The following is a 44,246-nucleotide window of genomic DNA, read 5'->3' on the forward strand; positions in this document are numbered from 1 at the left end:
AGGTCTGCATCTGCCGCTTCATGTCATGGACATCGGCGAGCGCGGCGAAGTCGAGATGCTTGCGCCAGACGAACGGCGCGATGTCGGCAAGCAGCGCCTCGCCAGCCTTCAGGTCGCCGGCACAGGCGCGGGCCTTGATCATGGCCGCACGCTCCCAGGTGCGCCCTTCCCGCTCGTAGTAATGCAGCGCGGCGTCGCGCGAGATCGCCACTTGCGTCGACGACGGATCGGGCCGCAGCCGCAGATCGACGCGGAACACGTAGCCGTCATAGGTGCGCTGTTGCAGCAGGCGCGCAAGCCCCTGCGTCACCCGCACGAAGAACGGCTGCGGCTCGATATCGGGCGCAAGCGTCGTCGCGTCGGGATCGAAGAACACGATCAGGTCGATGTCGCTGGAATAGTTCAGCTCACCCGCGCCCATCTTGCCCATCGCCAGCACGATCAGGCCGCAGCCTTCTTCCGGAGCTTCCGGATTGGCCGACAACAGCTTGCCGCGTGCGGCGTCCTGCCGCAGCAGGAACCGGAGCGCCGTCTGGACCGAGGACACCGCGACATCGGTCAATGCCGCCGTCACCCGCATCACCGGCCAAACGCCGCCGATGTCGCAGAGCGCGATCAGCAGCGCGGCCTCCGATTTCATGCGGCGGAGTAGTCGCATCACCTCGGCTTCCTCGGTGGCGGCGAGCACGGCGCGCCTAGCGTCGTCGATCAGCGATGCCAGATGTGCATCGGGATCGCAGCCAAGCAGCCGGATCAATCGCGCCGGATCGCTGCGGATCAGGTCGAACAGATAGGGTGAGAATTCCGCTAGGCCGGCCAGGATCGGACGAACGAAGGGATGATCGAGCAGCGCCGCGATCGCAGCCGCCTGCTGCGGCTCGAGCTCCGCGAGCCAGTCACGAAGACGTTGTTCGGCGGTGGTGGAAGCGGCAACATGCGGGCCTTCCGCGAAGCGTGCGGCCAGATTCCCACCATGCTTGTCCGCGTTTCCCGGCGCGGAGAGATTCATGCCACCTTCTGTGACACATCCGGTATTGGGGGAGCAACCCTGTCGCTGGCCCCAGTGCGCGCGGGCAGGACGAGCGTGGCGATGAGGCCGGGATGAGCATCGCCCAACTTCAGCTCACCGCCATGCAGCGTTGCAACCGCGGCGGCAAGGCTGAGGCCCAGGCCCGAGCCCGGCAGCGTCCGGCTCGCCTCGAGCCGCACAAAACGCTCCACGGCATGCTTGCGATCGCCTTCCGGAATTCCGGGGCCGCGATCGGTGACGCTGAGCAGCACATGATCGCCTTCGCGCCTTGCCTCGATGAGGATCTGGCGGCTGTCCATGCTGACCACGGTTCCAGCGGACTGCGCGACCGGCTTGCCATATTTGATCGCGTTCTCGACCAGATTGGCGAGCGCCTGACTGATCAGCTCGCGGTTGCCGTGGACCGGCGTCGGCTCGGCCTTCACCTTCAACGTCATGCCGTCGTCCTCGGCCAGCGGCTCGTAGAGCTCGTGGATGCCGCCCGCGACGTCGGAGGCGTCGAAATCGTCCATGTTGCCGCGCGCCTGGCCGGATTCGGCGCGGGCGATCATCAACAGCGCATTGAAGGTGCGGATCAGCCCGTCCGATTCCTCGATGGTCCGTTCCAGTGCCGCGCGATATTCGGCCTCACTGCCCGATTTCGCCAGCGCCTCCTCGGCGCGGTTGCGCAGGCGCGTCAGCGGCGTCTTGAGATCGTGGGCGATGTTGTCGGAAACCTCCTTTAGCCCGGCCATCAGCGCCTCGATGCGCTCCAGCATGGCATTGAGGTTCTCCGCGAGCCGGTCGAGCTCGTCGCCGCTGCGCCCCACCGGCAGGCGCTCGCTGAGATCGCCGGTCATGATGCGATGCGCCGTGCCGCTCATCGCATCGATGCGCGTGAGCACGCGGCGGGCGACGAAGATTCCGCCGCCGAGGCCGAGCACGACGACGATCAGGATCGACCATTGCGCGGCCTTGGCGACGATGCCGAACAGGCGCCGCCGCTCGGCGAGGTCGCGGCCGATCAGAAGGCGGAAGCCGTTTTCCAGTTCGGTGACGCGCACGAGTGCGCGATGGTCGCGATCATCCGCATCCTCAATGCGCCGGTAGGCGGTCTCCGACCAGCCACGCGTCGCCATCACGCCCGGTGCCAGCGAGCCGACATTGCCGGCAATCGCCTGCCCCGTCGGCGTGGTCACGAGGTAGAGGTTGGCGCCCGGACGCAGCGCCCGGTATTCGATCGCAAGGACCAGGCCGCGCATGCCGCGGCGACCGTAGATCTCGTTGATCTCCGAAGTCTCCGCATTCACCGTCTGGGTAATCTCTTCGGTGATCAGCCGCCGCGTATTCCAGGCGAAATAGCCGAGCAGCGATGCGGCAAACACCGCAAACAGAAACAGGTAGACCAGCGTCAGCCGGAACGCCGTGGTGCGGATCAGCTTACCGAATGCCGTCACGGATCATGTACCCCGCGCCGCGGATCGTGTGCAGCAGCGGCCGATCGAAGCCCTTGTCGATCTTGGAGCGCAGCCGCGAGATGTGTACATCGATCACGTTGGTTTGCGGATCGAAATGATAGTCCCAGACATTCTCCAGGAGCATGGTGCGCGTCACCACCTGTCCCGCATGCTTCATCAGATATTCGAGCAGCCGGAACTCGCGCGGCTGGAGCGTCAGCTCGTCCTTGCCGCGGGCGACGCGATGGGAGAGCCGGTCGAGCTCGAGATCGCCGACGCGATAGACCGTGTCCTCGGCGGGACCGCCGCGACGGCGCGACAGCACCTCGACGCGCGCGAGCAGCTCGGCGAACGAATACGGTTTCGGCAGATAGTCATCGCCACCCGCACGCAGGCCCTTGATGCGGTCGTCGACCTGGCCGAGCGCTGAGAGAATCAGCACTGGCGACGAATCGCCCTTTTCGCGCAGGGCGCCGATCAGCGACAGGCCGTCGCGCTTGGGCAGCATGCGGTCGACCACCAGCACGTCGTAGTCGCCGCTCTCGGCCATGGAGAGACCTTCCTCGCCGTCAGAGGCGTGGTCGGCGATGTGACCGACTTCGCGAAACGCCTTGACGAGATAATCGGCGGATTCGCGGTCGTCTTCGATGATGAGGAGGCGCATCGTGCGGTCGGCGGCGGTCAAGGAGGTCAGCCCTTCTGTCAACATGGCGCGGTCGGCAATCGCATGCAAGCGGAGCGGAAGATTCTCGAACCGGGAAAAGAGCGGGCGGTGAAGCTGGGGGACCTCACCGCCCTTAGGCCCTTCCGACAGAGGGGGGCGTATTCCACCGGAAGGTAGGATGGGGAAGCGGAGTTGCTCCGCCCCCCGGAAGGGGGCCCGCGGCGGGGGCGACTAATGCCGACGGCTCCCTTCATCTCAAAAGCCTCCTGATCCTCAGCCCTTGGCGAGGGGGACTGCGACGAAGCGCGACTGGCCGCCGCTCTTCACGCGCATCAGAACGCTGTTCTTGTTGTCGGTGCGCGCCGCGTTGATGGCGTCACGCACGTCGCCGGCGGTGCTCACGCTCTTGCCGGCGACCTCGAGAATCACGTCGCCTTCCTTGAAGCCGCGCTCGGCCGCGGCGCTCTTCGGATCGACCTCGGTGACCACGACGCCGTCCTTGCCGGCGCCGGCCACGCTGTTGGCCGGGGCAACCGTCATGCCGAGCTTCGGCACGTCGGTGCCCTTGCTCGGCGCCTTGCTGTTGTCGTTGTCAGTGTCGGCCTTGGCCTCGACCGTGTTCGGCAACTGGCCGAGGGTGAGGTTCACGACCTTGTCCTGGCCCTTGTGCAGCACGTTGAGCTTCACGGTCGCACCGGGCGCCATGCCGCCGATGGTGCGGGCAAGCTCACGGGCGTCCTTGACCGACTCGCCGTTGACCGAGGTGATGACGTCGCCGGACTCGATGCCGGCTTTCGCCGCCGGGCCGTTGGCCTGCGGCTCCGCCACCAGCGCGCCTTCGGCCTTCTTCATGCCGAGGCTGTCGGCGATGTCCGAGGTCACGGGCTGGATCTGCACGCCGATCCAGCCGCGGCTGACCGAGCCCTTGTCTTTGAGCTGGGCGACCACGCTCTTCACGGTCGCGGCCGGAATCGAGAACGCGATACCGACGCTGCCGCCGGAGGGCGAGTAGATCGCGGTGTTGACGCCCATCACCTCGCCGTCGGTGTTGAAGGCCGGACCGCCGGAGTTGCCCTTGTTCACGGGCGCGTCGATCTGGATGAAATCGTCATACGGACCGTTGCCGATGTCGCGGCCGCTGGCCGAGACGATGCCGGCAGTCACGGTGCCACCGAGGCCGAAGGGATTGCCGACCGCGAGCACCCAGTCACCGATCCGCGGCTTGCCGTCGGACAGCTTCGCGAAGGAAAAGTTCGAGCCGCCCTCGACCTTGATCAAGGCGAGGTCGGTGCGCTGGTCGGTGCCGATCACCTTGGCGCTGTAGGTCTTGCCGTCGTCGGTCGTCACCTCGACCTTGTCGGCGCCGTCGACCACGTGGTTGTTGGTCACGGCAAAGCCGTCGGCCGAGATGAAGAAGCCCGAGCCCTGGCCGGTGACGGCACGCCCGCCGCCGCGCGGTCCGCGCATGCCCGGGATCCCGTCCTGCCCGCCGAAGCGGCGGAAGAAGCGCTCCATCGGCGAGCCCGGCTGGAACGGCGAATCATCGCCGTCGTCGTTGCTCGCGGTCTTCTCCTTGATGTTGACCTTCACCGAGATCACCGAGGGCTTCACCCGCTCGACGATGTCGGCAAATCCGATCGGACGTTCGACCTTCTTGACCTCGTTGTTGACCTGCGCATGCGCCGGGCTCGAGAACAGGTCGGACGGCGACGTCGACGGGCTGAAGCCATAGACAGCAACGCCCAGGCCGGCGACCACCGAGGCCATCAGCGCGAGTTTACGGGCAACGAGCAGCGACCGGCGGGGCTGCCGGTACGATGGGAGGGACGAGAGGTCGGGACGTTCGGTCATGCAGGGATCTCCGGGGCCTTGAATTCTTTTTTGACGCTGCTTGGACAGCGCCTTACGGCCCTGAACATGGGGATTGGCGCCTTACGGCGCGCTGGCGGCGGGGTTAAACTTTTGTAATGAAGCCGCAAATGCCTGCGGCAGTTTAACGCAGGCCAAAAATCATGATTTCACAGAGACTTAAGGAAGTTCCGCGAACGGTGCAGATGCTTCCTTCTTGCTCAATTGAGGAAGCGCAACCGGTTAGCCCGATTTCGCTTCGTCCGACATCAATGCGGACAGTCTCGCCTCCTCGTCGGGCGTAAGCGGCGGGGGCACGTCAGCGCTGCCGCGCGCGCGGCGACGCATCTGAAACCAGAGGCCCAAACCGCCCGCGCCCAGCGCGAGCGGCGTGAGCAGCCACAGCAGCAAAGTCTGTCGTTCGAAGCGCGGTTTCAGGAGGACAAACTCGCCATAGCGCGCCACCAGGAAATCGATCACCTGGGAATTGCTGTCGCCTGCCGCGATCCGTTCGCGCACCAGCAGGCGCAGGTCGCGCGCGAGCGGCGCTTCGGAATCGTCGATCGACTGGTTCTGGCAGACCATGCAGCGGAGCTCGCGCGACAATTCGCGCGCCCGCGCCTCTTTCGCCGGGTCGGCCATGATCTCGTCAGGCTGCACGGCATAGGCCGCCGGCAGCCCCAGAAGTGCCAGCGCAAGGATCGCTGTGATCATCCGGCGCATCGGATCACTCCGCCGGCTGCAAGCGCTGCTGCGCGCGCGCCGGTTTTGGTGCGCCAACGCGCAAGCGGCGGTCAGACAGCGACAGCACGCCGCCGAACGCCATGAGCACCGGCCCCCACCAGATCAGCAGCACCAGCGGCTTGTGATAGATGCGCACCGCGATCGCGCCTTCGGCGGTGACATCGCCGAGGGAGATATAGAGCTGGCTCGCGCCGCGGGTGAGAAGCGCAGCTTCAGTGGTCGAGGAACTGCGCGTGGTGAAGCTGCGCTTCGACGGCGTCATCACGCTGAGCGCCTCGCCGTCGCGACTGACGTCGAACCGCGCGATCATCTCGCGGAAGTTCGGGCCCTGCCGCTGGAACAGCCCATCGAGCTTCAGCTCGTAACCGGCGACCTTGGCGACATCGTCCGGCTTCATGGTGCCGATATATTCGCTGTTCCAGGTGGTCTCGCAGACGATGCCGATCAGCGCGATGCCGAGGCCGGCATGCGCAAAGGCCGTGCCCCAGACCGAGCGCGGCAATCCGCGCGCACGCCGCAGCGCCGTTCCGAGCGGCACGCGGAACATGCCGACGCGTTCGACGAGGTCGGTCACCGCGCCGAGGATGACGAACACCGCGAGCGCGATGGCCGGAGGCGCAAGCGCGCTGCCGCCATGCGCCCAGGCCCAGACCAGCGCCAGCGCCAGCAGCGCGAGGATGCCGGCAGCCAGCAGACGCTGTGCGGCACCGAGCAGGTCGCCACGCTTCCACGCCAGCATCGGGCCAAAGGGAACGGCGATCAGCAGCGGTACGAACAGCGGCCCGAAGGTGAGATTGAAGAACGGCGCGCCGACCGAGATCTTTTCGCCGCTCAGAACTTCCAGCCCGAGCGGATAGAGCGTTCCGACCAGCACCGACGCACAGGCCGTGGTGAGGAAGAGGTTGTTCAGCACCAGCGCGCCCTCGCGCGAGATCGGCGCGAACAGCCCGCCCTGCTTCAGCGACGACACGCGGGCAGCGTAGAGGCTGAGACTGCCGCCGATGAAGACGCAGAGGATCAGCAGGATGAAGACGCCGCGGGTGGGATCGCTGGCGAAGGCGTGAACGGATGTGAGCACGCCCGAACGCACCAGGAAGGTTCCGAGCAGCGACAGCGAGAAGGTCAGGATCGAGAGCAGAACGGTCCAGACCTTGAGCGCGTTGCGCTTCTCCATCACCAGCGCCGAATGCAATAGCGCGGTGCCGGCGAGCCAGGGCATCAGCGAGGCGTTTTCGACCGGATCCCAGAACCACCAGCCGCCCCAGCCGAGTTCGTAATAGGCCCAGTAGGAGCCCATGGCGATGCCGAGCGTCAGGAAGATCCAGGCGACAAGCGTCCACGGCCGTACCCAGCGCGCCCAGGCTGCGTCGATGCGACCTTCGATCAGCGCCGCGACCGCAAACGAGAACGAGATCGAGAAGCCGACATAACCGAGATAGAGCATCGGCGGATGCACGGCGAGGCCGACGTCCTGGAGCACCGGATTGAGGTCGCGTCCCTCGATCGGCGGATTGGCGATGCGCAGGAACGGGTTCGAGGTGATCAGGATGAAGAGATAGAAGGCGCTCGCGACCCAGGCCTGCACGGCGAGCACATGGGCGCGCAGCGACAGCGGCAGGTTGTTGCCGAAGGCGGCGACGAGCCCGCCGAACAGCGCCAGGATCGACACCCAGAGGAGCATCGAGCCTTCATGGTTTCCCCACACGCCGGTGATCTTGTAGATCAGCGGCTTCATCGAGTGAGAATTCTCGTAGACGTTGGCGACGGAGAAATCCGAGGTGACGTGCAAGGTGACGAGCGCGACGAAGGACGCGCCGACGAACAGCAATTGCGCCAGCGCGGTGGAGCGCGCGACGTTCATCAGCGCGGGGTCGCGCAGCCGCGCGCCGATCAGCGGCACGAAGGACTGGATCAGCGCGAGACCAAGCGCCAGCACCAGGGCGTAGTGTCCGGATTCCGCGATCACCGCACCGCTCCCTGCGGATTGCCCTGCGCAGTCGTCGCCGCCGGCTTGACGCCATCAGAAGTTTTGGCGCCGTAATCGTCCTTCCAGTGCCCCTGCTTCTTCAGGGCATCGGCAACGTCCTTGGGCATATAAGTCTCGTCATGCTTGGCAAGCACCGTGTCGGCCTTGAATACGCCGCTCGCGTCAAGCGCGCCTTCGGCGACGACGCCCTGCCCTTCGCGGAACAGATCGGGCAGGATGCCCTTGTAGGCGACCGGCAGCTTGGCGCTGCCGTCGGCGACTTCGAAGGTCACCGCGAGATTGTCGCCGCGCTGCAGCGAGCCCGGCTGCACCAGGCCGCCGAGGCGAAACCGCTTGCCCGGTGCGATGTGCTTCTCCGCGACCATGGTCGGGGTCGAGAAGAACACGATGGAATCGCGCAGCGCGTTCAGCACCAGTGCTGCGGCGAGCGCGAGCACGGCGAGCGATCCGCCGATGATGGTCATACGTCGCTGCTTGCGCGTCATGGCTGGTCTCTTTCCGCCCTTCCTGCGATCGTCATCCGTCGAGCCCAAGATTCTTCAGACCTTCATTGAGCTGGCGCAGCCGTTCGGCGTCGTTGGCCACCGCCTCGCGGGCATCGCCGAGCGCGCCCCTCGCCTTGTCGCGCTCACCCATCACGACGTAGGCGCGCACCAGGCGCAGCCAGCCGTCGACGTCATCGCCGTTCTGCTTGAGCCGGTTGGCGAGCCGCTCGACCATGCCGCGGATCATCGCGCCGCGGTCGCCTTCGCTCATGTCCTTGGCCGCTGCGATCGTGTCATCCGAAAGCGCCGGCGCTGCGCTGCCGCCGCCGACCCGCGCCAGCGAGGATTGCACGAGCGCACGCCACGGCGCGTCCGGCGGCGCTTTCGCAAGCACCCCGCGCCAGATCGCGGCCGCGTCATCCTTGCGGCCGTCCTGCTCGGCGGCGAGACCGAGAAAATAGTTCGCCTTCGGCTCCTCTGCATTGAGCGTACGCGCGCGCTCAAACTCCGCCTTGGCTTCGGCCGTCACGACGCCGCCGGCGGCAGCCAAAAGCGCCTCGCCGAGATCGGATCTTCGCTCCGCGCTTTCGCCATTGTAGTTGAGCGAATTGCGATAGGCGCGCACCGCTTCATCATAGCGGCCGAGCCGCTCCAAAACCGGCGCCAACACGTTCCATCCGCGACCATCGGTCGGATTCTTCTCGAGGTGCTGCTCGACCTGCGCCACCATGGTCTCGAGCGACTGCTGCATGCCTGGGGCACGATCGCGCTGCGCCAGCGGAAAGTCGTGCAGCCTCGGCGAGCCGAGCGGGACGTAGACGAGGATCGCGACCAGCGGCAGGCCGACCAGCGCCAGCACGGCCGCCGCGCGGCGCCATTTCAGGTTCGACGTGTTCGGGCTCGACCGGCCGCCGAGCGCAGGCTCGCTGCCGTCCGGCGCGGACTCGCTGCCGGCCGCAGCCAGCAACCGGCGCCCGATCTCGATCCGCGCAGCCTCCGCTTCCGGCGCCGCGATCAAGCCTGCGGCAAGATCACGCTCGATCTCGGCAAGCTGATCCTTGTAGACGGCGACCTCGCTGCCTCCGCTCTGCCCGCGGCCGGCACGGCCGAGCGGCCAGAGCACAGCGAAAATCGCCGCGACCGTCATCAGCGCGAACACGAACCATAGCGTCATCGGGCAAGCTTCCGGCAGCGCGTCGTCCCGCGCCTCTCAGGTGGCTTTACACCACGCTCAAGCGGGGCGGCAATTGACAATTGTCAATTTGGTGCGACCGAAGTGGGGTCGAAACCGAGACAATCCAACGGCTTAGGCGACCTCGAAATCCGCGCTCTGCGCCGCGTCCTCGCCGTGCCCGTTCAGCGCCTTCAGGAAATAGGTTCCCGGCCCGACCGTTTCCGGCAGCCTGATCCGCAATGCGCCGACGGGAACGGGAGAGGCAATCGTTGTGACCGGATCCGGCAATTGCCGGCCACTCGCCTTCTCGACCAGCACTATCTTCGCCCTGACCATCATTCTGCGATAGGTCGCCGAAATCACGCGGTTCTCGATTTCCACGAAGCTGATGACGGGTTTCATGCGCCTACAAACAGAAATTCCGACGAGTTGCGCGCCGACCGTACGGTCCGTCGCTGGCTTCGTCAACCACAAATTGTAGCTAGGCTCTGATACGCCCAGACTTACCCGGCGCGCTGGGATTTGCGCTCGCCAGTCAGCGCGCTTTCGGCCGCCCGGCTCATCAACGAGGCGTAGTCGTCGCCGAACAGCACTTCGCAGAAACGGATGGCAGCGGCCATCTGCTGCTGACGATAGGCCCGGACCTTGTGGTCGGCGGCGCGCAGTGACTGCACCAGGGACTCCGTCGACCGCTCCACATATTGCTGGAGGTCCGAATAGGTGCGCAGCGTCACCTCGTTGATCGCGAGCTCACTGGCATAGTTGCGGCAGGTCGCGACGAAGTCGATCAGCGCGGCGGTTTCCTCGACCTCGGTGCTGTCGACGCGGGCGCCCGGCGGAATGTCCTTTTCCGCGCGCTGGCGCAGGATGCGGCGCACACGGCCCGGCACGCTGTCGATCTCCGATTGCAGGGCGTTGGAGATATCGGCACGGATCGAGGTAAGCTGCTTGCCCCAGGCGGAATCGTTGCGCAGATCGAGTTCGGTGCGCAATCCGCGCACGCCGTCATGCAGCGCCTTGAGGTTCTCGGCGATGTTGTCGAAGCGGCCGCGCTTGATGTCCAGCCGCAGCATGGCGGCCAGACAGGACAGGTCATGCAGGGCCATCGTGACCGCCACGCCGAACGGCGTCGCGGCGACGCGGATCTCGTCGTCAGAGGCCGCCATCTTGATGGCGAGGCGGATGACCTGCCAGGGCGCCGTCAGCCGCTGGATCACCATCGACAGCGCAAACGGCAGCATCTGTGGCGTCTGGAGGACGGGAACGTTGAGCGCGGCCATCACCGCCGCGATCTGGGAATCGCCGAAGGCACGCAGGAAGCGCGGCAGCTTCTCATTGAGGTTCGCGATGGCCTCGCGAACCCCGAGCACGGCACCGACCGAGTAGAGGTCCTCGATGACGTTGGGCGGGCCAACGCGGGCAAGCACGCGCGACTTGTCGCCGCCGCCAGGCCCCGTCAACTGAAAGATCGCATCGGCCGCGACTGCCTGGATCTTCACGGCCAGAGCCTCTCCGCTGTCGCCGGCAGGCAGCCGGGAAAGCGCGGCGTCGATCTCACCCACCTTGGCAGAGGCACCATCGCGACCGAGCCACTGCCAGATCGGGAGCAGCGAGGAGCGGCGGATCTGCCCGAGACGGATCGGTATGCCGGCCTCGACGAGGAACGGTTCCAGCGGCTGGTAGAGTAGCCGCGACAGATCCTCCGTGCGCGGCGCGGCGTCTTCGTCGACCTCGCCCTTGCGCACGATCTTGCGCAGCTGCTCAAGCACGAGGGTGGCAACGGCCGTGTCCTGGCCGCGCTCCAGCGCGCGCTCGAACTCACGCATCAGCAGCGCCTGCGACTGCGGCGGGAGCTGCGCGAGATAGTCTCTCAGCCGCTCGATCGATGTCTGGCTCATGCGCCTGGTATGCACGGTGGTGTGGCGGACGAGGGATGCGTCCGGGCGCGATCATAGGAGGTGGCGCGTTAAGAAGGCGTTTAGGAAGTTGCCCAGCGGTGTTGCGTTTTGTGTCGAACCCGCCTTTCCGAAACGGAAAAAGGCGCGCGGGAACAAGGACTAAATGCCGGGCAGCACAAGCTCCGCCCGCAAGCCCCCGATTGGCGCGCTGCCGAGGGTCAGACGGCCGCCGTAGAGCGCGGCGAGGTCGACGACGATCGATAACCCAAGACCCGATCCCGGCTTGGACTCGTCGAGCCGCTGCCCCCTGCGCGAGACCTGCGCCCGTTCGGCCTCAGACAGGCCACGGCCGTCGTCATCGACGATGATCCGCAGGCGTGGCCCGGTATCGGCCTTGCCGGGCACGTCCACCAGCACCTCGATGAAGACGCGCGAGGCCGCCCATTTGCAGGCATTGTCGACGAGATTGCCGACCATCTCCTCCAGATCCTGCCGCTCACCGCGAAATTTCGCGGCGGGATCCGCCTTGGCTTCGACGACGATGCCGCGATCGCGATGGATCTTCTCCATGGTCCGGCGCAGCGCCTCGATGGCGGGCGCCACCTCCGTCACAGTCCCGACGATCGAGACCCTGGCCGCGATGCGGGCGCGCTCCAGATGATGGGCGAGCTGGTCGCGCATGACGTCGGCCTGCTCCATGACCTTCTCCGCGAACGGATCGGCAGCATGGGTGGTGGCCTCGTTGACGATCACCGAGAGCGGCGTCTTGATCGCGTGCGCGAGATTGCCGACATGGGTGCGCGCGCGCTCGACGATCTCGCGATTGGCGTCGATCAGCGCATTGGTCTCGCGCGCGAGCGGCGCGATCTCGACGGGGAATTCACCTTCCAGCCGCTCGGCACGCCCGGACCGGATGTCGGCGATTGCCTCGGAGATGCGCTTGAGGGGCGCAAGGCCGAAGCGAACCTGGAAGACCGTGGTGAGCAGGAGCACGATTCCGAGCGCCGTGAACGTGCCGCCGAGGTAATAGTCGAAGCTACGCGTCTCGTCGAAAATCTCGGTGGCATCGCCCGCGACGCTGACCAGGAACTTGCCGTCGGCGCCGAGATCGACGGGCCGCTCCACCATCCGCAAGGTCTGACCTTCCGGCCCATCGACATAGCCGAGCCGGATGCCGGCCGCGGTCAGCTCGACGCCCTGCTCCTCCAGCTTCGGCAGCTTCTTGTCCCACAGCGAGCGCGACGAGCGCACCTCCGGCTTTTCGGTGTCGGTGCGCGTGATCTGCCAGTACCAGCCCGACAGCGGCAGCTCGAACAGCGGCTCGCCGAGCGACTGGAATTGACGGTCCGGCGGCTCGTCGGGCGTGGCCACCTCGGCGATCAGCGTGCGCAGGTAGAGATTGAGCCGGCGGTCGAAGGCGCGCTCGGTGGCGTTCTTGTACACCGATGACAGCACGACGCCGGTGATGGCCAGGATCACCACCAGCCACGCCGTCGCCGACAGGAACAGGCGGTTGGCAAGCGAGCTAGCGCGCATTGGATGGATCCCAGCAGGCGCAGGACGGCAGGTGGTCGGAGACGGTCATAGGCGACCAAGACCCCGGTCGCGCCGCCCGGTCAAGTACCAGATCAAGTGCGAGATCAGATACCGGGTGCGGCCGGCGGGGTCAGGAGATAGCCGAGGCCACGGACGGTCTGGATGATATCGACGTCCAGCTTCTTGCGGATGCGGCCGACGAAAACCTCGATGGTGTTGGAGTCGCGGTCGAAATCCTGGTCGTAGAGATGCTCGACGAGCTCGGTGCGGGAGACCACGCGGCCGGCATGGTGCATCAGATATTGCAGCAGCCGGTACTCGTGCGAGGTCATTTTTACGGGGTTGCCGGAGACGGTCACCTTGTTGGTTCGGGTGTCCAGCGTGACCGGTCCGCAGGTCAACTCGCTCTGGGCGTGACCGGCCGATCGCCGCAGCAATGCACGGATACGCGCCAGCACCTCCTCGAGATGGAAGGGCTTTGCGACGTAGTCGTCGGCGCCGGCATCAAAGCCCTGGACCTTGTCGCTCCAGCGGTCGCGCGCGGTGAGGATCAGGACCGGCATGGAGCGGCCGTTGCGCCGCCAGGCCTCCAGCACCGAGATGCCGTCCTTCTTGGGCAGGCCGATATCGAGCACGACGGCGTCGTAGGGCTCGTTGTCGCCGAGATAGTGCCCCTCCTCCCCGTCGAAGGCGCGATCGACGACGTAGCCGGCGTCGGACAGCGCCTTGGTGAGCTGGCGATTGAGATCGGGGTCATCCTCAACAACAAGCAGGCGCACGCTTCTCTCCAGGAATAGTCCGAAAGGATGGACTGCGGAATCTACTGCCAAGATGATCAATCCCGGCGTGAACTGAATATGAACGCCGGGAACCGGCAAATGTTACTTTTTCGTCATGAAGCCGACACGACGGCGCCCGCCATGCGGCCGGGCAAGCCGGCCGCATGGCGGGCGCAATTTGCCGCTTTCTGCGGCGAGTCGGAAGCGCTGATCGCGCGTCCCGCGCGGCGCGCTCAGGTCCGGAAGAACACGAACCAGACGACGCCGAGGATCAGGATCGCAAGTCCGGTAGAGACGGTAAGCAACGCTGCGACCGACGGACCGGGCTCGCCCTGGCGCGCTTCGGTCGATGTCTCGATGATCTGATCGTCGCGTCTCGTAGCCATGGTAACCCTCAATTGCCGGGGTATCGCGTCCAAATGCCGCGACCTCCTCGCGGCCTCTTTCGTGATGTGCGGGGCAACGTCTGATCGCGAACGATGTTCCGGGCCGGGCTCGGCCAGAGGATCAGCGATTAACGCCGTTGCAAGATTCCATCCTGGGGCTTGCTATGATTCGCGGTTCCCGGGTGTTATCCTTGTCAGTTGTCCCTGTTGCGTTTGGAGTAGCCCATGGCCCCCCGTGCCAATTGGAAGGGTTTTCTGCGCCTCTCGCTCGTGACCTGCCCGGTCGCGCTCTATCCGGCCACTTCGGATACAGAGAAGGTCTCCTTCAACCAGATCAACCGGAAGACCGGCCACCGGATCAAGTACCTCAAGGTCGACGCCGAGACCGGCGACGAGGTCACCTCCGACGACATCGTCAAGGGCTACAAGGTCGATACCGATACCTACATCGAGGTCACCAAGGACGAACTCGACGACATCGCGCTGGAATCGACCCACACGATCGAGATCGATGAATTCGTGCCCAAGACCGACATCGACAACCGCTACCTGATCCGTCCCTATTATCTCGTGCCGGACGGCAAGGTCGGCCATGATGCCTATGCGGTGATCCGCGAGACCATCCGCAGCATGAACAAGGTCGCAATCGGTCGCGTGGTGCTGACCAATCGCGAGCACATCATCGCGCTCGAACCGCTCGACAGCGGCCTGATGGGCACGCTGCTGCGCTACCCCTACGAGGTGCGCAGCGAGACCGAGTATTTCGACGACATCCAGGACGTGAAGCTCACCAAGGACATGCTCGACCTCGCCAAGCACATCGTCGAGAAGAAGTCCGGCGCGTTCGAGCCCGAGCTGTTCGAGGATCACTACGAGACCGCGCTGATCGACCTGATCAACAAGAAGCGCAGCGGTGTTCCGCTCGCCGCCAAGGTCGCGCCGAAGACGGGCGGCAACGTCATCAACCTGATGGACGCGCTCAAGAAGAGCCTGGCGACCGAGAAGGAAGCCGCCCCCGCCGCCAAGGCCAACGGCAAGGCCAAGAAGCCGAAGAAGCGCGTCGAGGGTCAGCGCGAAATGCTGCTGCCGATCGCCGGCAAGGGCGGCAAGACCGCCGCCGCCAAGGAAGCGACGCCCAAGAAGGCCGACAAGCAGGCCGACAAGCCGGTGCGTGCGCCGGCGCGCGGCAGGAAGGCCGGATAGCGACACCACCTCCGGGCGACGCTGCAGTGATGTCCCTTCCCGCGTATCGCCCGGCCTGACATGCCCTGGTCGACGTCGTTCGACGAACCGATCCCCTTGTCCAACCGGCGCAAACTGCTCACGCTGCAAGAGGCGGCCGACTACATCATGCAACTGCCAGAGGACTCGCAGCACGAAGCCCACTGGCAGACCGCCATCGAGACCCTCATCAACGCGGCCGAGACCGGTGGCGGCTGGATGATGTTCGCCCGTATCGCCATGTTGCGGGCGCTGAACGCGGACGGCCACCGCGGATGAGCCCGCTCGCTTGCCGGCCCGTTGACGAACAGGCTCAATAAGCCGTTAAGCGGCGCCGTCGTTTTTCGCTACGACCTCGCGGCCTCACCGTCGCACGGGGTATTCCTACGGAAGAGAAAATTAATCGTCGATTGCCGCTCTGCGCAGCATGCTCGTGACACGCGACGACGCCTTGAGATGCGCGACGATACAACACAGCGCCTTCTCGTTTCCTTTACCATGCTCAGTCCCTGCGATGCAGCAACTTCTGCCAGCGTGGCACCGATTCAAATCCTCCTGAATTGGGTGAGGAAACCTTAATTTAATGGATGCCATCATATCAGGCAGCACGCGAGGTCGACCGAACCTGTTGTTTTGACGCGCACGAAAAACTTAATCGACCGATTTACCAGTTCGAAAACGACGTCCGCATAGATTAGACGGATCAATAGGAGTCGACGATGGCTTTGCTCAGGTCTTTCCTTGCCGATGAAAGTGGTGCCACCGCTATCGAGTACGGTCTGATCGCCGCCGGTATTGCGCTCGCAATCGTTACGGTTGTGAACAACACGGGCTCCGCGCTGCTCAACAACAAGTTCAACTCCATCAGCTCGGCGATGAAGTAACGGCAACAGCCGACCTGACGCGAACTCCCGACTTCCATTGATTGCAGGACGACGTCCGGCTCGACGCGAACCGTGACGCACCTCACCGCATCGTCGCGAGCTGCAACGCGAGCGCGCAGGCGCGGTCGTATTCGTCGAGATTGATCCATTCGTCGACCGTGTGCGCCTCGTTCTGGCCCGCGCCGAAGGTCACGGTCGGGATGCCATGGCGGACCATCCAGTTCGCGTCCAGGCCGCCATTGGCGGCGCGGACGGCCGGCGTCCCTCCAACCGCGGACACGGCTTCGATCGCACGTTTGACGACGGGTAGGCTCTCCTTCATGCGGAACGGATAATAATCGGTCTCGGCCTTGAATTTGACGCGGCCGGATTTGCCCTGCGCGTTCGTGACACGCTTTGCCGCCTTCTCGAACGCCGCCTTGTAGGCCTTGGTGATCTCCTTGAAAAACTTTCCATCATGGCTGCGGCTTTCGCCGCGCACGTGCACGTAGTCGGTGACGACGTTGGTCGCATCGCCCGCGGGGCGGCCCTCGCCGCCAGTGACGGGGCCGACATTGCTCGTGCCGTGCCGCTTGCCCTTCACCACCTTGCCGAACCAGCCGCCGGCCTTCACCTCGGCAAGCGCAAGCGCAAGGATCATGGTCGAAGAGATCCCGCGCTCCGGCGCGACGCCGGCATGCGAGGCGCGGCCGAAAATCTCGACATTCCAGCGATCCGCACCGACGGCGCCGATGGTGACGTTGGAGGCAGAGCCGCCGTCATAGTTGAAGGCCATGACCGGCGAGCCGAGCTCCTCCGTCTTGACGTGGCGCGCGCCATAGAGCCCGCTCTCCTCCCGCACGCAGAACAAGAGCGTGATCGGCGGATGATCAAGCTGCTGCTTCGCAAGCTCCGCCGCCAGCGTGACGAGAACGCCGCAGCCGCAGCGGTTGTCGCCGCCTAGCGCGGTCTTCGCCGTGTTGACGATCTTGCGCCCCGACCGCTTCGGCTTCGCGCCGGCACACAGCGGCACGGTGTCCATGTGGGTCATGAACATGATCCGCGGCTGGTTGTGCATCGCACCGCGGCCGGGCAGATCAACGATGAGATTACCGGTCTCCGTCGGCACCGGAATGCGCGTGTTGGCCTCGTCGAGACGGATCGCCCCTGCCGGCACGCCGCTGTCTCGCAGCGCCGCCGTAAGCTCGCGCCCGATCGCCGCCTCCTTTCCAGTCACGCCCTCGACGGCGAGAAAGCGCATGAGGCGGTCGGTGGCGGCCTGGGTGTCGACGGACATGAATGATTCCCTTGATGGACGGTGCCTGCAAGCATCCTTCGCAGCGGCCGCTTTCGCAAGGCTCCTCGCCGCAGTTCGCCCGGCGATTCCGACACCGCCCTCCGCCTCAAATGCAGAGGCTGAGCAGCTTGACGTGGCAGTCCTTGGATTTCGGTCCACTTGGGGGCGCAGCCTCACGTTTCACGGCGACGACGGGCTCCTTGTCCTTCTTGCCCTTCCCCGGCTTCGGCTCGTAATCGCCCGCGATCACCATGGCCCAGTAGGTTCGCTTGCCGCTGGCATTCCTGGCACTCGCGATCCCGACGCGGGAGGCATTGTGCAACAGGAGGTTCTTGCGGTGTCCGGAGGAGTCGATCCACTGTCCCAGCGTCTTCTCGAAATTGTCGTAACCATAGGCGATGTTCTCGGCAGCGCGCCCCGCATGCGCCGGCGCGACCCGCCTGGTGAACGAGCCGAGGACTTCGTGGCTGAGATCATCCTTGGCCGCCATGGCACGCGCCTGCTCCAGCGCAATGCGATCCAGCGTTGCATCGCGCACAACGCGGGCCTCGCCGTGCTTGAGGCGGAAGCCGGAGATCAGCTCGGCCGGCGACTCGGCGGCGATAACCGGCGCGGCTGCCAGCAGCACAAGGCCGGCCATGATTCCGCTGACCATACGACGTGTCGTCGTCCCCCAGGCGCCCATCGGTCTCCAAGCCCGCGCGATAATCCGCCGTTTCTCCACCGGCAATGTGGACGCTTCAAGGCGCGCCAAGCATCGCCTCCATGTGAGCGTGTAATGGCACGAGGCCCATACTTGCGCTAGCATCCGGGGAAAAGGCCGCACCGCGATAGTTGCAGCCGCTAAACGGTCGAGGAGCATCGTGATGGAATACCGACGCTTGGGTTTGTCAGGGCTGACCGTGCCGGCGCTCAGTCTTGGGACGGGCACCTTCGGCGGGGTTGGCCGCCTCGCTGCGTGGGGCACGACCGATGCGACCGAGGCACGGCGCCTTCTGGATATCTGCCTTGATGCCGGCGTGTCGATGTTCGACAGCGCCGACGTCTATTCGCTTGGCGAATCCGAGCGCGTGCTCGGCGAGGCCATCAAAGGTCGTCGCGACAAGGTTTTGATCTCGACCAAGGCAACGTTCCGGTTCGGCGATGGGCCCAATGACATCGGCTCATCGCGGCAGCATCTGCTCGCAGCGATCGACGGGTCGCTCAAGCGACTTGGCACCGACTATATCGACCTGTTCCAGCTCCATGGCTTCGACGCCTTTACGCCGCCCGAAGAGGTGCTTGCGACACTCGATGTGCTCGTGCGCGCAGGCAAGATCCGCTACGTCGGCGTCTCGAACTTCTCGGGCTGGCATCTGATGAAGTCCCTCGCCGTCGCCGACAAATACGGCTATCCGCGCTACGTCGCCAATCAAACCTATTATTCGCTGATCGGGCGCGACTACGAATGGGAGCTGATGCCGCTCGGCCTGGATCAAGGGGTCGGCGCCGTCGTCTGGTCGCCCCTCGGCTGGGGGCGTCTCACCGGAAAGATACGCCGGGGTCAGCCGAAGCCCGAGGTCAGCCGCTTGCCCAAGACCGCCGACTTCGGGCCGCCCGTGCCTGATGAGCACGTCTATCGTGTCGTGGACGCCATCGACGAGGTTGCCAGGGAAACCGGGAAAAGCGTGTCGCAAATTGCGTTGAACTGGCTGCTCCAGCGTCCGACGGTTTCGACCCTGATCATTGGTGCGCGCAACGAGGCGCAATTGCGCGAAAATCTCGGCGCGGTCGGCTGGTCATTGACCAAGGATCAGATCGAGCGGCTGGATGCAGCCAGCAAGGTGACGCTGCCCTATCCTTACTGGCACCAGCGGACGACCTTCACTGACCGCAATCCCCCGCCTGTCTGAAGCGGGTGAAATCGAGCGCCGGTGGATAGCGGCCGAGCGCGGCCGCCCTGCATGGCAGACCTACGGCTGCGCGCGAGCGCGCGCTTTACGCTTCCGCGAATTCCTGATCCTCTACCCGACAAACCGGCCGGATCAACCGGCCTGCCGATGGGAGAGACGCCATGAAGCTCGGCACTGCGATCGCGGAAATCATGAAGCGCGAGGGGATCGAGATCCTCTGCGGCTATCCCGTCAATCACCTGATCGAGCACGCGGCGAAGGCCGAGATCCGCCCCGTGATGGTGCGGCAGGAGCGTGTCGGGATCCACATGGCGGATGCGATCTCGCGCGTCACGTCGGGGCGCAGCATCGGCGCCTTCTGCATGCAGCATGGTCCAGGCGCGGAGAACGCCATGGGCGGCGTCGCGCAGTGCTTTGGCGAGTCCGTCCCCGTGCTGGTGCTGCCGATGGGCTATCAGCGCAGGCTCTCGCACATCGAGCCGAACTTCAACTCCAGCGAGGTGATGAAGGCGTTCGCCAAATCCTCCGAGCCGATCATCCTCGCCGCCGAAGTCTCCAACATCTTCCGCCGCGCCTTCACCAGGCTCAAGAATGGCCGCGGCGGTCCCGTCATCGTCGAGATCCCCTCGGACATGTGGAATGAGGAGGTGCCGGAACCCCTCAACTACGCGCCAGTGCTGCGCACCCGCTACGGCGCCGACCCCGTTCATGTGAAGGAGGCCGCGGCGCTTCTGATCAACGCCAAGCGTCCCGTGATCTATGCCGGCCAGGGCGTGCACTACGCGCAAGCGTGGCCACAACTGAAGCGGCTCGCCGAGCGTCTCGCGATCCCCGTCACCACCAGCCTTGGCGGCAAATCGTCGTTTCCGGAAACGCATCCGCTCTCGCTCGGCTCAGGCGGGCTCGCGGTGCCGCGCGCGGTTCCCAAGTTTCTTGCCGAGGCCGACATGATCTTCGGCATCGGCTGCTCCTTCACGGAGACCAGTTTTGGTATCGCGATGCCCAAGGGCAAGACCATTATTCATTCGACGCTCGATCCGAACCATCTCAACAAGGATGTCGAGGCAAAGGTTGGCCTCGTCGGCGATGCTGGCCTCGTGCTCGATGCGCTGATCGAGGAGATCGGCAGGACTGTGGTGTCAAACCGCGATGCGTCCGCGGTCGCGGCCGAGATCGCGGCGTCCCACAAGGAATGGCTCGCAAAGTGGATGCCGAAACTGACCAGCAACGACGCGCCGCTCAATCCCTATCGCGTGCTGTGGGATCTCCAGCACACCGTCGACATCCACAACACCATCATCACCCATGACGCCGGCAGCCCGCGCGACCAGCTCTCGCCGTTCTGGAGGGCGGTCGAGCCCCTCTCCTATCTCGGCTGGGGCAAGACCACCCAGCTCGGCTATGGCCTTGGGCTCGCGATGGGTGCCAAGCTCGCAAAGCCGGAAAAACTCTGCATCAATGTCTGGGGCGATGCGGCGATCGGTTTTACCGGCATGGATTTCGAGACCGCGGTGCGCGAGCGGATTCCGATCCTGTCGATCCTGCTCAACAACTTCTCGATGGCGATCGAATTGAAGGTGATGCCGATCTCGACCGAAAAATACCGCTCGACCGATATCTCCGGCGACTACGCCGCGATGGCGCGCGCCTTTGGTGGTTACGGCGAACGAGTGACGCGGCCCGAGGACATCGTGCCTGCGATCAGGCGCGGCATACAGAAGACAAAGGACGGCGTGCCGACCTTGCTGGAGTTCATCACCAGCAAGGAGACCGAAGTGGCGCGGCCGGGCACCTGAGCGACGCCAGCGGGGACACATGAGTGTCGGCGAACATCTCGCTTCGTTGATCCGGCGGCAGATGTTGTCGCTGTCGGGCGTCGGCCTCATGCTGGGCGCACTGTTCTTCGCGGCTTCACTCACGCCGACGCTCATTCCGCGCAGCTATCTCACGCAAGGCGCGCTGGCCGGCGCCTGCTTCGCGATCGGCTACGCAGCCGGCCTCCTCTGGCGCTGGCTGTGGCATTACCTTGAACTGCCCGAGCCCTCGGCGCGGGTGCGATCGACCGCCAACGCGCTGGTCGCTGCCGGCTGCCTGCTTGTCGTCATCATCTATCTCACGCGGGCCGCCGAGTGGCAGAACTCGATCCGCGCCGTCATGAATATGGCGCCGGTCGAAACCGCGCATCCGCTCAAGGTCTGCGCCATCGCGCTGCTCACATTCGTCGTGCTTCTGGCGCTGGGGCGGCTGTTCGTGCTTCTGGTTCGTTTTCTGGCCGCGCGCAAAAGTCGTGTCATTCCGAGAAAGATCGCAAACGTCCTTGGCGTAGCGGTGGCGGCGCTGCTGTTCTGGTCGATCGCCAACAATCTCCTCATCCGCACGGCGTTCCGCGCGCTGGATTCCTCCTTCCGCGAATTCGACGCCCTGCTCGAGCCGGAGCGGCCGCAGCCGACCGCGCCTGAGAAGACGGGAAGCACGGCATCGCTGGTGCAATGGAATGAGCTGGGGCGCGCGGGCCGCGAATTCGTGGCCTCAGGTCCAACCGCCGCCGAGATCAGTGCCTTCACCGGGAGCCCTGCGGAGGAACCCGTGCGCGTCTATGTCGGCCTCGGCGCCCGCGACACGGCGCAGGCGCGCGCGAGGCTGGCGCTCGACGAACTCAAGCGCCAGCACGGCTTTGAGCGCTCCATCCTGATCGTCATCACGCCGACCGGCACCGGCTGGATCGACCCCGCAGCGATGGGCACGGTCGAATATCTCCACCACGGCGATGTCGCCAGCGTCGCGATGCAGTATTCCTATCTCAACAGCCCGCTGTCCCTGCTGTTTCAGCCCGAATACGGCGCGGAAGCCGCGCGTGCACTGTTCTCGGAAGTTTATGGCTACTGGACGACCCTGCCGAGGGACAAGCGGCCAAAACTATACCTGCATGGCCTCAGCCTCGGCGCCATGAACTCGGAAAAATCCGCCGAGCTCTTCGAGACGATCGGCGATCCCATTGCGGGGGCGCTGTGGAGCGGGCCGCCGTTCGAGAGCCGCATCTGGCGCTCGATCACCGCGAATCGTAATCAGGGCTCGCCGGCCTGGCTGCCGGAATTTCGCGACGGCCGCTTCGTCCGTTTCATGAACCAGAACGGGCCGACGGTGCCGGCGGATGCGCCCTGGGGTGCGCTGCGCGTCGTCTATCTGCAGTATGCCAGCGACCCGATCGTGCTGTTCGACTACCACGATGCCTACCGAGCGCCAGCCTGGATGAAGGCGCCACGCGGTCCGGACGTTTCACCGGAGCTGCGCTGGTATCCCGTCGTGACAATGCTCCAGCTCGCCCTCGACATGGCGGTTGCGACCAACACGCCGATGGGCTTTGGCCATGTCTACGCGCCCGAGCACTACGTCGATGCCTGGGTCGCCGTCACCGATGTCCAGGACTGGTCCGCCGAGGCGCTCGCCCGGCTGAAGGACCATCTTGCGGCGGCAGCGAGGAAGGCAGCCGAGCGCAGCACTGATGACAATCCGTACGCCGATCGCGGCGGATGAGGCCGCCTACTCCGCCATATCGACGGGTTGCGCGGTCGCAGGCCCGGCCAGCGGCCGCTCCTCCATCAGGATCAGGCAGAGCGAGGCGAGCGCCATCATCGCGGCCGCGGCACCGAAAACGTAGCGGAACGCCATCATCATGTCGGCCGAGGGAATCGCGTTGATCGCACCATGATGCTCGCCGGCGAGCGGGATGTCGGCGCCGAGCGAGATCAACAGGATGGCCGCAAAGGCCGCGACCGTGAACGAGGACATCAGCGAGCGGAAAAAGTTCATTGCACCGGTGATGGTGCCGACCTGGGCTCGGGCGACCGAATTCTGCAGCGAGACCACGCAGACCGGGAAGGTCGTACCTAGCCCGAGCGCGAAGGCGGCCATCAAGACCAAGAGAGCCCACAGCGGCAGCGTGGAGAACGTGAGCCCCAGTCCGCACAGCGCGGCCCATGAGGTACCGACGACGGCGACGCGCTTATAGTGCTTCGCGCGCGCCATGGTGCGGCCGGCGATCGCCGCGCCGCAGGTCGAGACCGCCGCGAGCGGAATGAGCGCAAGTCCCGCCTCGCTGGCGCTGAGATGGTAGACCGACTCGTAATACAGCGGCAGCTGCACGGTAAGACCGGTCATCGCACCGAGCGCGCAGCCGCCGGCCGTGAGCGCGTAAGGCGCGACCGTTCCGCTGAGCAGCGGCAACGGCAGGAACGGCTCGTCCGCCCGCCGTGCGTGCCACACGAAGGTCACGGCGAGCGCGACCGCGGCGCCGATCATCGCAATCACGGTCGGCGAGAGCCAGGGGTAGCGGGTGCCGCCCCAGGTCAAGACCAGCATGAAGACAACCGCGGACGCCATCAGCAAGACGCCGCCGAACCAGTCGACCTTGCGCTTGCGATGGAAGACCGGGATCTTGCCCATCTTGGGCAGCAGCAGCGCGAGCGCAGCGGCTGCGAGCGGCAGGTTGATCCAGAAGATCATCGACCAGTGCAGATGCTCGGCGAACACACCGCCGATCACGGGACCGAGGATGCCGCCCACCATCCAGACGCTGGAGAAATAAGCCTGGTACTGGCCGCGCTCGCGCGGGCTGACCACGTCGGAGATCACGGTCTGCACCACCGGCATGATGCCGCCGCCGCCAAGCCCCTGGAGGCCGCGCGCCAAAATCAGCATCGGCATGTTGGGCGCGACCGCGCACAGGATCGAGCCCGCCACGAACAGGCTGAGCGAGGTGATGATCATGGCGCGGCGGCCGTAGATGTCGCTGAGCGTGCCGAACACCGGCGCCACGGCGGTGCCGGCCAGCAGATAGGCCGTGATCACCCAGGAAAGGTTGGAGACGTCGCGGAACTGGCGCCCGATGGTCGGCAGCGCGGTCGCCACGATGGTCTGGTCGAGCGCCGCCAGGAACATCGTCAACATCAGGCTGATGACGATGGCGCGGACCTCGTCCGTGGTCAGCGGCGCCGGCGGAGCGATGGAGGGGGCGTCGTCGACGCTCAAGACCTCGGTCGGAAGGCGGGACAGCTCTTCGGCGATGTCATCAGGCAATGGCCCGATATCGGCAGGTTGATGGCTCTGCCGTGCGAACTTGTTCATTTCGGACGTAGTTCTTGGTTGCGGCGCAACGCCGCGAGGGAATCGTTCTATGAATTGCAATGTACGCAGCAAATCCTCATCGAGGCAGGCACCTCGACGCATGGGAGCATCCCGTCCCCGGATCATCCCGAAGACGTGATCGGTTCGGAAGCAGGAACGGTCGTCAGGCCTTGTCAGTCTTTGGGCGGCCGCCTCAGCCGTGCCCGCTTCGGCAGCAGCGCCGGCCACTCGACGATGTGATCCTCGAGCTCCTCGTCCGGGATCTCGTCCTCGCTGCCCTCGACCCGGCCGCGCACGGAGACGCCCGCTTCATGCACGGTATTGGGATCGCCTGAGATCAGCGGGTGCCACCAATAGAGGTCGCGCCCTTCGGCGACGAGCTTGTAGCCACAGCTCGGCGGCAGCCAGTTCAGGGTTCGGACATTGGCCGGCGTCAGGCGCACGCAGTCCGGCACCTTCTCGGACCGATTCGGGTAGTCCTTGCAGGCGCAAGTGCCGGCATCGAGCAGCTTGCAGCCGACATGGGTGAAATAGATGTCCCCGGTGTCCTCGTCCTCGAGCTTGTTCAGGCAGCAGCGGCCGCAGCCGTCGCAAAGGCTTTCCCATTCAGCCTCCGACATCTGCTCCAACGTCTTGGTTTTCCAGAAGAATCCTTCCTGGCCTGAAGGTTGTTTGGGAGCTGCGGTCATAGCGTCTTCAACTGATTTCATAAGACAATCGGCCAAGCCATCTAGGGCGCGAGCCGATGGCGCTGCAAGCGGCGCCATCGACGTTCCGTAAAGATGCGGGGCCAATTAGGCCTGTCGTTCAAAATCGCGAGGTTGACCATTGGTTTATGGCCCCCGCTCGGCTAGAACAACCTGCGAGTCCCCCGAAGGACGCAATTGGGCGCCTTGGGTTTGCCGCAACAGTCCCGCAAGACGTCTCGATGCCGCCCCGGCCGGGTGCTTGAACGCTTTCGAACCGAGCCTCAAGGGTTCTAGGTGCGCCAGATCATACCACCGCATTGGAAGAGCAAGGCCCGGAATTTCTTCCTGGATCTCGACGCGCGCATCGATTCCTCGCTGTTCTCCTCGGCCAAGGGCATCCGCGAGCTCTATGAACGCTACTCGACCTTCATGGACCGCTTCTATGTCGGGCGGTGGAAGCGCTGGGTGTTCATCGAGCCGCTGTCGGAGGCCGCCACGCTCGGCCTCGGCGGGCTCGTGCTGCTGCTCACCCTTGCCATCCCCGCCTTCCGCGAGACGGCGGATGAAGACTGGCTGAAGAAGTCCGACCTCGCGGTGACCTTCCTCGACCGCTACGGCAACCCGATCGGCAGCCGCGGCATCAAGCACAACGACTCGATCCCGCTGGAAGACTTTCCGGACGTGCTGATCAAGGCGACGCTCGCCACCGAAGACCGCCGCTTCTACGACCATTTCGGCATCGACATCGCCGGCACCGCGCGCGCGCTCGTCACCAACGCCCAGGCCGGCGGCGTCCGCCAGGGCGGCTCCTCGATCACCCAGCAGCTCGCCAAGAACCTGTTCTTGAGCAACGAGCGCACCATCGAGCGCAAGATCAACGAGGCGTTCCTCGCGGTCTGGCTGGAATGGCGCCTGACCAAGAACGAGATTTTGAAGCTGTATCTGGACCGCGCCTATATGGGCGGCGGCACCTTTGGCGTCGACGGCGCGGCGCATTTCTACTTCAACAAGTCGGCGCGCGACGTGACGCTTGCGGAAGCCGCGATGCTCGCCGGCCTGTTCAAGGCGCCGACCAAATACGCCCCCCATATCAACCTGCCCGCGGCCCGCGCCCGCGCCAACGTGGTGCTCGACAACCTCGTCGATGCCGGCTTCATGACCGAGGGCCAGGTGTTCGGCGCCCGCCGCAACCCGGCCTTCGCGGTCGACCGCCGCGACGAGGCCTCGCCGAACTACTATCTCGACTACGCCTTCGACGAGATGCGCAAGCTCGTCGACACCTTCCCGAAATCCTACACCGAGCGCGTCTTCGTGGTCCGCACCGCGATCGACACCAACGTGCAGAAGGCTGCGGAAGACGCGATCGAGAACCAGCTTCGCCAGTTCGGCCGCGACTATCATGCGACGCAGGCCGCGACCGTGGTGTCGGACCTCGACGGCGGCATCCGCGCCATGGTCGGCGGCCGTGACTATGGCGCAAGCCAGTTCAACCGCGCGACCGACGCCTATCGGCAGCCCGGTTCCTCTTTCAAACCATATGTTTACACGACCGCCCTGCTAAACGGCTTCACGCCGAACTCGAAAGTGGTCGACGGCCCGGTCTGCATCGGGAACTGGTGTCCGCAGAACTATGGCCACTCCTATTCCGGATCGGTGACGCTGACGCAGGCGATCACCCGCTCAATCAACGTCGTGCCAGTGAAGCTCTCGATCGCGATTGGCGGCAAGGACGGTCCGAAGGCGGGCCGCGCCAAGATCGTTGAGGTCGCCCGCCGCTTCGGCATCAAGGCGCCGCTGCCCGACACGCCGTCGCTGCCGATCGGCTCGGACGAAGTCACCGTGGTCGAGCATGCGGTGGCCTATGCGACCTTCCCCAACCGCGGCAAGGCCGTGACTCCGCATTCGGTGCTGGAGGTGCGCACCGGAGCCGGTGACCTGGTCTGGCGCTGGGACCGCGACGGCCCGAAGCCGCGGCAGGCCATTCCGCCGAACATCGCTGCCGACATGGCCGGCATGATGAGCCACGTGGTCAGCGAAGGCACCGCGCGCCGCGCCGCGCTCGACGGCATTCCGACCGCGGGCAAGACCGGCACCACCAACGCCTATCGCGACGCCTGGTTCGTCGGCTACACCGGCAACTTCACCTGCGCGGTCTGGTACGGCAATGACGACTACTCGCCGACCAACCGCATGACCGGCGGCTCGCTGCCGGCCCAGACCTGGCACGACATCATGGTCGCGGCCCATCAGGGCGTGGAGGTCCGGGAGATTCCCGGCATCGGCATGGGCCAGAAACTGCCGCCGCAGCCGAAGGAGGCCAACGCGCAGGCCAGTGCGGCGCCAAAAGTGCTCGAGACCAAGCCCGGTCCGCCGCCGGTCCTGACCAAGCGCGGCGCAGATATTCTGGTGCGGGTGGAGAAGCTGCTCGACGATGCGGCCAAGACCGCGACCAAGACGACGTCCGACGACACCGCGAAGCCGGCCAAGCCCGCCTCGCCGTCGAGCGCGCTCGCCTTCCCGCAGAACTATGCGGCGGAGGAGAACGCGACCTCGTCCGGCCCGCGCAAGAACTGACCTGATCCCGTGCGGCTGATCATCATCACATTGACGGCCCTTCTGCTCGCGACCGTCGTCGGCGTCGGCGCGACCTGGATGACGACGACGCGCGGCACCGATATCGGCGCGCTCACCATCGGCGCCTGGACCGCGCGGCCGCGCACCGGCACGGCCGACGTCGACCCCTATTCGCGCGCCACCATCGTGCGCAACGGCGAGCTGCCGATCGGCACCGGCGACGGCGTGGCGTTCACCGCGACCACCGACGACAAGAAGAAGGCGCTCGACGGCCGCTGTGACATCGTGGTCTCCGGCGTGACCCCGCCGGCGCGGTTCTGGACGCTGACACTCTATGACCGCAAGGGTCATCTCGTCGCCAACTCGCTGCAGCGCTACGGCTTCACCAGCCAGGAGATCGTGCGGCAGTCGGACGGCACGTTCGAGATCCGCATTGCCTCGCGCTCCCGCTCCGGCAACTGGCTGCCGACCGGCGGCATCGAGCGTTACGCGCTGATGCTCCGCCTCTACGACACGCCCGTCGGCGTCGCCACCCGCACCCAGCGCGACGCGCCGATGCCACAGATCGCGACGGTGGGCTGCCCATGATCCGGCTCGCGTTCACGATATTGGCCGGCGTGCTGCTGGGCCTCATCGTTCACCTCGTCAGCGTGCTGGCGCTGCCGCGCATCGCGACCCAGGACGCCTATTCGCGGCTGACGCCGATGACCAAGGAAAACGCGGTCACGCAGCTTCCGCTCGCCGATCCCAACACCTCGCCGATGCCGTTCATGGACCCGGCCTTTGCCCTCGCGATCTGCCGCTACGATCTCTCCGGCGGCCCTTTGAAGCTGAAGGTGCCGGTGAGCCAGGCCTACACCTCGGTGTCGTTCTACACCCGCAACGAGATCGCCTATTACGCGATCAACGACCGCTCCGCCGGCAAGAAGGTCATCGAGCTCGATTTGATGACGGAAGCCCAGCACAACGCGCTGCCCGAGGACGAGGAGGTCACCGCGGCCGACCGCCTCATCATCGATTCCCCGAGCGCGACCGGTCTGATCGTCATGAAGGCGCTCGCCGCCGAGCCCGGCCTGATGCCGCAGGCGCAAACTTCGCTGGCCGCCGCCTCCTGCGCGCCGCAGACCGACGCCCCCGCCAAGGCCGAGGCCCCCCGCGGCCGGCGCTGAGCGGCCGTTTCACGCGCTGACCAAATTCTGGAAAACAACCCCATGCAAAGTAGCCGAGGGCCGGATGGCTGGCCGGTTATGCTCACTTTGAGTTTTGTCGTTCTTGGCCATAGCAGGCCTCAGAAGCTAACCAAATGAGCTCGAACCAAACTTGCCGAGCGAGCAAGTTAAATGCTACCGTTTGTAGCATACATGCGATCTGTGGTGTCGTGAAAGCTAGATTTGAAACCGACGGCCTACATCGGAAAGCCGTTCAGATTGAAGGGCACTATGAAGATGTGCTCTCGATGGCTTTCGTGATCGCTCCCTCCGGCTAACGTTTATTCATGCCGCTCACTAATCGGATACGAACTTATGATCCGAGGTGGCCACAACAATATGCGAGTGAAGCGACACGCCTGCGACCTTGTTTTAGGACCCGTCTTACTGGAGATTCATCATGTCGGGAGCACAGCCGTACCCGAGTTAGCCGCGAAAGATGAAATTGACATACTTGCGGTCGTCAATCTCACCGGCTCGGTGGAGCAATGGAAACAATCCTTGGAAGAACTTGGTTACCGCCGTGGAGGCGATTTGTCCTCCCGCCACAGTTTCTTCAAACGCGACGTCGGTAGGGTTCGTACGCACAAGCTTCATATCTGCCATGAAGGTCATCCGCAGATCGTCAGAATGCTGAGGTTTCGAGACCACCTGCGACGGCACTCAGCAGACCGCATGAGATACCAAGAACTGAAATTTCGATTGGAGCGAGAGAATACTGGGGGCATTCAAGAATATCTCGCCGCCAAAGAGCCGTTCATCGACGCCATCCTCGCCGACCTCGAAGGAGCATGACGGACCTGTCGATGCCGCGACGTTATTTCTGCCCCCGTCGGCAACCTCCAACGACCTCCACTATTGTGCCCTGATGCGCGCCGCATCGGCACCTCTCCTCGACGGGATCATTGCTGTTATTTGACTGAAGCCGGTCGGGGCTAAGCGGCCTGGTGCCCCCGACCAACGTCGCGGTGCTGCATGTCGCGACTTCCATTCCACACTTTCAGCGCGTTCGCCGGGCTCAGCAACGCGGTCGGCTGTTGCGCAAGGTTGGCCACTTCCAAGAACTTGGTCGCCAGCGCCGCGTCACGATGCGCCGCGCGGTAAAACTTCCCTATGTACCAGTTGACAAAGCGCACCTGCGCCGTCCGCTTGCCCTCAACACGCGGGTTTTGCAAATCACTGCCCACGGCAATTTGCCAGGGAGCTTCAATGAACCGACTGGCCATCTGGAAGAATCGATGAGCAAGGCCTTGTGTTCCTTTTGCCAAACACTCGCGCAAGGCCAGCGATTCCAGACAGGCAACCGTCATTCCCTGACCATAGACAGGATCGAAGCTGCACAAGGCGTCGCCATACACCAGATAGCCTTCTGGGAAGCGAGCCAGTTTCTCGTAGTGCCGTCGTACGTTCGAAATAAACTTGTATGTCGCAAGCGGAGTGAGCGGTTCTGCATTCTGGATCACATTGAATATTTCCGGCTTTTGCAAGCTACGTGCAAATTCAAGGAAACCAGCGTCATCCGCTGGTACTTGATCGCCCATGTAACCGCCTAATGTCACGGTCCAACGTTCGCCCTCCTGTGGCAAAAGGGCACCAAAGCGAAAATCAGGCAAGCACGCTCCCATAAGAACGAACTTCCTACCATACAAAAAATTCTCCATATGTTCGGGTTTGAGACGATAGAAGCGAGTGACATAGCCAAGATTGACAGTCACCTGCTCCTCTGGCGGCTTTTCGAAACCAAACGTGTTAAGCCATGTCGGGCTTGATGACCCGCGACCACTGGTATCAACCACGAGATCGGCTTCTATTGTTTCCCTGTCATCTGAACCATCTTTTGATCGGACGCGAACGCCAGTCACGCGGCTTGACTGGCGATCAAACAACGGCTCCACGACGTCACGTCGCTCCCGCAACCGAATATTGGGTAGTTGAACGAGCCGCCGTCGTACGAAGCTCTCCAGCGTCGGTCGGCTCACCCCGAGCGCGACCATCTTGCTGGGGGTGTTGTGAAGATAGCCGCCGTAGTTGAACCAAAGGCCATCGTTGACCATGTCCGCAGGTACTGCTCCCTGCGCAATGATTCCCTCGGTAAAGCCGGGAAACGATTGCTCGAGTACCTCGCGCCCGCGGGCAAGCAATCCGTGGGTATGCCGTCCTTGCGGTGCGCCTTTGCGAGGATCAGGCGAATCCGGCAGCGCATCACGCTCAAGTACCGTAACTTCGTCGAAATGATCCGCCAAAGCGCGAGCGGCCAGAAGACCACCCATTCCCGCGCCCACAACGATCGCGTGCTTGCCAACGTGCGCCATCGACCCCTCCCAGCACTTTACTTAACCGCAGGACGAAGCAGGACAGTCGTTGAACATTCACCGGGTACTATCGATTGCGCCCGGTTCAACATCATCGCGCCTTTCGGCACCACCAGCAAGGCTGCACGGGAGCGGAGGCCGCCGGCTCATGTCCAGCGGCCTCCGCGTTCAACCTGGTTCGCTGTGCAACGTCCCGACTAGATATCGATGCTGACGGCGATGTTACGGCCCTGTAGTTCGGAAATCTTCAGTCCGTCAGCCATCACCTGCGCGAATTCTGGGTCCTTTGCCACGGCCTCCTGCACCTTGCCGTAGACTTCCCAACTGGAATAGCGCGTCGTCACCAGCAACTCTCCTGCCCAGTGGCCCGTGTGGAAACGGGACAGCCGAAGAAATTCGGCACCGTGTTTTTCGAAGATCTTCTTCGCCTGCCTGACAATCTTGGTCATTTCCTCAGGCTTGTCGGTCTTAAAACGGGTAAATTGCACGATCGGCATGGGACTACCTCCATTGTGATGTGAAAGATCCAAGAGGCATGTATCGAGCGAGGTTTGAGGAACGAATCTCAACGCAATCTCGATGAACGTTTGTCTTCATCGACTTGTTGTTGGTTCAGGCTTGGCAAGCGGCAACAACTCTGCCCTTTCGCGGCGGATGGGCTCGCATCGTCACTGGCTGAAGCACGTGGGCTGATTTCAAGACCTGCCGGCGCCACAGGCAAGGTGCGCACGAACACGAAGCGGGAGGTCAGGGGTATTTCCGCATCGGCGCGACCGTCCTGGCCGATGAGGATGAGGCCTGCTCCGCCATTTGCCACGGTCAGGATGACTGCTTCACCTGTCCATGTCCGGATCGGCTCCATTCCTATGATGAGAAACTCACCGATGGGCTGGTCCAAATATTGAAGCCTGAGCTGCGGCGCGATTTCAGCCGGCGCAAGGCCGAAGCCCAGTTGCTGCGCGAGCGCGTAGATTTTCCGTAGCGACGCCGTCTCGCCCTGAAAGCCCAGTTCGGCGGCCGACACCGTCAGAAGCTCCACCGCCACTTTCGTGCCGCTGACGGTAAAGGCCGGCCGAGCAAGAGCCGCCGCAGCCGAGTCGCCGACGCCGCAACCGATCGCACTCATGGCATTGAGAAGAGCGAACGAATTCGAGAATGTCCCGATTGTTATCGTCTTCCACACCGCAACATCCGAAGCGGACGTCACCGGGCTCTGCGGCTTCGGGACAGCGGGAGCCGTCTTGAGCGTCAACTGTCTCTGCAACACATCGCGTGCGGTGCATTGGGCCTTGGCGTCGTTCGTGGGCCCGAGGATGCACGCCGTGCAGAGCGACAACACGGCAAGCGAGGTGCCGGCGCGTCGGGCAGATGCGATGGTCTGCAGCAACCATGTACCGCCCATCAGCGCAATCAGGCCCCTCATGATGACCTCCCCCGCAACGCGAGATCGGCATGCGGCGATGCTGTTCTTGTTCGACGTGTTCGGAGGATGCCAGCATGTCCTCCGGAACACTTTACAAGCGGCTTTCTTTTTTCTTACCGTTACCTTCTAACCCGATCCATGGTGCCATCTTACCTGGAGGGGCAGCATTTGTTTTATTCATTCGCGGACTGCACTCTCAACACGGATCAGCGTGAGCTCCGCCGTAACGGCGACCTCGTTGTCGTCGCGCCGCAAGTCTTCGATCTTCTCGCGTACCTGATCTGCAATCGCGAACACGTGGTCAGCAAGGACGACCTCATCGCTGCGATCTGGAAGGGGCGGGTCGTTTCGGACTCGGCGCTGACGACCCGCATCAATGGGGTCCGATGCGCGATCGGTGACAGCGGCGAGGAGCAGCGGCTTATCAGGACGCTACCGCGCAAGGGCGTCCGCTTCGTCGGGGTCGTGCACGAAGAGCGAGAGCCTGCGCATGTGATTGCCGGGTCTTGGGATCGGCCGGAACAGACGCTACCTTATCCGGAGCGGATCTCGATTGCCGTACTGCCGTTCAACAACATGAGCGGCGATCCCGAGCAGGAATACTTCGCGGACGGCATGGTCGAGGAAATCACGACAGCGCTTTCGCGGTTCCATTGGCTGTTCGTGATCGCTCGCAATTCGAGCTTCGCCTTCAAAGGCAAGGCGATCGACATCAAGGAAGTCGGACGCAGGCTCGGCGTGCGCTATGTCCTCGAGGGCTCCGTGCGCAAGGCGTCCGGAAAAGTTCGCATAGCAGGACAATTGATCGACGCGGCAACGGGCGCGCATGTCTGGGCGGATAGCTTCGAGCGAGACCTGAGCGATATTTTCGTACTTCAGGATGAGATAACGACCGCGGTCGTCTGCGCGATCCTGCCAACATTGCTTCGAACGGAAATTGCAGCGGCAACTCGGCGGCGGCCGGAAAACCTCACCGCCTATGACCTTCAACTCCGAGCCATGGCTCAGTATTCCCAGGCGACCCGCAAGGGTGTGGCCGAGGCGATCAGGCTGGCCAATCGCGCCCTCGAGCTCGATCCCGGGTTCGGCTTTGTCGCGGCGCTGGCGGGTCTCTGTCACATGGTCAAGGTACTATGGGGCTTCTCGACTGACCCTCAATCCGACAGGAATGAAGCAGTGCGGTTTGTGCACCTCGCGTCAAGGATCGATGATGGTGATCCGCAGACGCTGGCAACGTCCGCGTTGGTCTTGGCGTTCATGGTCGGCGATTTCGAACGTAGTATCGAGATGGTCGACCGGGCGGTCGCGCTCAACCCCAATTCATACTGGCTATGGCTCGACAGAGGCTGGGTCTATCACACCGCGGGGGCTCCGGAGGAAGCGATCCGCAGCTTCGAACATGCAACGCGCCTGAGCCCGATCGACCCGATGCTGGACCGGTTATCGGTTGGCATGGGGATGGCCTTTATCGAGCTTCGTCGCTTTGACGAGGCCATCGCCGCGGGCAAGAAGGCTTTCCGGTTCAACCCCTCTCTTTCGGCGACTTACTGGTGTCTGGCGTCTGCTTTTGCCCATCTCGGACGTGATGCAGAAGCGCATGAGGCTGCGGGCCGTCTGCTCGAGCTTGATCCCGCCTTCACGATATCCACGTGGATGGCTCGAGGTGGACAGACCAACGCAAGGCTGGCGATCGAAGGTCTCCGCAAGGCGGGGCTACCCGAGTGAACTGCGCTCGTTTGCTCTTACGGATTGGTGCAGCCGGCCCCTACCCGAGGATCCCCTTCAATCCCGCATAGATCGAGCCGACCGCCGTGGCGGCGACGCCCACGAGCGGGCCGACAGTCTGCATGAGGTCCTGGATCAGGCGCGCCCTGCGGCGCAGTTGCTCCTCGCCGACATGCTGGCCGAGAAGGCGCGCCATCCTGAAGGCGAAGGCGTTGGGCTTGCCGCCTTGCGTCAGCACCCGCGGCAGCACCTGGAAGATCACGACACCGAGGATGTTGCCGGACAGGAAGGCGAGCAGGATGCTCGCGCCATATTCGAAGACCTCGCGCCACTCGACCCAGACTTCGGGAAGGATCGGGACGCGGTCGTGGATGCCGGTCACCGTCAGCATCAGCTGGATGCTGAGGGCCGCACACAGCACGCCCAGCACCAGCGCACCGATCAGGGAGATCCGGTGCAGCGGATAAGCGATGAGGCCGAACAGCAGGGGTATGACGATCGACGCCAGCCGCAGCGGCAGCGGCGAGATGTTGAAGGTGATGGTAACGAGGACGTGCGCGGCCACCAGCAGCAGCGCGGGAATTGCGACATAGAGAACCGCGTGGGTCGCAAAATACCGCAGCGGATTGTTGTAACGCTCGAGCCGGGCGCCGACCCGGTCGAGATCGCGCCTGAGCCGGTCGAGGTCAGCGACGATCTCGTCGATCTCGGCGAGCATGGGACGCACGACACGAAGATCGCGCGAGCAGTGCTTGCACGCGATGGCCTCATCCTTGATGGTTTCGGCGCAGAACGGGCACTCCATCGTCAGCGCGACTTCCTGCGGGTCATGATCGCCTCGATCTCGGCTCGGGCGCGCCGCAACTCCTCACGTAGCAGGTCCCGCTTGCGCAGAAGATCGTCGCGCTCGGCGATCAGCGTGGCGGGAATGGCAATGTCGCGCGCGCAGGACGCGCAGACCAGCGCGCTCTCGACATTGTCCGACTGGCAATAGGGACACTTCATCGCTTCATTTCGGCGCGACTTTCAGGATGAAACTGGCAGTGCCGGGGCGGCCGTCGCTGTCCTTGATGTCGACCCGCACCATATATTCGCCCGGCGGCAATTCGGCATCCTGCATGTTGATGCCGTCGGCCTGGATGAACGGCTTGACCCGCGCGGTCAGGTCCACGTTGGGCGAGCGCAGGAAGATCACCTTGACCGAGTCCGGATCGATCTTCGCCCCGCCGAAGGACTCGAACTTGAGCTGCAATCGCAGCGGCGAGCTGACGGCATCGCTGGGCGAAACCACTTCCACCTTCGGACCGCGCAAAATGCCGCGCCGGTCGGTCGCAATGGCCGCCTTCGGCGGTGGCAGCCTGGCTTCGTCTTCCGTGATCAATTGCGTCGCTCGCGCGGCCCCCGAACTCAAGAGGCCGGCCGCGACGAGCCCGAGCAGCGTCTTCCGCATCATCCTCGCTCAACCCTTCCTTCCCACACACCACGTCCCGCTAGCGCACCCCGCCGTCGCCGATGATCGAGTACGGCGCCCAGAACAGCGGATGCGCGTAGGCGAATTCGGTCTTGCCCTCGCCGTTAAGATAGCCCGGGCCGTCGACGAGAGCCATCATCGCCTGGCGCAGCGCCTCGCTGCGTCCGATCTTCGGATCGTCCGCCTGCCGCTTGAACAGGTCCGTCACCAGCTGCCGCGCCGATTGCGAATGCACCGACCAGTTCGTGACCAGCAGCGCACGCGTACCGGCATAGAAGAAGGCGCGGCCAAGGCCCGAGGCCGCCTCGGCGCCGGCCCCTGCTCCAGCACCGGTGTTGCATGCCGACAGGATGACCCAATCTGCATCGAGCTTGAGGCCTAGGATCTCCTCCATGGTCAGGAGGCCATCCCCCTCCTCTCCCGTCACCGCCGGCGACGACAGTGCGAGCGCGGGCTGGGTCAGGCCGTTGAGCTCGCCCGGCACGAGGCCATGGGTCGCGAAGGCGAGGATCTTGAAGCCGGAGAGGTTCATGGTCTTGACCGCGCTCTCGGTCGCCTTGCTGCCCAGGAACAAGACCTTTGACGGGTCAGCCTGCAAGGCAATCGCGATCGACTTCAACTCGTCCGCGGTGTCGGGCAGCCGGGGCAGCAGCGCGAGCTCGGCGCTGTCGACGCCTTCCAGCTTCGGACTGTTACGCCGCTTCAAGGGCATGCCGCGTGTCACGTTGCCGCCGGCATCCGCAACCTGGACCTTGGCATCGGTGGCTTCCGCCTCGGCCTGCTGATCCCTGTTGAAATAGGGATCGCCGAAAGCCACCAGCTCGCTGCGTCCGGGCTTGCCTGGCGGTAATTGCCGCAGCGTCCTCAAAGCGGCCGCCGACGGCACCGTCGTTACCGCATGGGTACGCGCAAGCCATGGCACGTTGCGATAGCTGACGAACAGCGGGTCATCATCCTGCGACACCTCCGCAGGCGCCGTCGGCAGCAATGAGAGCGGCAGCAAGCCGAGCGCGCCGTTGGTGACGACGATCAGGTTCTTCGCCGGCTTCCAGCCGCCTTCGACCGGCTTCAGCAGGAGCTCGTAGAGCTCGTAGGCGAGCTTTAGGTCGAACGGGGGAATGTCCGAGATCATCGCCGCCTGCGGCTCGAGCGCCTCGCGCAGCTTGCGGATCTTGCTCTCGATGTCGCCGATCCTGGCATTGACTGCGGCGAAGGCTACCGGACCCGACTTGGGGACGGCCCAAACGAAGCTGCCGTTCTGGCCGAAATAGAACGACAGCATCGCCTCGTTGTCGGACAGCGTCGCGCGGATTTCCGCTACGCTCGGCGGCTTGGGCGAAACCAGATCGGCGTAAGACGGAAACTTCTGCTTGATCTCCTGCCGCGCCTTGTCGCGCTCGCCGCGCAACGCCGCGATCGAGGCCTGGATCTGCTGAACGCCCTTCTCGTCGCGATCGGCCGAGGGAATGGCGAGCACGTTGTTGAGCGTGCCGAGCTGGGCATTGACCTGCTTGGTCAGGTCCTGCTCCTTGCGCACGAGATCGGCCAGCGCCGGGTCCTTCGCCGCCGCGCGCGCACTGGAAGCTGCCAGCGCCTGCTGGACAGACCGGCCGCGGATGGCGTCGGCAAGGCTGAAGGTCTCCTCGCCGACCTCGTTGCTGGTTCCCTCGGCGCGTGCGAGCAGGAGGAAATAATTTTCGACGGTCCCTTGCAGCCGCTGGCTGCGCGCGGCAACTACCGTCGTGTTCTCGTCGTCGGCGTTCTCCCGCGCATTCGCCATCATGATCGGGATCGCGGCCTTGAACTCGCGGATCGCCTCGGCATCGCGGTGCGCCCTCATCAGCCCGATCGCCAGCGTTCCCCGCGCCGAGGCAGCGTCGAAATGGTTCTCGCCGACCCGGCCGACCTGTCTCTTCACCAACTGCTCGGCCGCGGCGATGCCGGCATCGATCTGGCCGGAGGCATAGAGCGACAGGATCCGCGACGGATTGAGCTCGAACACCTGGCGCCGCTGCGGATCCCAGTTGGCGACCGCCTTGTCGATCCTCGCATACATCTCGTTCGCCTCAGGCGTCTTCCGCCGCAGCGTCAGCATGCCGGCAAGCTGCGAGAGCAACTGCACGGTGGCTTGCGACTCCTCGGGCACGCCGACAGTCTTGTTGATCTCGAGCGCGACGCGGCCGATTTGCTCGGCCTCCTCATAGCGGCCTTCCTCGACCAGAATGCCGGCGAGGCCCATCACGAAGCGCGGCGTGACCGGATTGTATTTGCCGGTGTCCTTCAGCCGTGCCAGAAGGGCCCGGCGCGCGTCGACCTCGGCTTCAGCCAGTCTGCCCTGCCTCGCCTTCATGCGCGCCTGATTGAGTACCATGCTGTCGACAACCTGCAGTAGGAGCGTCTCTGCTGGCGGGTTTTCCGATTCCAACACTGCCTTGTTACCGGCTCTCTTGCGCACCTCCGCCGCGCGATAAGCGGCCTCGGCTTCGGCAAACTGCCCCCGTGCCTCGAATATTATCCCGCGGGTAATCTCGATTTCACCCTCCCAGGTCTGGCCGAACTTTGCATACGAGGCTCGCCAGCCAGGAAGCCCACTGGTACGCGCTTCCTGAATCCCAGTCAGGCTGCGACGCAAATAGGCTTCGGCCTGCGCAACATCACCCATCTGGATGAGAATGGACGCAACCGTGCGGTTTGCGTTGAACTGATATCCTTTCGCGCCCGGCACATTGACCGTCTCGCGCAAGAGCCTTTGCATGATCTCCAGCGCGCGCTTGGGATCGCCTGCGAGGGCGTATTGCACCGACTGCAACTGCAACAATCGCCCCATCATGTTCGGGCTGACCGCCCCGCGGCCCACTTCCACGGCCTTGTTGGCGTCGGCGGTGGATTCGGCGAGACGCCCGAGCTGGGAGCGGGCATTGGCGCGATCGAAGTAGAATTGCGCGAGATCCTCGCGGGATTCCTTCCCTGTCGGCGCGGCATCAGCGTCCGCCTTCAACTCGGCGATCAACTTCTCGTCCGGCTTTTCGCTATCCAGGATTGCAGTGATGTCGGCGATCGTCCGAGGCGGCGCCACAAAGCCTTTGGGCAGTGCCGTCCCGGGCGCCAGCTTGGGCGCCTCTTCCTTTGGCGCCGCGACCGCGACATTGGCGCGGCCATTCGCTGCGTTGAGGGCGGCGAGCACGCAAGCATGAACCTGCGGCCTGGCCTTGGCGCGACAGGCTTCAATATCCGCACCGGCCTTGCGACCTCCCTGGGCCTGCATGCAGGCCTGCACGATGGGCTTGCCGACCGTCATCCGGCAGTTCTCGACCGCCGCTTCCTGTGTGAGAGCGAATACCGGGCCGGTCGATGCCAGCAGAGCGCCGATTGCGAGGAGTTTGCGGATGCCTGGCGGCGACAGGTGATTCAAATGACTTTCGAACATGACCGGAGCCCCTGATCACATGCTGAAAGAAATGGTCAAAAATCAACGCGTCTAACACATACAATCTATCGATATCGGCGCTCGCGGGACAAGCACAAATCTATCCGACGAAGGTTCGAGACGAGCCTGTTCGCCGCTGGTGCGCCGCACAGTCATTCGGTCACCGTCGGGATCACTGCCCGGATGGAACCAGGCCGGTTCGCTCTAGCCACGCACGGTCGCCGTCGGGCCGTAAGGCGGCCGGGCGGCAACCGGCGGACTGTTCTCCTGCAAGGGGCCGTGCTTCTACCAGGGGCTCTCAGTCACATCCTCCCGCGCTGATCTACCCTCAATCGCATCATAGACGAGCCGCGCAGTAGCGATATCCTCGACGGCGAGTCCCACCGACTTGAAGATGGTTGTCTCTGACCGCCGCAATTTCTTCGAACCGGCAAAGAGCTCCCCTGCCTCTGCAGAGATAGCAGCTTTGGACAAAATTACGTCGCCGGATTCCTTGAGCACGGCTTCGCGGGAGTCCACAACCAGCGTATTATGCATAGCTGCATCGTCGAGTTCTCGCCAGGTCGGCCTCGGAGAGCCGACCGCGTTCACGTGTGCACCTTGCTTCAGCCACTCGCCCTTCAAGAAGGGTTCTACAGCGTTTGTTGCGGTCACCAGGACATCTGCACCTCGCACAGCCGGTTCGAGGTCCATCGCTGTTGCATCATGCAGTTCGGCAAAGCGCCGCGCATGATCCATCGTCCGGCTCCACACTCTCACTTCTTCAAAATTACCTATGTGCCGTAGAGCCTGCAGATGCGCGTGCGCCTGCACTCCACTTCCGAGCAGCGTTAGAACCTTACTGCCATCGGGAACGAGATATTTTGTCACCGCTGCCGAGACGGCTGCCGTTCGCATTTCGGTAATGAGCCGCCCATCCAAAAACGCCAGTGGCTTCCCTGTTTCCGGCTCAAACAGCATGATCACGGCTAGATGTGTCGGCACGTTCGTACCAGCGTTCTTCGGAAAGAAGCAGACTAACTTGGCGCCGATCCCATGCTCCGCCGCGGCGGGCATGATGCCCAGGAAGCGCTTCCCTTCCTCGATTGTGAGCATGTTGCGCACTGGCTGAATGACGCGCCCGCCTGAAAAGGCCGACAGCGCCTCTTCCATTGCGGGTATGAGTTGTTCGTATTTCAGAACCCTGGCGATTGCTGCTTCGGTCAGGGTAAGCACCATCGGAACCTCCCCTCGCTGATGCACTCAAGGCAAAAAGGTATTTTCCGGATTCTACGGTTGATCCTAGCACCAAGCGAGCTAGGACAATGTCCGAATCCGCAGATGAGCGAAGTGGCATATGCCTCGTCGAGGTCCGCTTAGCGAGGCACAGCGGACGAGATTTGCTCTCGTTCAGTTCTTCGCATTTTGACCCCGAGCGGACATAGGTTGATCTAGATCAATCTGCCGTCGCGACGACCTGTCTCTCCCTGTGACACGTGGAAAGGGAGAAGAAGATGATCAGAAATAGATTGCCCGTTGTGGCACTAGCTACCGTTCTCTCGTTGCTGACAGTTTCGGCGCTTGCCGAGACACCGCCCGTAACGGAAAAAGAAGCGCACGCCATCGGCGTCGATGCTTATCTGTACTTCTATCCACTGATCACGATGGATTTGACGCGAAGGCAATCCACCAACATTGAGCCGGGCAAAGAAGTAGGCAAAGGCCCGATGAATGCCTTCACGAATGTGAGCGAATATCCACCCGCAGATTACAGAACAGTAGTGCGAGTGAATTTTGACACTCTCTACTCCATTGCGTGGCTTGACATGACCAAGGAGCCGATGATCGTTTCCGCGCCGAATACTGATGGCCGATATTACTTGTTGCCAATGCTCGATATGTGGACCGATGTATTTGCCTCGCCTGGCTGGCGCACGACCGGCACACAGGCAGGCAACTTCCTCATCACACCCCCCGGCTGGAGCGGGACGGTCCCAGCGGACATGACGCGGATTAGCGCGCCGACGCCCTTTGTTTGGATCATTGGGCGAACTAGGACAGACGGCCCAGCGGATTATGATGCAGTTCACAAGATACAAGCCGGATACAAGGTCACGCCGCTGGCTGAATGGGGAAAAACGGCAAAGCCGGTGGAAGTAAAGATTGATCCAAGCGTCGATATGAAAACGCCGCCAAAGGTTCAGATCGACACGATGCCCGCCGCGAAGTTCTTTGCCTATGCGGCGGAGCTTCTCAAGGTCAATCCACCGCATATCACCGACCAGCCGGTCATTGCGCAATTGCAGCGGATCGGTTTCGAGGTAGGAAAGAGCTTTGATCTGGACAAGACGGCACCCGCCGTTCGCAAAGCGTTGGAGGGCGCTCCCGGTGAAGCGCAGCAATTAATGAGGTGGAAGATACCGACGCTGGCGCGCGTGGCGCACGGTTGGTCGCTGAACACCGACACGATGGGTGTATATGGCAACTACTACTTGAAGCGCGCCATTGTTGCTCAACTTGGCTTAGGCGCTAACCTTCCAGAGGATGCCATCTACCCTATCAATCTAGCGGACGAAACCGGAAAGCCTCTCGACGGAGCGAACAATTACACGCTGCACTTTGACAAAGGTGAGACGCCGCCAGCGGACGCCTTCTGGTCCGTCACGCTCTATGACGCCCAAGGCTTCCAGGTTGCGAACCCAATCAATCGGTTTGCGGTCAGCAGTTGGATGCCCTTCAAGTATAACGCGGATGGATCACTGGACCTTTACTTCCAGAATGAAGGTCCCGGTGCAGGCAACGAGGCCAACTGGCTTCCCGCCCCAAAGGGCGCATTCAATTTGCTGATGCGTCTCTACGCTCCAAGATCAGAGGCCCTCACAGGCAAGTGGAGCCCGCCGCCGGTTTCGCGAGTGTCGCTCCCGACTTTGGGTGCCCAATAGGACGCTTACCCGAAGTGGATGTCGCCTAATGGCCCCTCGCGTCATTTGCTGCGTCTGCACAAATGCGCGCGCTATGGGACCGAAGCGGAGATCGATTGGTAGCGAGCACTGCTCGGCTCAGTCGCGAACGACCCGAACGAGACATTGTCCGTGGCCCTGATATCGTCCTTCGCTGATGCACCTGCATGCCGCCTGTAGGGCGGCTCTGACCAACGAAGTAGAACGGAGCGAATAATTTGCTCAAACGACAATACGGATTTAATCTTCTACCTAATCAAGCCGACGTCGAGAAGTTGCTGATTCGATCGGAATTCGAACCAAGCCGTGCAAGATCATGAGATTACTCAAACGTTTTGTGCAACGTTTGCTGATCTTCGGATTGGGAATCTTCTGCATTTGGTTGATTGTCTTTGTTGTCTTTGAAACCGTGGACCGCAGACTACCCTGGATTCTGGCCGTCGGTGCCACCTACGGCATTGCCGCGTACATTGTTCTGCCGAGGGCCATTCGGATAGGGCTGAAGATTCTCCAAAGCAAGCGTGTACCGAGTTACACGATCACGGGTGACGGATTGCCTGGAGACCCCGTGAATGTCGTGCTCGTCGGCACCCTCCAGCAGCTTCGCGAGGCCTTTGCGGCGCTCGGCTGGTCGGAGGCAGATCGGCTCAGTCTGGCCAGCTCATGGGGAATGGTCCGAGCCTTCGCGCTGAACGCTCCATATGCCACCGCCCCATTCAGCACACTCTATCTTTTCGGGCGTGGCCAGGACATCGGCCTTCAGAAGGCAATCGACAACAGCCCCCGGAAGCGCCATCACATACGGTTCTGGGCTTTGAGCCAGAAGCGCGCCCGGGCTACCTGGGGAACCGCAGATTTCTGGCTAAACACCGAACGCCCGCCCGACAATGAAAGCGTTCTCTGGATAGGAGCCGGCACCAAGGACACGGGCCTTTCCCTCACTCGCCTTTCGTATCAGATCACCCACGCCACGGATTCTAACACAAATGCGGAGCGCGACTATATTATCGGCGAGTTGAGGAAAAATCGATCTATCGAGACGGTGAAAGTGTACAAAGCCGGCGAAAATCTCCTCTCCGAGCGGGTCAACCACTACATTACTGATGGCGAAATCGCGTTGGCGGTGCTCGCAGCAAATTGCGATTGATACGCACCCGGAGAGTGGCTTCCGCCGTCAATATCGGAGACCTGTGGGCGTCTGACCGGTATCCAGATTTAGCCATTTCCTCATCGTGGGCGCTGCGCGCCGACGAGGCTGATCGAATAGCACGCATTTGCTGCGATGCATGAGTCCGGAAGTGGACCTTCGCGACGGTTTGAGCAGCGCCGAAATCTTTCCGAACTTGAGGGTAGACCGGACCTCACTCCGATGGCTCAAAACGGCGCTCGTGACCCAACGCGGACCTTGGGGCCATGCCTGCATCCGCGCTACCGTGGCGCGCGGAGGCCGCCGTCGTCCGGCTGTCTGGTCAGCTCGATGGCCTTCTGCTGATCGGCGAGCGTCGCGACCTCATCCTGCTTGTCCGCGTGGGCCTTACTACGGGCGCCATGGACCTTCGGATCATTCGGTGTGAGCTCGATCTGTGCGCTGTAGTCGTCGATGGCGGGTTCAAACTCCCCGCGTGATTGATGCGCCCCGCCTCGAGAGCCGTAGGCAGCGCGTAGGATGGGTAGAGCGAAGCGAAACCCATCTTCAAACACCCGCCGCGCCGACACGGGGCGGAGAACTCAAAGCGAGTTGGGGCAGTGTGGCGCGAAGGGGGTGATGGGTTTCGCAAGAGCTCTACCCATCCTACGAGGCTGTGACTCTTTTCGTATCGAGCGTCAGGTGGATATGATTCTCTAACACTACTCTGGCAGATTTTTAGTGGTGGCGAGATTTTTGGGATTCTCAAGAGAGTGCTTGCGTGATTCATAAGAGGTCGGCTCATGGAGGGCCGATCAATGAACGTGGACTGGCGGGCTGATCTCGATCGCTGGCTAGCGCCGTTTGTCGCGGCACTACGGCACAAGACGAGGGCGCGGATGTGTCCAGCCTATATCGCGGGGCTGATTGGTCCAGGAGACCGCAAGAGCATTCAGCCGATGGCGACGCGCGCTAGCGACGTCGGCTA

39 protein-coding genes and 2 pseudogenes (1 of these 41 cut by a window edge) are annotated in these 44,246 nt (G+C 63.5%); 15 read left to right on the top strand and 26 right to left on the bottom strand.

The window, feature by feature from the left end:
* The 13 genes from YUU_RS0104325 to YUU_RS60085 form a co-directional block, all read right to left on the bottom strand.
* Nucleotides 1–1,009, bottom strand: partial view of a bifunctional [glutamine synthetase] adenylyltransferase/[glutamine synthetase]-adenylyl-L-tyrosine phosphorylase gene (locus YUU_RS0104325; RefSeq protein ID WP_027521263.1) — the start only. It extends 1,958 nt beyond the left edge of the window; 1,009 of the gene's 2,967 nt are visible here — the first part of the coding sequence; its start codon is at nucleotides 1,007–1,009; the stop codon falls past the left edge of the window.
* Complete coding sequence (locus tag YUU_RS0104330; protein WP_027521264.1) at nucleotides 1,006–2,466, bottom strand: ATP-binding protein; 1,461 nt, start codon at nucleotides 2,464–2,466, stop codon at nucleotides 1,006–1,008. Before YUU_RS0104330 ends, YUU_RS0104325 begins: the two co-directional genes overlap by 4 nt.
* On the bottom strand, nucleotides 2,450–3,130 hold the full coding sequence (locus tag YUU_RS0104335) for a response regulator transcription factor (protein ID WP_035661216.1): 681 nt from the start codon (nucleotides 3,128–3,130) through the stop codon (nucleotides 2,450–2,452). Before YUU_RS0104335 ends, YUU_RS0104330 begins: the two co-directional genes overlap by 17 nt.
* A 273-nt stretch (nucleotides 3,131–3,403) precedes the next feature.
* Entirely contained in the window at nucleotides 3,404–4,981 is a 1,578-nt protein-coding gene (locus tag YUU_RS0104345) for a Do family serine endopeptidase (RefSeq protein WP_027521266.1), read from the bottom strand.
* Between the two features lie 240 nt (nucleotides 4,982–5,221).
* On the bottom strand, nucleotides 5,222–5,701 hold the full coding sequence (locus YUU_RS0104350) for a cytochrome c-type biogenesis protein (RefSeq protein WP_027521267.1): 480 nt from the start codon (nucleotides 5,699–5,701) through the stop codon (nucleotides 5,222–5,224).
* 4 nt (nucleotides 5,702–5,705) lie between these two features.
* Nucleotides 5,706–7,688, bottom strand: coding sequence for a heme lyase CcmF/NrfE family subunit (locus YUU_RS0104355; protein WP_027521268.1), 1,983 nt, complete (start codon nucleotides 7,686–7,688; stop codon nucleotides 5,706–5,708).
* Complete coding sequence (ccmE, locus tag YUU_RS0104360) at nucleotides 7,685–8,194, bottom strand: cytochrome c maturation protein CcmE (RefSeq protein WP_027521269.1); 510 nt, start codon at nucleotides 8,192–8,194, stop codon at nucleotides 7,685–7,687. The genes YUU_RS0104355 and ccmE overlap by 4 nt, the downstream gene beginning before the upstream one ends.
* A 31-nt stretch (nucleotides 8,195–8,225) precedes the next feature.
* The gene (ccmI, locus tag YUU_RS0104365) at nucleotides 8,226–9,368 is read right to left on the bottom strand and encodes a c-type cytochrome biogenesis protein CcmI (RefSeq protein ID WP_027521270.1); all 1,143 of its coding nucleotides are present in this window, start codon (nucleotides 9,366–9,368) and stop codon (nucleotides 8,226–8,228) included.
* Nucleotides 9,369–9,500: 132 nt separating this feature from the next.
* Nucleotides 9,501–9,770: a hypothetical protein gene (locus tag YUU_RS0104370; RefSeq protein WP_027521271.1), complete on the bottom strand. Its 270-nt coding sequence runs from the start codon at nucleotides 9,768–9,770 to the stop codon at nucleotides 9,501–9,503.
* Nucleotides 9,771–9,871: 101 nt separating this feature from the next.
* Nucleotides 9,872–11,266: a hypothetical protein gene (locus YUU_RS0104375; RefSeq protein ID WP_027521272.1), complete on the bottom strand. Its 1,395-nt coding sequence runs from the start codon at nucleotides 11,264–11,266 to the stop codon at nucleotides 9,872–9,874.
* A 159-nt stretch (nucleotides 11,267–11,425) separates the two neighbouring features.
* Nucleotides 11,426–12,802: a sensor histidine kinase gene (locus YUU_RS0104380; RefSeq protein ID WP_027521273.1), complete on the bottom strand. Its 1,377-nt coding sequence runs from the start codon at nucleotides 12,800–12,802 to the stop codon at nucleotides 11,426–11,428.
* Nucleotides 12,803–12,906: 104 nt separating this feature from the next.
* Entirely contained in the window at nucleotides 12,907–13,581 is a 675-nt protein-coding gene (locus tag YUU_RS0104385) for a response regulator transcription factor (RefSeq protein WP_027521274.1), read from the bottom strand.
* Between the two features lie 233 nt (nucleotides 13,582–13,814).
* The gene (locus YUU_RS60085) at nucleotides 13,815–13,967 is read right to left on the bottom strand and encodes a hypothetical protein (protein WP_198031695.1); all 153 of its coding nucleotides are present in this window, start codon (nucleotides 13,965–13,967) and stop codon (nucleotides 13,815–13,817) included.
* Nucleotides 13,968–14,192: 225 nt separating this feature from the next.
* Here YUU_RS60085 and YUU_RS0104395 point away from each other — a divergent pair, with 225 nt between their 5' ends.
* From YUU_RS0104395 to YUU_RS0104405, 3 genes are all read left to right on the top strand, one after another.
* Nucleotides 14,193–15,170 (top strand): Ku protein, encoded by a 978-nt coding sequence (locus YUU_RS0104395; RefSeq protein WP_027521276.1) that lies wholly within the window; start codon nucleotides 14,193–14,195, stop codon nucleotides 15,168–15,170.
* 60 nt (nucleotides 15,171–15,230) lie between these two features.
* Nucleotides 15,231–15,467: a hypothetical protein gene (locus YUU_RS0104400; RefSeq protein ID WP_027521277.1), complete on the top strand. Its 237-nt coding sequence runs from the start codon at nucleotides 15,231–15,233 to the stop codon at nucleotides 15,465–15,467.
* 440 nt (nucleotides 15,468–15,907) lie between these two features.
* Nucleotides 15,908–16,072, top strand: coding sequence for a Flp family type IVb pilin (locus YUU_RS0104405; RefSeq protein ID WP_027521278.1), 165 nt, complete (start codon nucleotides 15,908–15,910; stop codon nucleotides 16,070–16,072).
* A gap of 82 nt (nucleotides 16,073–16,154) precedes the next feature.
* On the opposite strand, the gene YUU_RS0104410 is transcribed toward YUU_RS0104405, so the two are convergent.
* Both YUU_RS0104410 and YUU_RS0104415 read right to left on the bottom strand, forming a co-directional pair.
* Nucleotides 16,155–17,348 carry a M20/M25/M40 family metallo-hydrolase gene (locus YUU_RS0104410; RefSeq protein WP_027521279.1) on the bottom strand — a complete coding sequence of 398 codons (1,194 nt, stop codon included), beginning with the start codon at nucleotides 17,346–17,348 and terminating at the stop codon, nucleotides 16,155–16,157.
* Nucleotides 17,349–17,454: 106 nt separating this feature from the next.
* Nucleotides 17,455–18,033 (bottom strand): CAP domain-containing protein, encoded by a 579-nt coding sequence (locus YUU_RS0104415; protein WP_027521280.1) that lies wholly within the window; start codon nucleotides 18,031–18,033, stop codon nucleotides 17,455–17,457.
* A 181-nt stretch (nucleotides 18,034–18,214) separates the two neighbouring features.
* On the opposite strand from YUU_RS0104415, the gene YUU_RS0104420 reads away from it, so the two are divergent.
* The 3 genes from YUU_RS0104420 (at nucleotide 18,215) to YUU_RS0104430 (ending at nucleotide 22,774) form a co-directional block, all read left to right on the top strand.
* Complete coding sequence (locus YUU_RS0104420; protein ID WP_027521281.1) at nucleotides 18,215–19,240, top strand: aldo/keto reductase; 1,026 nt, start codon at nucleotides 18,215–18,217, stop codon at nucleotides 19,238–19,240.
* A 161-nt stretch (nucleotides 19,241–19,401) separates the two neighbouring features.
* Nucleotides 19,402–21,036, top strand: coding sequence for a thiamine pyrophosphate-requiring protein (locus tag YUU_RS0104425; RefSeq protein ID WP_027521282.1), 1,635 nt, complete (start codon nucleotides 19,402–19,404; stop codon nucleotides 21,034–21,036).
* A 19-nt stretch (nucleotides 21,037–21,055) separates the two neighbouring features.
* Nucleotides 21,056–22,774 (top strand): alpha/beta-hydrolase family protein, encoded by a 1,719-nt coding sequence (locus YUU_RS0104430; protein WP_027521283.1) that lies wholly within the window; start codon nucleotides 21,056–21,058, stop codon nucleotides 22,772–22,774.
* Nucleotides 22,775–22,780: 6 nt separating this feature from the next.
* On the opposite strand, the gene YUU_RS0104435 is transcribed toward YUU_RS0104430, so the two are convergent.
* Nucleotides 22,781–24,364, bottom strand: coding sequence for an MDR family MFS transporter (locus YUU_RS0104435; protein ID WP_027521284.1), 1,584 nt, complete (start codon nucleotides 24,362–24,364; stop codon nucleotides 22,781–22,783).
* Nucleotides 24,365–24,537: 173 nt separating this feature from the next.
* Nucleotides 24,538–25,053: a YcgN family cysteine cluster protein gene (locus YUU_RS0104440; RefSeq protein WP_027521285.1), complete on the bottom strand. Its 516-nt coding sequence runs from the start codon at nucleotides 25,051–25,053 to the stop codon at nucleotides 24,538–24,540.
* 294 nt (nucleotides 25,054–25,347) lie between these two features.
* Here YUU_RS0104440 and YUU_RS0104445 point away from each other — a divergent pair, with 294 nt between their 5' ends.
* From YUU_RS0104445 to YUU_RS50025, 4 genes are all read left to right on the top strand, one after another.
* Nucleotides 25,348–27,627, top strand: coding sequence for a transglycosylase domain-containing protein (locus YUU_RS0104445; protein ID WP_027521286.1), 2,280 nt, complete (start codon nucleotides 25,348–25,350; stop codon nucleotides 27,625–27,627).
* A gap of 9 nt (nucleotides 27,628–27,636) precedes the next feature.
* Nucleotides 27,637–28,215: a DUF1214 domain-containing protein gene (locus YUU_RS0104450; RefSeq protein ID WP_027521287.1), complete on the top strand. Its 579-nt coding sequence runs from the start codon at nucleotides 27,637–27,639 to the stop codon at nucleotides 28,213–28,215.
* The gene (locus YUU_RS0104455; RefSeq protein ID WP_027521288.1) at nucleotides 28,212–28,796 is read left to right on the top strand and encodes a DUF1254 domain-containing protein; all 585 of its coding nucleotides are present in this window, start codon (nucleotides 28,212–28,214) and stop codon (nucleotides 28,794–28,796) included. The genes YUU_RS0104450 and YUU_RS0104455 overlap by 4 nt, the downstream gene beginning before the upstream one ends.
* A gap of 354 nt (nucleotides 28,797–29,150) precedes the next feature.
* Entirely contained in the window at nucleotides 29,151–29,630 is a 480-nt protein-coding gene (locus YUU_RS50025; protein WP_245287944.1) for a GrpB family protein, read from the top strand.
* A 140-nt stretch (nucleotides 29,631–29,770) separates the two neighbouring features.
* On the opposite strand, the gene YUU_RS50030 is transcribed toward YUU_RS50025, so the two are convergent.
* From YUU_RS50030 to YUU_RS50035, 3 genes are all read right to left on the bottom strand, one after another.
* Nucleotides 29,771–31,147, bottom strand: coding sequence for an NAD(P)/FAD-dependent oxidoreductase (locus YUU_RS50030; protein ID WP_051389608.1), 1,377 nt, complete (start codon nucleotides 31,145–31,147; stop codon nucleotides 29,771–29,773).
* A 197-nt stretch (nucleotides 31,148–31,344) separates the two neighbouring features.
* A complete protein-coding gene (locus YUU_RS0104475) occupies nucleotides 31,345–31,644 on the bottom strand; it encodes a hypothetical protein (RefSeq protein ID WP_027521290.1) in 300 nt (99 codons plus the stop codon).
* Nucleotides 31,645–31,712: 68 nt separating this feature from the next.
* Nucleotides 31,713–32,570 carry a hypothetical protein gene (locus tag YUU_RS50035; protein ID WP_245287945.1) on the bottom strand — a complete coding sequence of 286 codons (858 nt, stop codon included), beginning with the start codon at nucleotides 32,568–32,570 and terminating at the stop codon, nucleotides 31,713–31,715.
* Nucleotides 32,571–32,867: 297 nt separating this feature from the next.
* Here YUU_RS50035 and YUU_RS61025 point away from each other — a divergent pair.
* A pseudogene (locus YUU_RS61025) lies at nucleotides 32,868–32,963 on the top strand (hypothetical protein); the annotation flags it as partial.
* 183 nt (nucleotides 32,964–33,146) lie between these two features.
* On the top strand, nucleotides 33,147–34,295 hold the full coding sequence (locus tag YUU_RS0104490; protein ID WP_245287952.1) for a tetratricopeptide repeat protein: 1,149 nt from the start codon (nucleotides 33,147–33,149) through the stop codon (nucleotides 34,293–34,295).
* 40 nt (nucleotides 34,296–34,335) lie between these two features.
* On the opposite strand, the gene YUU_RS0104495 is transcribed toward YUU_RS0104490, so the two are convergent.
* From YUU_RS0104495 to YUU_RS0104515, 5 genes are all read right to left on the bottom strand, one after another.
* Nucleotides 34,336–35,100 (bottom strand): hypothetical protein, encoded by a 765-nt coding sequence (locus YUU_RS0104495; protein ID WP_027521292.1) that lies wholly within the window; start codon nucleotides 35,098–35,100, stop codon nucleotides 34,336–34,338.
* A gap of 2 nt (nucleotides 35,101–35,102) precedes the next feature.
* Nucleotides 35,103–35,300: a hypothetical protein gene (locus YUU_RS0104500; protein ID WP_027521293.1), complete on the bottom strand. Its 198-nt coding sequence runs from the start codon at nucleotides 35,298–35,300 to the stop codon at nucleotides 35,103–35,105.
* Nucleotides 35,301–35,304: 4 nt separating this feature from the next.
* The gene (locus tag YUU_RS0104505; protein ID WP_245287946.1) at nucleotides 35,305–35,748 is read right to left on the bottom strand and encodes a hypothetical protein; all 444 of its coding nucleotides are present in this window, start codon (nucleotides 35,746–35,748) and stop codon (nucleotides 35,305–35,307) included.
* A gap of 37 nt (nucleotides 35,749–35,785) precedes the next feature.
* On the bottom strand, nucleotides 35,786–39,193 hold the full coding sequence (locus tag YUU_RS0104510) for a CHAT domain-containing tetratricopeptide repeat protein (protein WP_156944085.1): 3,408 nt from the start codon (nucleotides 39,191–39,193) through the stop codon (nucleotides 35,786–35,788).
* Nucleotides 39,194–39,478: 285 nt separating this feature from the next.
* Entirely contained in the window at nucleotides 39,479–40,411 is a 933-nt protein-coding gene (locus YUU_RS0104515; RefSeq protein WP_027521296.1) for an ornithine cyclodeaminase family protein, read from the bottom strand.
* Nucleotides 40,412–40,686: 275 nt separating this feature from the next.
* Between YUU_RS0104515 and YUU_RS0104520 the strand changes: the two genes are divergently transcribed.
* Nucleotides 40,687–42,114 (top strand): DUF1254 domain-containing protein, encoded by a 1,428-nt coding sequence (locus YUU_RS0104520; RefSeq protein ID WP_027521297.1) that lies wholly within the window; start codon nucleotides 40,687–40,689, stop codon nucleotides 42,112–42,114.
* Between the two features lie 334 nt (nucleotides 42,115–42,448).
* Nucleotides 42,449–43,279, top strand: coding sequence for an LssY C-terminal domain-containing protein (locus tag YUU_RS0104525; RefSeq protein WP_027521298.1), 831 nt, complete (start codon nucleotides 42,449–42,451; stop codon nucleotides 43,277–43,279).
* A 281-nt stretch (nucleotides 43,280–43,560) separates the two neighbouring features.
* Here the strand turns inward: YUU_RS0104525 and YUU_RS0104530 are convergent, their stop codons facing one another.
* Entirely contained in the window at nucleotides 43,561–43,848 is a 288-nt protein-coding gene (locus tag YUU_RS0104530) for a hypothetical protein (protein ID WP_156944086.1), read from the bottom strand.
* A 191-nt stretch (nucleotides 43,849–44,039) separates the two neighbouring features.
* On the opposite strand from YUU_RS0104530, the pseudogene YUU_RS56075 reads away from it, so the two are divergent.
* Nucleotides 44,040–44,246 (top strand): annotated as a pseudogene (locus YUU_RS56075) (transposase); the annotation flags it as partial.

The organism is Bradyrhizobium sp. Ec3.3 (assembly GCF_000472925.1).
In the GTDB taxonomy this organism is placed as follows: domain Bacteria; phylum Pseudomonadota; class Alphaproteobacteria; order Rhizobiales; family Xanthobacteraceae; genus Bradyrhizobium.

What these genes read in the sequence shown, in the direction of transcription:
- YUU_RS0104410 (WP_027521279.1), bottom strand. Translation starts at nt 17,348, where the DNA reads ATGTCCGTCGACACCCAGGCCGCCACCGACCGCCTCATGCGCTTTCTC.
- YUU_RS0104395 (WP_027521276.1), top strand. Translation starts at nt 14,193, where the DNA reads ATGGCCCCCCGTGCCAATTGGAAGGGTTTTCTGCGCCTCTCGCTCGTG.
- YUU_RS0104495 (WP_027521292.1), bottom strand. Translation starts at nt 35,100, where the DNA reads ATGGAGTGCCCGTTCTGCGCCGAAACCATCAAGGATGAGGCCATCGCG.
- YUU_RS0104505 (WP_245287946.1), bottom strand. Translation starts at nt 35,748, where the DNA reads ATGATGCGGAAGACGCTGCTCGGGCTCGTCGCGGCCGGCCTCTTGAGT.
- YUU_RS0104440 (WP_027521285.1), bottom strand. Translation starts at nt 25,053, where the DNA reads ATGACCGCAGCTCCCAAACAACCTTCAGGCCAGGAAGGATTCTTCTGG.
- YUU_RS0104400 (WP_027521277.1), top strand. Translation starts at nt 15,231, where the DNA reads ATGCCCTGGTCGACGTCGTTCGACGAACCGATCCCCTTGTCCAACCGG.
- YUU_RS0104375 (WP_027521272.1), bottom strand. Translation starts at nt 11,266, where the DNA reads ATGAGCCAGACATCGATCGAGCGGCTGAGAGACTATCTCGCGCAGCTC.
- YUU_RS0104500 (WP_027521293.1), bottom strand. Translation starts at nt 35,300, where the DNA reads ATGAAGTGTCCCTATTGCCAGTCGGACAATGTCGAGAGCGCGCTGGTC.
- ccmI (WP_027521270.1), bottom strand. Translation starts at nt 9,368, where the DNA reads ATGACGCTATGGTTCGTGTTCGCGCTGATGACGGTCGCGGCGATTTTC.
- YUU_RS50035 (WP_245287945.1), bottom strand. Translation starts at nt 32,570, where the DNA reads ATGAGGGGCCTGATTGCGCTGATGGGCGGTACATGGTTGCTGCAGACC.
- YUU_RS0104370 (WP_027521271.1), bottom strand. Translation starts at nt 9,770, where the DNA reads ATGAAACCCGTCATCAGCTTCGTGGAAATCGAGAACCGCGTGATTTCG.
- ccmE (WP_027521269.1), bottom strand. Translation starts at nt 8,194, where the DNA reads ATGACGCGCAAGCAGCGACGTATGACCATCATCGGCGGATCGCTCGCC.
- YUU_RS0104490 (WP_245287952.1), top strand. Translation starts at nt 33,147, where the DNA reads ATGAGCGGCGATCCCGAGCAGGAATACTTCGCGGACGGCATGGTCGAG.
- YUU_RS50025 (WP_245287944.1), top strand. Translation starts at nt 29,151, where the DNA reads ATGATCCGAGGTGGCCACAACAATATGCGAGTGAAGCGACACGCCTGC.
- YUU_RS0104405 (WP_027521278.1), top strand. Translation starts at nt 15,908, where the DNA reads ATGGCTTTGCTCAGGTCTTTCCTTGCCGATGAAAGTGGTGCCACCGCT.
- YUU_RS0104430 (WP_027521283.1), top strand. Translation starts at nt 21,056, where the DNA reads ATGAGTGTCGGCGAACATCTCGCTTCGTTGATCCGGCGGCAGATGTTG.
- YUU_RS0104510 (WP_156944085.1), bottom strand. Translation starts at nt 39,193, where the DNA reads ATGTTCGAAAGTCATTTGAATCACCTGTCGCCGCCAGGCATCCGCAAA.
- YUU_RS0104415 (WP_027521280.1), bottom strand. Translation starts at nt 18,033, where the DNA reads ATGGGCGCCTGGGGGACGACGACACGTCGTATGGTCAGCGGAATCATG.
- YUU_RS0104515 (WP_027521296.1), bottom strand. Translation starts at nt 40,411, where the DNA reads ATGGTGCTTACCCTGACCGAAGCAGCAATCGCCAGGGTTCTGAAATAC.
- YUU_RS0104520 (WP_027521297.1), top strand. Translation starts at nt 40,687, where the DNA reads ATGATCAGAAATAGATTGCCCGTTGTGGCACTAGCTACCGTTCTCTCG.
- YUU_RS0104335 (WP_035661216.1), bottom strand. Translation starts at nt 3,130, where the DNA reads ATGCGCCTCCTCATCATCGAAGACGACCGCGAATCCGCCGATTATCTC.
- YUU_RS0104455 (WP_027521288.1), top strand. Translation starts at nt 28,212, where the DNA reads ATGATCCGGCTCGCGTTCACGATATTGGCCGGCGTGCTGCTGGGCCTC.
- YUU_RS0104420 (WP_027521281.1), top strand. Translation starts at nt 18,215, where the DNA reads ATGGAATACCGACGCTTGGGTTTGTCAGGGCTGACCGTGCCGGCGCTC.
- YUU_RS0104475 (WP_027521290.1), bottom strand. Translation starts at nt 31,644, where the DNA reads ATGCCGATCGTGCAATTTACCCGTTTTAAGACCGACAAGCCTGAGGAA.
- YUU_RS0104525 (WP_027521298.1), top strand. Translation starts at nt 42,449, where the DNA reads ATGAGATTACTCAAACGTTTTGTGCAACGTTTGCTGATCTTCGGATTG.
- YUU_RS0104425 (WP_027521282.1), top strand. Translation starts at nt 19,402, where the DNA reads ATGAAGCTCGGCACTGCGATCGCGGAAATCATGAAGCGCGAGGGGATC.
- YUU_RS50030 (WP_051389608.1), bottom strand. Translation starts at nt 31,147, where the DNA reads ATGGCGCACGTTGGCAAGCACGCGATCGTTGTGGGCGCGGGAATGGGT.
- YUU_RS0104380 (WP_027521273.1), bottom strand. Translation starts at nt 12,802, where the DNA reads ATGCGCGCTAGCTCGCTTGCCAACCGCCTGTTCCTGTCGGCGACGGCG.
- YUU_RS0104345 (WP_027521266.1), bottom strand. Translation starts at nt 4,981, where the DNA reads ATGACCGAACGTCCCGACCTCTCGTCCCTCCCATCGTACCGGCAGCCC.
- YUU_RS0104350 (WP_027521267.1), bottom strand. Translation starts at nt 5,701, where the DNA reads ATGCGCCGGATGATCACAGCGATCCTTGCGCTGGCACTTCTGGGGCTG.
- YUU_RS0104435 (WP_027521284.1), bottom strand. Translation starts at nt 24,364, where the DNA reads ATGAACAAGTTCGCACGGCAGAGCCATCAACCTGCCGATATCGGGCCA.
- YUU_RS60085 (WP_198031695.1), bottom strand. Translation starts at nt 13,967, where the DNA reads ATGGCTACGAGACGCGACGATCAGATCATCGAGACATCGACCGAAGCG.